This window comes from Neisseria sp. HMSC070A01, assembly GCF_001810165.1.
Taxonomy (GTDB): Bacteria; Pseudomonadota; Gammaproteobacteria; order Burkholderiales; family Neisseriaceae; genus Neisseria.
Genome location: NZ_KV800126.1, coordinates 270447 through 325704, shown reverse-complemented (window position 1 = coordinate 325704; position 55258 = coordinate 270447). Strand labels below are relative to the sequence as shown.

Annotated in this window: 67 protein-coding genes, 2 tRNA genes and 2 pseudogenes (1 of these 71 running past the window's edge); 28 read left to right on the top strand and 43 right to left on the bottom strand. The window is 48.9% G+C overall.

Annotated features, from left to right (window positions below):
* Positions 1-715: the 5' portion of a symmetrical bis(5'-nucleosyl)-tetraphosphatase gene (locus tag HMPREF2711_RS10170; protein ID WP_070616152.1), read on the bottom strand. The gene continues 116 nt to the left of window position 1, outside the view; 715 of the gene's 831 nt are visible here — the first part of the coding sequence; it begins with the start codon at positions 713-715; the stop codon falls past the left edge of the window.
* Between the two features lie 69 nt (positions 716-784).
* Positions 785-1174 (bottom strand): RidA family protein, encoded by a 390-nt coding sequence (locus HMPREF2711_RS10165; RefSeq protein ID WP_003746001.1) that lies wholly within the window; start codon positions 1172-1174, stop codon positions 785-787.
* Between the two features lie 170 nt (positions 1175-1344).
* On the opposite strand from HMPREF2711_RS10165, the gene yaaA reads away from it, so the two are divergent.
* On the top strand, positions 1345-2124 hold the full coding sequence (yaaA, locus tag HMPREF2711_RS10160) for a peroxide stress protein YaaA (RefSeq protein WP_070616189.1): 780 nt from the start codon (positions 1345-1347) through the stop codon (positions 2122-2124).
* Between the two features lie 79 nt (positions 2125-2203).
* Positions 2204-2294: transfer RNA gene (locus HMPREF2711_RS10155), tRNA-Ser, on the top strand.
* Between the two features lie 247 nt (positions 2295-2541).
* Here the strand turns inward: HMPREF2711_RS10155 and HMPREF2711_RS11355 are convergent.
* A pseudogene (locus HMPREF2711_RS11355) lies at positions 2542-2753 on the bottom strand (IS30 family transposase); the annotation flags it as partial.
* A 195-nt stretch (positions 2754-2948) separates the two neighbouring features.
* Here HMPREF2711_RS11355 and HMPREF2711_RS10150 point away from each other — a divergent pair.
* Positions 2949-4226 carry an O-acetylhomoserine aminocarboxypropyltransferase/cysteine synthase family protein gene (locus tag HMPREF2711_RS10150; RefSeq protein ID WP_003745993.1) on the top strand — a complete coding sequence of 426 codons (1278 nt, stop codon included), beginning with the start codon at positions 2949-2951 and terminating at the stop codon, positions 4224-4226.
* 84 nt (positions 4227-4310) lie between these two features.
* Here HMPREF2711_RS10150 and HMPREF2711_RS10145 read toward each other — a convergent pair whose 3' ends face one another.
* The 5 genes from HMPREF2711_RS10145 to HMPREF2711_RS10125 form a co-directional block, all read right to left on the bottom strand.
* Positions 4311-5915: an ABC transporter ATP-binding protein gene (locus tag HMPREF2711_RS10145; RefSeq protein WP_003745991.1), complete on the bottom strand. Its 1605-nt coding sequence runs from the start codon at positions 5913-5915 to the stop codon at positions 4311-4313.
* 24 nt (positions 5916-5939) lie between these two features.
* The gene (gene oppC / locus HMPREF2711_RS10140; protein ID WP_003683112.1) at positions 5940-6848 is read right to left on the bottom strand and encodes an oligopeptide ABC transporter permease OppC; all 909 of its coding nucleotides are present in this window, start codon (positions 6846-6848) and stop codon (positions 5940-5942) included.
* Between the two features lie 72 nt (positions 6849-6920).
* On the bottom strand, positions 6921-7841 hold the full coding sequence (gene oppB, locus HMPREF2711_RS10135; protein ID WP_036490316.1) for an oligopeptide ABC transporter permease OppB: 921 nt from the start codon (positions 7839-7841) through the stop codon (positions 6921-6923).
* A 232-nt stretch (positions 7842-8073) separates the two neighbouring features.
* Positions 8074-9870 carry an aminopeptidase P family protein gene (locus tag HMPREF2711_RS10130; protein WP_003745988.1) on the bottom strand — a complete coding sequence of 599 codons (1797 nt, stop codon included), beginning with the start codon at positions 9868-9870 and terminating at the stop codon, positions 8074-8076.
* Positions 9871-9945: 75 nt separating this feature from the next.
* Positions 9946-11565 carry an ABC transporter substrate-binding protein gene (locus HMPREF2711_RS10125; RefSeq protein ID WP_003745986.1) on the bottom strand — a complete coding sequence of 540 codons (1620 nt, stop codon included), beginning with the start codon at positions 11563-11565 and terminating at the stop codon, positions 9946-9948.
* Between the two features lie 325 nt (positions 11566-11890).
* On the opposite strand from HMPREF2711_RS10125, the gene HMPREF2711_RS10120 reads away from it, so the two are divergent.
* From HMPREF2711_RS10120 to HMPREF2711_RS10095, 6 genes are all read left to right on the top strand, one after another.
* Positions 11891-12961: a porin gene (locus HMPREF2711_RS10120; RefSeq protein WP_003745985.1), complete on the top strand. Its 1071-nt coding sequence runs from the start codon at positions 11891-11893 to the stop codon at positions 12959-12961.
* A 124-nt stretch (positions 12962-13085) separates the two neighbouring features.
* Entirely contained in the window at positions 13086-14603 is a 1518-nt protein-coding gene (locus tag HMPREF2711_RS10115) for a polyamine aminopropyltransferase (RefSeq protein ID WP_349267260.1), read from the top strand.
* Between the two features lie 167 nt (positions 14604-14770).
* The gene (locus tag HMPREF2711_RS10110; RefSeq protein WP_036490296.1) at positions 14771-15238 is read left to right on the top strand and encodes an FxsA family protein; all 468 of its coding nucleotides are present in this window, start codon (positions 14771-14773) and stop codon (positions 15236-15238) included.
* A gap of 178 nt (positions 15239-15416) precedes the next feature.
* The gene (locus HMPREF2711_RS10105; RefSeq protein WP_070616148.1) at positions 15417-17264 is read left to right on the top strand and encodes a lytic transglycosylase domain-containing protein; all 1848 of its coding nucleotides are present in this window, start codon (positions 15417-15419) and stop codon (positions 17262-17264) included.
* Positions 17265-17541: 277 nt separating this feature from the next.
* Positions 17542-17754 carry a 30S ribosomal protein S21 gene (gene rpsU, locus HMPREF2711_RS10100; protein WP_003680926.1) on the top strand — a complete coding sequence of 71 codons (213 nt, stop codon included), beginning with the start codon at positions 17542-17544 and terminating at the stop codon, positions 17752-17754.
* A 102-nt stretch (positions 17755-17856) separates the two neighbouring features.
* Positions 17857-18303, top strand: a complete 447-nt coding sequence (locus tag HMPREF2711_RS10095; RefSeq protein ID WP_070616145.1) for a GatB/YqeY domain-containing protein — start codon at positions 17857-17859, stop codon at positions 18301-18303.
* A 59-nt stretch (positions 18304-18362) separates the two neighbouring features.
* On the opposite strand, the gene accD is transcribed toward HMPREF2711_RS10095, so the two are convergent.
* The 15 genes and pseudogenes from accD to HMPREF2711_RS10020 form a co-directional block, all read right to left on the bottom strand.
* Positions 18363-19229, bottom strand: coding sequence for an acetyl-CoA carboxylase, carboxyltransferase subunit beta (gene accD, locus HMPREF2711_RS10090; protein WP_070616143.1), 867 nt, complete (start codon positions 19227-19229; stop codon positions 18363-18365).
* Positions 19230-19304: 75 nt separating this feature from the next.
* Positions 19305-20090, bottom strand: coding sequence for a tryptophan synthase subunit alpha (trpA, locus tag HMPREF2711_RS10085; protein WP_003745973.1), 786 nt, complete (start codon positions 20088-20090; stop codon positions 19305-19307).
* Between the two features lie 307 nt (positions 20091-20397).
* A complete protein-coding gene (locus HMPREF2711_RS10080) occupies positions 20398-20745 on the bottom strand; it encodes a hypothetical protein (protein WP_003745971.1) in 348 nt (115 codons plus the stop codon).
* Positions 20729-21031, bottom strand: coding sequence for an integration host factor subunit alpha (locus HMPREF2711_RS10075; RefSeq protein WP_003680933.1), 303 nt, complete (start codon positions 21029-21031; stop codon positions 20729-20731). The genes HMPREF2711_RS10080 and HMPREF2711_RS10075 overlap by 17 nt, the downstream gene beginning before the upstream one ends.
* A 115-nt stretch (positions 21032-21146) precedes the next feature.
* Entirely contained in the window at positions 21147-23510 is a 2364-nt protein-coding gene (gene pheT, locus HMPREF2711_RS10070) for a phenylalanine--tRNA ligase subunit beta (RefSeq protein ID WP_070616141.1), read from the bottom strand.
* 90 nt (positions 23511-23600) lie between these two features.
* Entirely contained in the window at positions 23601-24350 is a 750-nt protein-coding gene (locus HMPREF2711_RS10065; protein WP_070616139.1) for an HNH endonuclease, read from the bottom strand.
* A 5-nt stretch (positions 24351-24355) separates the two neighbouring features.
* The gene (locus HMPREF2711_RS10060; RefSeq protein WP_283118285.1) at positions 24356-24619 is read right to left on the bottom strand and encodes a hypothetical protein; all 264 of its coding nucleotides are present in this window, start codon (positions 24617-24619) and stop codon (positions 24356-24358) included.
* 8 nt (positions 24620-24627) lie between these two features.
* Positions 24628-24849: pseudogene (locus HMPREF2711_RS10055) on the bottom strand (DNA cytosine methyltransferase); the annotation flags it as partial.
* A gap of 82 nt (positions 24850-24931) precedes the next feature.
* Complete coding sequence (locus HMPREF2711_RS10050; RefSeq protein ID WP_070616135.1) at positions 24932-25369, bottom strand: very short patch repair endonuclease; 438 nt, start codon at positions 25367-25369, stop codon at positions 24932-24934.
* Positions 25370-25385: 16 nt separating this feature from the next.
* Positions 25386-26375: a phenylalanine--tRNA ligase subunit alpha gene (gene pheS / locus HMPREF2711_RS10045; protein WP_049322746.1), complete on the bottom strand. Its 990-nt coding sequence runs from the start codon at positions 26373-26375 to the stop codon at positions 25386-25388.
* Positions 26376-26623: 248 nt separating this feature from the next.
* Positions 26624-26983 carry a 50S ribosomal protein L20 gene (gene rplT, locus HMPREF2711_RS10040; protein ID WP_003675502.1) on the bottom strand — a complete coding sequence of 120 codons (360 nt, stop codon included), beginning with the start codon at positions 26981-26983 and terminating at the stop codon, positions 26624-26626.
* Positions 26984-26995: 12 nt separating this feature from the next.
* The gene (rpmI, locus tag HMPREF2711_RS10035) at positions 26996-27193 is read right to left on the bottom strand and encodes a 50S ribosomal protein L35 (RefSeq protein ID WP_003675505.1); all 198 of its coding nucleotides are present in this window, start codon (positions 27191-27193) and stop codon (positions 26996-26998) included.
* 143 nt (positions 27194-27336) lie between these two features.
* Positions 27337-27858, bottom strand: coding sequence for a translation initiation factor IF-3 (gene infC, locus HMPREF2711_RS10030; protein ID WP_079453755.1), 522 nt, complete (start codon positions 27856-27858; stop codon positions 27337-27339).
* 17 nt (positions 27859-27875) lie between these two features.
* Positions 27876-29789: a threonine--tRNA ligase gene (gene thrS / locus HMPREF2711_RS10025; protein WP_070616187.1), complete on the bottom strand. Its 1914-nt coding sequence runs from the start codon at positions 29787-29789 to the stop codon at positions 27876-27878.
* A 52-nt stretch (positions 29790-29841) separates the two neighbouring features.
* A tRNA-Val gene (locus HMPREF2711_RS10020) sits at positions 29842-29918 on the bottom strand.
* 237 nt (positions 29919-30155) lie between these two features.
* Between HMPREF2711_RS10020 and tgt the strand changes: the two genes are divergently transcribed.
* Complete coding sequence (tgt, locus tag HMPREF2711_RS10015) at positions 30156-31271, top strand: tRNA guanosine(34) transglycosylase Tgt (protein ID WP_070616133.1); 1116 nt, start codon at positions 30156-30158, stop codon at positions 31269-31271.
* Between the two features lie 72 nt (positions 31272-31343).
* On the opposite strand, the gene HMPREF2711_RS10010 is transcribed toward tgt, so the two are convergent.
* A complete protein-coding gene (locus HMPREF2711_RS10010; protein ID WP_083301564.1) occupies positions 31344-31847 on the bottom strand; it encodes a lecithin retinol acyltransferase family protein in 504 nt (167 codons plus the stop codon).
* A 416-nt stretch (positions 31848-32263) separates the two neighbouring features.
* Here HMPREF2711_RS10010 and hemH point away from each other — a divergent pair, with 416 nt between their 5' ends.
* The 3 genes from hemH to HMPREF2711_RS09995 all read left to right on the top strand — a co-directional run bounded on the left by hemH (position 32264) and on the right by HMPREF2711_RS09995 (position 34486).
* Positions 32264-33274, top strand: a complete 1011-nt coding sequence (hemH, locus tag HMPREF2711_RS10005; RefSeq protein ID WP_070616130.1) for a ferrochelatase — start codon at positions 32264-32266, stop codon at positions 33272-33274.
* A 120-nt stretch (positions 33275-33394) separates the two neighbouring features.
* Positions 33395-33793, top strand: a complete 399-nt coding sequence (locus tag HMPREF2711_RS10000; RefSeq protein ID WP_070616128.1) for a c-type cytochrome — start codon at positions 33395-33397, stop codon at positions 33791-33793.
* 201 nt (positions 33794-33994) lie between these two features.
* On the top strand, positions 33995-34486 hold the full coding sequence (locus HMPREF2711_RS09995; RefSeq protein ID WP_070616125.1) for a disulfide bond formation protein B: 492 nt from the start codon (positions 33995-33997) through the stop codon (positions 34484-34486).
* 59 nt (positions 34487-34545) lie between these two features.
* Here HMPREF2711_RS09995 and HMPREF2711_RS09990 read toward each other — a convergent pair whose 3' ends face one another.
* A complete protein-coding gene (locus HMPREF2711_RS09990) occupies positions 34546-35274 on the bottom strand; it encodes a YebC/PmpR family DNA-binding transcriptional regulator (RefSeq protein WP_003745951.1) in 729 nt (242 codons plus the stop codon).
* Between the two features lie 361 nt (positions 35275-35635).
* Between HMPREF2711_RS09990 and HMPREF2711_RS09985 the strand changes: the two genes are divergently transcribed.
* The gene (locus HMPREF2711_RS09985; RefSeq protein WP_070616123.1) at positions 35636-37066 is read left to right on the top strand and encodes an alanine/glycine:cation symporter family protein; all 1431 of its coding nucleotides are present in this window, start codon (positions 35636-35638) and stop codon (positions 37064-37066) included.
* A 180-nt stretch (positions 37067-37246) separates the two neighbouring features.
* On the opposite strand, the gene HMPREF2711_RS09980 is transcribed toward HMPREF2711_RS09985, so the two are convergent.
* From HMPREF2711_RS09980 to HMPREF2711_RS09900, 18 genes are all read right to left on the bottom strand, one after another.
* Positions 37247-37687, bottom strand: a complete 441-nt coding sequence (locus HMPREF2711_RS09980; protein ID WP_049322359.1) for a phage virion morphogenesis protein — start codon at positions 37685-37687, stop codon at positions 37247-37249.
* Between the two features lie 2 nt (positions 37688-37689).
* Positions 37690-38595: a phage head morphogenesis protein gene (locus tag HMPREF2711_RS09975; RefSeq protein WP_070616121.1), complete on the bottom strand. Its 906-nt coding sequence runs from the start codon at positions 38593-38595 to the stop codon at positions 37690-37692.
* Positions 38595-40067, bottom strand: coding sequence for a DUF935 domain-containing protein (locus HMPREF2711_RS09970; protein WP_070616119.1), 1473 nt, complete (start codon positions 40065-40067; stop codon positions 38595-38597). Before HMPREF2711_RS09970 ends, HMPREF2711_RS09975 begins: the two co-directional genes overlap by 1 nt.
* Before the next feature lie 21 nt (positions 40068-40088).
* Positions 40089-41603: a terminase large subunit domain-containing protein gene (locus HMPREF2711_RS09965; protein WP_070616113.1), complete on the bottom strand. Its 1515-nt coding sequence runs from the start codon at positions 41601-41603 to the stop codon at positions 40089-40091.
* Positions 41600-42145 (bottom strand): DUF3486 family protein, encoded by a 546-nt coding sequence (locus HMPREF2711_RS09960; protein ID WP_049322363.1) that lies wholly within the window; start codon positions 42143-42145, stop codon positions 41600-41602. Before HMPREF2711_RS09960 ends, HMPREF2711_RS09965 begins: the two co-directional genes overlap by 4 nt.
* Positions 42146-42147: 2 nt before the next feature.
* Positions 42148-42465: a hypothetical protein gene (locus HMPREF2711_RS09955; protein WP_049322364.1), complete on the bottom strand. Its 318-nt coding sequence runs from the start codon at positions 42463-42465 to the stop codon at positions 42148-42150.
* Positions 42462-42782, bottom strand: coding sequence for a hypothetical protein (locus HMPREF2711_RS09950; protein ID WP_049332753.1), 321 nt, complete (start codon positions 42780-42782; stop codon positions 42462-42464). Before HMPREF2711_RS09950 ends, HMPREF2711_RS09955 begins: the two co-directional genes overlap by 4 nt.
* A 2-nt stretch (positions 42783-42784) precedes the next feature.
* Complete coding sequence (locus HMPREF2711_RS09945; RefSeq protein ID WP_070616111.1) at positions 42785-42994, bottom strand: TraR/DksA family transcriptional regulator; 210 nt, start codon at positions 42992-42994, stop codon at positions 42785-42787.
* Positions 42987-43256 carry a hypothetical protein gene (locus tag HMPREF2711_RS10940; RefSeq protein ID WP_083301563.1) on the bottom strand — a complete coding sequence of 90 codons (270 nt, stop codon included), beginning with the start codon at positions 43254-43256 and terminating at the stop codon, positions 42987-42989. Before HMPREF2711_RS10940 ends, HMPREF2711_RS09945 begins: the two co-directional genes overlap by 8 nt.
* Positions 43186-43581: a hypothetical protein gene (locus tag HMPREF2711_RS09940; RefSeq protein WP_070616109.1), complete on the bottom strand. Its 396-nt coding sequence runs from the start codon at positions 43579-43581 to the stop codon at positions 43186-43188. Before HMPREF2711_RS09940 ends, HMPREF2711_RS10940 begins: the two co-directional genes overlap by 71 nt.
* Positions 43565-43894, bottom strand: a complete 330-nt coding sequence (locus tag HMPREF2711_RS09935) for a hypothetical protein (RefSeq protein ID WP_070616107.1) — start codon at positions 43892-43894, stop codon at positions 43565-43567. The genes HMPREF2711_RS09940 and HMPREF2711_RS09935 overlap by 17 nt, the downstream gene beginning before the upstream one ends.
* Positions 43895-44002: 108 nt before the next feature.
* Entirely contained in the window at positions 44003-44506 is a 504-nt protein-coding gene (locus HMPREF2711_RS09930; protein WP_070616105.1) for a glycoside hydrolase family 108 protein, read from the bottom strand.
* Positions 44507-44585: 79 nt separating this feature from the next.
* Complete coding sequence (locus tag HMPREF2711_RS09925; RefSeq protein WP_070616103.1) at positions 44586-44957, bottom strand: hypothetical protein; 372 nt, start codon at positions 44955-44957, stop codon at positions 44586-44588.
* Between the two features lie 4 nt (positions 44958-44961).
* Positions 44962-45195, bottom strand: a complete 234-nt coding sequence (locus HMPREF2711_RS09920; RefSeq protein WP_070616101.1) for a hypothetical protein — start codon at positions 45193-45195, stop codon at positions 44962-44964.
* 20 nt (positions 45196-45215) lie between these two features.
* On the bottom strand, positions 45216-46091 hold the full coding sequence (locus HMPREF2711_RS09915; RefSeq protein WP_141745671.1) for an LAPAL motif-containing putative phage structural protein: 876 nt from the start codon (positions 46089-46091) through the stop codon (positions 45216-45218).
* A gap of 67 nt (positions 46092-46158) precedes the next feature.
* Positions 46159-46719, bottom strand: coding sequence for a membrane lipoprotein lipid attachment site-containing protein (locus HMPREF2711_RS09910; RefSeq protein WP_070616097.1), 561 nt, complete (start codon positions 46717-46719; stop codon positions 46159-46161).
* Between the two features lie 23 nt (positions 46720-46742).
* On the bottom strand, positions 46743-46973 hold the full coding sequence (locus HMPREF2711_RS09905; RefSeq protein ID WP_083301562.1) for an excalibur calcium-binding domain-containing protein: 231 nt from the start codon (positions 46971-46973) through the stop codon (positions 46743-46745).
* Between the two features lie 16 nt (positions 46974-46989).
* Positions 46990-47637, bottom strand: coding sequence for a LexA family transcriptional regulator (locus HMPREF2711_RS09900; protein WP_070616095.1), 648 nt, complete (start codon positions 47635-47637; stop codon positions 46990-46992).
* A gap of 142 nt (positions 47638-47779) precedes the next feature.
* On the opposite strand from HMPREF2711_RS09900, the gene HMPREF2711_RS09895 reads away from it, so the two are divergent.
* The 14 genes from HMPREF2711_RS09895 to HMPREF2711_RS09835 all read left to right on the top strand — a co-directional run bounded on the left by HMPREF2711_RS09895 (position 47780) and on the right by HMPREF2711_RS09835 (position 55217).
* Positions 47780-47980 (top strand): DNA-binding protein, encoded by a 201-nt coding sequence (locus HMPREF2711_RS09895; protein WP_049322373.1) that lies wholly within the window; start codon positions 47780-47782, stop codon positions 47978-47980.
* Positions 47980-48258: a helix-turn-helix domain-containing protein gene (locus HMPREF2711_RS09890; protein WP_049322374.1), complete on the top strand. Its 279-nt coding sequence runs from the start codon at positions 47980-47982 to the stop codon at positions 48256-48258. Before HMPREF2711_RS09895 ends, HMPREF2711_RS09890 begins: the two co-directional genes overlap by 1 nt.
* A gap of 35 nt (positions 48259-48293) precedes the next feature.
* Positions 48294-49130 carry a hypothetical protein gene (locus HMPREF2711_RS09885; protein ID WP_063068490.1) on the top strand — a complete coding sequence of 279 codons (837 nt, stop codon included), beginning with the start codon at positions 48294-48296 and terminating at the stop codon, positions 49128-49130.
* A 3-nt stretch (positions 49131-49133) separates the two neighbouring features.
* Positions 49134-50912, top strand: coding sequence for a DDE-type integrase/transposase/recombinase (locus HMPREF2711_RS09880; RefSeq protein ID WP_141745670.1), 1779 nt, complete (start codon positions 49134-49136; stop codon positions 50910-50912).
* A gap of 41 nt (positions 50913-50953) precedes the next feature.
* The gene (locus tag HMPREF2711_RS09875) at positions 50954-52099 is read left to right on the top strand and encodes an ExeA family protein (protein ID WP_070616094.1); all 1146 of its coding nucleotides are present in this window, start codon (positions 50954-50956) and stop codon (positions 52097-52099) included.
* A gap of 1 nt (position 52100) precedes the next feature.
* Complete coding sequence (locus HMPREF2711_RS09870; protein WP_049351482.1) at positions 52101-52334, top strand: hypothetical protein; 234 nt, start codon at positions 52101-52103, stop codon at positions 52332-52334.
* 10 nt (positions 52335-52344) lie between these two features.
* The gene (locus HMPREF2711_RS11160) at positions 52345-52485 is read left to right on the top strand and encodes a hypothetical protein (RefSeq protein WP_157686098.1); all 141 of its coding nucleotides are present in this window, start codon (positions 52345-52347) and stop codon (positions 52483-52485) included.
* Positions 52482-52658, top strand: coding sequence for a hypothetical protein (locus HMPREF2711_RS11155; RefSeq protein WP_157686100.1), 177 nt, complete (start codon positions 52482-52484; stop codon positions 52656-52658). The genes HMPREF2711_RS11160 and HMPREF2711_RS11155 overlap by 4 nt, the downstream gene beginning before the upstream one ends.
* Positions 52655-52849, top strand: coding sequence for a hypothetical protein (locus HMPREF2711_RS09865; RefSeq protein ID WP_049351483.1), 195 nt, complete (start codon positions 52655-52657; stop codon positions 52847-52849). Before HMPREF2711_RS11155 ends, HMPREF2711_RS09865 begins: the two co-directional genes overlap by 4 nt.
* Entirely contained in the window at positions 52846-53346 is a 501-nt protein-coding gene (locus HMPREF2711_RS09860) for a hypothetical protein (protein ID WP_070616092.1), read from the top strand. The genes HMPREF2711_RS09865 and HMPREF2711_RS09860 overlap by 4 nt, the downstream gene beginning before the upstream one ends.
* The gene (locus HMPREF2711_RS09855; RefSeq protein WP_063068493.1) at positions 53330-53785 is read left to right on the top strand and encodes a hypothetical protein; all 456 of its coding nucleotides are present in this window, start codon (positions 53330-53332) and stop codon (positions 53783-53785) included. The genes HMPREF2711_RS09860 and HMPREF2711_RS09855 overlap by 17 nt, the downstream gene beginning before the upstream one ends.
* A 158-nt stretch (positions 53786-53943) precedes the next feature.
* Positions 53944-54555, top strand: coding sequence for a DUF3164 family protein (locus HMPREF2711_RS09845; protein WP_070616087.1), 612 nt, complete (start codon positions 53944-53946; stop codon positions 54553-54555).
* A gap of 2 nt (positions 54556-54557) precedes the next feature.
* Entirely contained in the window at positions 54558-54857 is a 300-nt protein-coding gene (locus HMPREF2711_RS09840; RefSeq protein WP_070539350.1) for a GIY-YIG nuclease family protein, read from the top strand.
* A gap of 51 nt (positions 54858-54908) precedes the next feature.
* Positions 54909-55217: an HU family DNA-binding protein gene (locus HMPREF2711_RS09835; protein ID WP_159069866.1), complete on the top strand. Its 309-nt coding sequence runs from the start codon at positions 54909-54911 to the stop codon at positions 55215-55217.
* Positions 55218-55258: the final 41 nt, after the last annotated feature.

The window sequence follows — 55258 nt, the reverse complement described above, 5'->3', positions numbered from 1 at the left end:
CAATTACTTGGTCTGTGTTAACGTAGCCCAATGACGACCAATGCCCGAACACGGTAATATAATCCAAATTCTGTCTATCAGGCGCTTTAAACCAAGGGCGCAGGTAAAGCGGCATTTTCTTCAAAGTGGATTTATATTCGTAATCCAATTCGCCTTTGTACGTCAGCGCACGCATACGGGTAAAGACATTGACAATCATGCGTAGGCGCTCGTAGCCTGTCAAATCATCCGTCCACGCAGTCGGCTTGTTGCCGTACATTTTGCCAAAAAATTTCCTGTATTTTTTACCTTGCAATTCAGCCTCGGCTTCACGGGCAAGGCTTTCGGCCTTATCAACCGACCATTGCGGCAAAATACCGGCATGCACCATCACATGCCTGTTGCCGCGCACCAAAAGCGGTTGATGACGCAGCCAGTCCAATAGGGATTGACTCTCGGGATGGGTCAAAATCGGCTCAACCGTATCGCTGCGCTTGAGCGTTCCTTCACCGCAACCGACGGCCAAAAGATGCAAATCATGATTACCCAAAACCATTTGCACACTGCTGTCGTACTCTTTGGCAAATTTCAGGGTTTCCAATGACTTCGGACCGCGATTGACAATATCGCCGACCAGCCAAAGGGTGTCCGTACCATGATTAAAGCCGATTTTGGCAAGCAGCAAAGTCAGCTCGTCAAAGCAGCCTTGAATGTCTCCGATTGCGTAATGTGCCATTATTATTGTTTTCCGTTGTTATTATTTTCAGACGGCCTCAAGCCCAGCCCAGGCCGTCTGAAACATCAATTATGCGTTTAAAACCAATACTGCTTCCGCTTCAACCTGAACGCCTTTAGGCAGGCTGGCCACGCCAACTGCCGCGCGCGCAGGGAAAGGTTGCTCGATAAATTCAGCCATCACTTCATTAAACACGGCAAAGTTGGCCAAATCGGTCAAATAAGCATTGAGTTTGACGATATCGTTCAAAGAACCGCCGGCCGCTTCAGCTACGGCTTGCAGGTTTTTAAATACTTGCACGGCTTCGGCGCGGAAGTCGCCATTACCGACCACAGTCATCGTAGCCGGATCCAAAGGAATCTGACCGCTCATATAAACCGTATCGCCTGCGCGGACTGCTTGGCTGTATGCGCCAATTGCGGCAGGGGCTTTGTCGGTATGGATAATGGTTTTAGACATGATATTCTCCTCAAGTAGAAATGTCAGAAACAGGTGGAAGCTTCGAATTTTACTTTCAACAGAAATACGTTTCAATAAAAGCATTCAATTAATGCGTTTAGCCCGTCTTGTTCTTCCTCGATTTTAAACCTACAATCCCACACATTATTCATTTCAAAGCCGAAATTATTATGTTTTTTGTCTTATCCCCAGCCAAAAACCTCAACGAAAAAGACCCCTCCCCCGTCAGCAGCTTTACCCAGCCCGACCTTCTGCCCGAAGCAGAAATCCTGATGCAGGAATTGCGCAAACTTGCCCCTCAACAAATCGCCGAGCTGATGCACGTTTCCGACAAAATCGCCCTGCTCAACGCTGAACGCAATGCCGTATGGCACACGCCGTTTACACATGAAAACGCCAAGCAGGCCGTATTTATGTTCAACGGCGACGTCTATGAAGGCATTGCCGCCGATACGCTCAAGCCGGAGCAAATCAACTACCTGCAACAACACGTCCGTTTGCTCTCCGGCCTATACGGCGTACTGCGCCCGCTCGACTTGATGCAGCCCTACCGCTTGGAAATGGGCACGGCCTTTGCCAACTCGCGCGGTAAAAACCTCTACGAATTTTGGGGCGATAAAATTACCGACCTGCTCAACCAAACGCTGAAGCAGGCCGGCAGCGACGTTTTAATCAACCTCGCCTCACAAGAATATTTCAAATCCATCAACACCAAAAAACTCAACGCACGCCTGATTACGCCGATTTTTAAAGACGAGAAAAACGGCAAATACAAAATCATCAGCTTCTACGCCAAACGTGCGCGCGGTTTGATGGTACGCTACGCGGCAGAACACGGCATTACCGAGCCTGAAATGCTCAAAAATTTCGACTACGAGGGCTATTCATTCAATGAAGCAGCTTCAAACGAAGCCGAATGGGTATTCATGCGTGAAGAACAATCCAAATAAAAACAAAATACTAGATATTTTCCCTAAAATACCACTTGGCAAAGGCCGTAAGTTCCATTAATATTACGGCTTCAAGAACGGAAGCGTGGCAGAGCGGTTTAATGCAACGGTCTTGAAAACCGTCGAGGGTTGATAGCCCTCCGTGAGTTCGAATCTCACCGCTTCCGCCATTCTTGATATTTTTTTATCTAATGAAAAATGAAATGAGAGACTTGATGATTCAAGTCTTTTTTTATTTTCAAATCCAAAGAATCCCGTAAAGGCCGTCTGAAACTTTCTATGACGCAGTTTCAGACGGCCTAATCCCTTTAAAAAATCCCCCAAATCCCTAAAGTCCTACCCAGACATTTAGAAATTTGGGGGATTTTTGCAAAGGTCTTCGCTTTTCTGATCTTTGTCATCAAGGGTATTAGCCTACCCATCACCAATACGGAATTTTTGCTCGACCATGGAGGGACGTTTTCCATGCCGACGCGATCGTGCATTTTGCCTTAGGTCTGTATGCCGCCGTATCGTTTGCAGTAGGGTTTGCTGCATATTCCGAGCTGTTGCCACAAAGTACCGCCGTTGCTTTTATCTTGGAGAAGGTCGCGGTAAACGGTATTGTGATGGGGTGTCATTCGATGATGGTGTGGTGGCAGGACAGGTCTTGAATGTGGTATCGTTCTTCTTGGGTCAGTTGCGTGTCGCTCAGGGTAATCTTTCTTGTAGGAAAGGCTGTATGCTGCTGCATACCGAACTTTTCCGTTATGGAAAGTTTGCCCTTCAAATCCGAATCTGCTGGCCTCTATTTATCATTATTTAATCGCTACAAGGATATTTAAATGAAACGGGAAACCATTGCCCTGCATGCAGGCTATCAATCCGAACCGACTACCAAATCCGCTGCCGTCCCCATTTACCAAACCACTTCATACACTTTCGACAACACGCAACACGGCGCAGACTTGTTCAACCTTGATGTAGCGGGCAATATCTACACCCGTATCATGAATCCGACCACTGCCGTTTTGGAAGAACGCGTTGCCCGTTTGGAAGGCGGTATCGCCGCATTGGCTGTCGCCAGCGGTATGGCTGCAATTACCTATGCCGTTCAAACCTTGGTTGAAGCAGGCGACAACATCATCGCAACCAAAACGCTCTACGGCGGCACTTACAATTTCTTTGCCCACAGCCTGCCGCGCCAAGGCATTGAAGTACGCTTTATCGATCCGGCCAAACCCGAAGAAATCGCCGCCAATACCGACAGCCGTACCAAACTGGTGTATTGCGAATCTATCGGCAATCCCGCCATCAATGTCGTTGATATTCCAGTATTCGCCCAAGCCGCGCACGCTCAAGGGCTGCCACTGATGGTGGACAACACAGTCGCTACGCCCACATTGTTCCGCCCCATCGAGCATGGCGCCGACATCGTTATCCAATCCCTGACCAAATACATCGGCGGTCACGGTACAACGATTGGCGGTGCCATTATCGACGGCGGCAAATTCCAATGGGCAGGCAATCCGCGTTTTGAAAAAACCTTCAATCAGCCTGATCCGTCTTACCACGGCGTAAACTACTGCGAACATTTTGGTGCGGCCGCCTATATCGCCCGTGCCCGTGTCGTCCCATTGCGTAACACCGGTGCCGCCCTGTCTCCGCACAGCGCATTTTTACTGCTTCAAGGTTTGGAAACCCTCGCCCTGCGTATGGAACGTCATTGCGAAAACGCCCTAAAAGTAGCCGAATTCTTAAAGAAACATCCGCAGGTCGAATGGGTGAACTATCCTGCCCTGCCCGACAGTCCGTATAAAGCCTTGATTGACCGAGACTACGGCGGAAAAGCCTCAGGTTTGCTGAGTTTCGGTATTAAAGGCGGTCGTGAAGCTGGCGCGAAGTTCATCGACGCACTGCAACTCTTCCTGCGCTTGGTGAATATCGGCGATGCCAAATCGCTGGCTACCCATCCCGCTACAACGACTCACCGTCAGCTTGACGATGCAGAACTCGCCGCAGCAGGCGTCAGCCCCGACATGGTACGCCTGAGCGTGGGTATCGAGCATATCGACGATTTGCTTGCCGACTTGGCACAGGCATTGGATGCCGCACAGGCATAGGCAATAGTAGCGCTAATTAAATGAAAAAAGCCCCCGCTTAAAAAGGCCGTCTGAAAATCTCTTTTCAGACGGCCTTTGGTTTTTCTACAAATCAAACGCGGCGTTAATCAAACGTTTGGTGTAGTCGTTTTGCGGATGGTGGAAAATCTGATCCGCGCTGCCGTACTCGACCATTTCGCCCTGCTTCATCACAATCACATTGTCGCTGACGGCGCGCACGACAGACAGGTCATGACTGATGAACATATAAGTCAGGCCGTATTTCTTCTGCAAATCGCGCAAAAGTTCGACCACTTTGGATTGTACGGAACGGTCAAGTGCAGAGGTCGGCTCATCCAAAAGGATGAATTTCGGGCGCAGGATAACGGCGCGTGCAATGGCAATACGCTGACGCTGGCCGCCGGAAAATTCGTGCGGATAACGGTTGAGCGCGTCAAGCGGCAGGGACACTTCCTTCATGACTTCTAAAACGCGCTGGATACGTTCTTTTTTGTTCATTTCAGGATGATGAACCGTCAAACCTTCGCCGATAATTTCGCCAACGGTCAGACGTGGGGAAAGCGAACCGAACGGATCTTGGAACACAATTTGCCGTTGCGATTTCAGACGGCGTGCTTCTTCGGCGGTATAGTTTTTCAGGTCTTTGCCTTCAAAGGAAATATTGCCGGTATAAGGCAGCATCTGCATGACGGCTTTGCCCAGCGTGGATTTGCCGGAACCGGACTCGCCGACGACGCCCAATGTTTCGCCTTCTTTAATTTTGAGGCTGATGCCTTTGACGGCGTCAAAAGTTTTGAGCGGTTTGCCGAAAAAGTTTTGCTTCAATACGAAAGAAACATGGACATTATCGGCATCGATTAACACACCGGCGTTGTTTTCTTCCGGCTCTTTCATGCCTTTGGGAATGGCATTGATGAGTTCGGCGGTATATTCGTGTTTCGGATGGGCAAATACTTCTTTGATTTTGCCGCGTTCGACAATTTCGCCGTTGCGCATGACGCAGACGGTTTTGGAATAGTGTTCCGCCAAACCCAAATCGTGGGTAATGAAGATAATCGCCATGCCCATTTGCTGTTGCAAATCATGGAGCAAATCGAGAATCTCGGCTTGAATGGTCACATCCAAAGCGGTGGTCGGCTCGTCGGCAATCAGCAGGTCGGGTTCATTGATGAGCGCCATGGCAATCATGATGCGTTGCAGCTGACCGCCGGAAAACTCGTGCGGATATTGCTTCATGCGGCGTTCGGCTTCTTTGATGCCAACTCGTTGCAACAATGCCAATGCTTTTTGTCCTGCCTCTTTTTTGCCGAGCTTTTTATTGTGCACACGCGCCGCTTCAATCAGTTGCGTACCGATGCGCATAAACGGATTGAGGGAAGTCATCGGCTCTTGGAAAATCACGCTGATGCGGTTGCCGCGCAAATCGCGCAGGGTTTTCTCATCGGCGTCCAAAATGGAAATGCCGTCAAACGTAATGCGCGAATCTTTGCCATAACGGGCAAATTTTTCAGGCAGCAGACGCATGATGGACATGGACGTTACCGACTTGCCCGAACCGGATTCGCCGACCAAAGCCAATGTTTCGCCCTCTGCCACTTTAAAGCTGACATTACGCACGGCGTGCACGGTTTTCTCATGCAGTTCGAAATTGATGTCCAAATTTTCTACAACCAGTAACTGTTTTGTCATTTTGATTATCCTTTTGGTTGCGGTTTAGCGGTCTTTCGGGTCGAGCGCATCGCGCAGGCCGTCGCCGATAAAGTTGAAACAGAACAAAGTGGTTACCAGGAAGAAACTCGGCACGAGCAGCTGCCATGGTGCGGCTTCCATCGAAATCGCGCCTTCTTGCAGCATCGAACCCCAACTGGTCATCGGCTCTTGCACGCCCAAACCCAAGAAGCTCAAGAAGGATTCAAACATAATCATGCCCGGTACCAACAATGAGGCATACACCATCACCACACCCAAAACATTCGGAATAATGTGGCGCGTTACGATTTTACGTTTTGCCACGCCGCTCACACGCGCTGCTTCGACAAACTCTTTATGCTTCAAGCTCAAGGTTTGGCCGCGCACGATACGCGCCACGTCCAGCCAAGACACCAAACCCACGGCGGCAAAAATCAAAAGCAGGTTGCGGCCGAAGAATGTGGTCAGCAGAATCACGAAAAACATAAACGGAAACGCGTTCAAAATTTCCAAAAAACGCATCATCAGCGAATCGAGCTTACCGCCGATAAAGCCGGCAATCGCGCCGTAAAGCGTACCGATGACAACGGCCACCAATGCGCCGGCCACACCGACCAGCAAGGAAATACGTCCACCGGTTGCCGCGCGCGACAGCAAATCGCGGCCGAGCAAGTCCGTACCCAGATAGTGATGGGTAGAAAAGGACGGCGGAATCTGCATATTGTCCCAGTCGGTGAAGTCGTAGGTGTAGCGGACAATCCATGGCGCCACAATCACAAAAATGCTGATCAGCAACAGGATGATAATGCTGTACACCGCCGCTTTGTTCTGTTTAAAACGCCGCCATGCATCGCTCCACAGGCTTTTGCCGTGTACTTGGGCGTATTCTGCTGCCTCTGCAAGGGCCTGAGTCTGCTTCTTTTTGAATAACATAATGTTCTCTCTCGCTTTTTCTTCTTTCTTCAGGCCGTCTGAACGTTTCAGACGGCCTTTGCGCAAATGGGATTAATAACGGATTTTCGGGTCAATAATGGCATACAGGATATCAAGGATGGCGTTAAACAAAATGGTCATGATGCCCACCAAAATCGTCAAACCCAAAATCATGCCGTAGTCGCGGTTGAGCGCGCCGTTGACAAACAATTGTCCGACGCCGGGAATACCGAACACGTTTTCAATCACAATGGAGCCGGTGATGATGCCGACGAATGCCGGGCCTAAGAAAGAAACAATCGGCAGCATGGCGGGACGCAGCGCATGGCGCAGGATGATGCGGCTCATGGGCAGGCCTTTGGCGCGTGCCGTGCGGATAAAGGGACTGTTCAATACTTCAATCATCGCGCCGCGCGTAATCCGCGCGATACTGGATACATAACCGATGGACAAGGTAACGACGGGCAGAATCAAGTTCATCAGTGCGCCATCGTTCCAGCCGCCGGCAGGCAGCCATTGCAGTCTGACAGCAAACACCAGCACCAATACCGGCGCCATCACAAAGCTGGGAACGACGATACCGGTCATCGCACCGCTCATCAGCGCATAATCCAGCCAACTGTTTTGTTTCAAGGCGGCGATGATGCCGATAAACATGCCGAAGATAGCGGCAATCAAAAAGGCGTAGAAGCCGAGTTCCGCCGATACCGGCAGGGATTGGGCAAGCAACTCATTAACGCTGAAATCTTTATATTTGAACGACGGCCCCAAATCCCCCTGCGCCAATTGTTTGAGGTAGTGGAAATATTGGAGGTACATCGGATCATTGAGGTGGTATTTGGCTTCGATGTTGGCCATGACCGCAGGCGGCAGGTTGCGCTCGCCTGTGAACGGGCTGCCCGGTGCGAGCCGCATCAGGAAAAACGATACGGTAATCAACACCAGCATGGTCGGGATGGAAGCACATATCCGTTTGATGATGAATTTCAACATAATCAGGCTGTCCTGTCTGAACATACCGGACTCGTGAAAACAAAGCTGACCTGAAGCGGAAATCGGATGAATGGCAGCAGGCATCTGTAACGTCGCCGCGCCGGTTTCTCTCTCTATTCCGACCGGGTTATTGTTTTTATTCGGAGTCGGGTAAGGTTTTGTAGTTTGTAGATAATTGTTGTTATCAGGCCGTCTGAAACTTGGTATCCGCCGTTTCAGACGGCCTTTCACGTTAACGCGCCAAAGGTTCGGTGCGTTCGATCAGCCATGCTTTGGCCGCGCCTTCTGTCAAAGGCTCGAGACGGCGGCGCACTTTGGCGTGATATTGGTTCAGCCATTCGATTTCGCTACCGGTCATCAGTTTGGTATCGATGAGGCGCGTATCGATCGGGCAGAGGGTAACGGTCTCGAAATACAGGAATTTGCCGAACTCGGTTTCCTCTGGGTTTTCAACCGGACGGTTGATGACCAGGCTTTCAATACGGATACCCCATTTGCCCGGACGGTAAAGACCCGGCTCGTTGGACGTCAGCATGCCTGATTTCATTGCGTGATGCGGTTGCGGTACGGCGGCAACGGCAATGCTTTGTGGGCCTTCGTGCACATTGAGGAAATAGCCCACGCCATGACCTGTACCGTGACCGTAATCGCATTGCGCCTGCCAGAGCGATTTGCGGCAGATGGCATCAATCATCGGGCCTTTGATGTTTTCAGGGAAAATGGTTTCCGCCAAAGAAATATGCGCTTTCAACACCAAAGTGTAGTCGCGTTTCATGGCCGCACTCGGATTGCCGACAGGCACCACGCGCGTGATGTCGGTCGTACCGCCCCAGTATTGGCCGCCGGAGTCAATCAGCAGCATACCGTCACCTTTGATTTTGCTGTTGTTTTCCGGTGTCGCGCTGTAATGAGGCAAGGCGGCATTGGCATTGTAGCCGGCGATGGTGTCGAAACTTGGTGAAATAAAGCCGGGACGTTGGCTGCGGTGTTTGTAGAGCATGCCGTCGATGTCCAACTCGCTCAATTCGCCGCCGTCTGCCAAGATTTGTTCAAACTCGGCAAAGAAGCCGCACAATGCCGCGCCGTCTTCCGCCATGGTATTGCGGATATGGGCGATGTCGGCATCGGATTTGACTGATTTGAAGAATGTGCTTGGGTGGATGGCTTCAATCAAACGAACATCTTCAGGCAGGCGGCGCAAAGTGCCGACGGCGGTTTTGTTCGGATCAATCAGCAATGCGCCCTTAACGTCTGCCAAATAGTCTGCCGCTTGCGCATAAGGTAACACTTCAAAACCTGCCGCTTTCAAAGCTTCGGCAGATTCGGCTTTCAGACGGCCTGCATCGGTAAACAATACGGCTTTGTCTTGGCTGATAAACAGATGAGATAAGAACACAGGGTTGAACGGCACATCGTCGCCGCGCAGATTGGTAATCCAAGCGATGTCGTCCAAAGAAGAAACCAAATGCGCATCTGCGCCCTGCTCCTTCATGGCCGCACGGATACGGGCCAGTTTTTCGGCCGCAATTTCGGAAACGTAATCGGGATGGTGAACGTAGATTTCCTGAGTCGGCAATGCAGGACGGTCGTCCCACACTTCGTCCAACAAGGTTTCAGGATATTCGAGGCGGATGTTTTTGGCGGCAAGTGCCTGCTTCAAACCGCGCTCGCCGCTGAGTGCGAACATATCGGCAGGCGCGCCGACCACTGCGCCCTCGGGCAGATTTTGTGCCAGCCACTCGGTATAAGGCGCATCAACGCCCATTTTTTGCAGCTCGATGCCGTTTGGCGCAAGCTGTTGGCCGGCCTGTTCCCAATAGCGGCTGTCCGTCCACACGCCAGCTTTATCGGCGGTTACCACCAAAGTACCGGCCGAACCGGTAAAGCCGGAAAAATCGCGGCGCGCCTGCCAATGCTCGGGCAGGTATTCGGAAAGGTGCGGATCGGCGGAAGGAATGACAAACGCGTCCACGCCATGTTTTTTCATGGCTTCGCGTAAAGCGGACAAACGTTGTTGTACAGATTTCATGTGTTATGTCTCCTATTGTTTCAGACGGCCCCTGTCATTAAGGCCGTCTGAAAATTTGTGCTGTCTATCATCAATCTATTTTTTCGGTGCGAACGACCAGCTCTTGACCGTGTAGTTCCGCAAAGGGTCTTTGTCGGAATAGCCGATAATATCGGGTTTGACCATACGCACTTCAACCTGATGATACAGCGGAATCAGCGCAGCGTCTTCTTGAAGCTGCTTCTCCGCATCGGCATAAAGACGGCTGCGCGCTTCCTTGCTGACGCCATCTTTCAACGTATTGTTCATAAATGCGTCAAACGCCGCGCTTTTGTAGCGGAATGCATTGTTTGAATTGTTGGATTTCAAGATATTGAGCATGCCTGCCGGATCGTTGAAATCGGAACACCAGCCGCTGAACGAAACCTTGAAATTGCCTTGCGCGCGCGTATCCAAATAAGTTTTCCATTCCTCGTTGGACAAAGTCGGACGGATAAACGGAATGGCGGCCTTCCACACCGACTGCACGGCAGTGATTTGTTTTTTAGACGCTTCGCTGGTGCTGTACAAAATATCGAACTCAAGCGGATGGTCATCGTTGTAGCCTGCTTCGTTCAACAGTTTGCGTGCGGTTTCGATGCGTTTTTCAGGCGTCCACTCTTTCCACTCCGGATAAACAGGAATCACGCCCTGCATTTGCGGCGGCGTCAATTGGAAGGCAGGCGTATCGCCGCGGCCGCCCACTTTGACGACGATGTCGCGGCGCGTCAGCATATTGAGCGCCTTGCGGACGCGCGGATCATTAAACGGCGCTGCTTCGTGGTTCGGCTCCAAATACCAGCTGCACAAAGAAGTCGTACGTTTCACTTGGCCCGGAAACTCAATATCCGCCACTTTGACCTGATCGCTGGGAATGCCGTAAGTCACGTCAATTTCATTGGCGCGATAACGGTTGTACTCGCCGCTGCCTGACAAGAAAACCGCCTTCGGAATGGCCACTTTGTCTTTATCGTAATAATTGGGGTTGCGTTCCATATTAATGTGGCTGTTGACTTTCCAATCCTTTAACAGATAAGCGCCACTGGAAACATAATGACCGGGTTGCGTCCACTTGTTGCCGTATTTTTCGACAGTGGCGCGGTGCACCGGAAACGTGAATTGCTGAATCAGCATATCGGGGAAATAAGGTACGGGCGCAATCAGCGTAAATTGCAGGGTTTTTGCGTCCAACGCCTTAACGCCCAATGTCTCAGGCTTGGCTTTGCCGTTTAATATATCTTCCGCATTTTCCACTTGGGCATCGACCAAATAGCTGCCGAAAGGTGCGCCCGTGGCCGGATCGGCAAGACGGCGGAAGCTGTACACAAAATCCTCGGCGGTAATCGGATCGCCATTGCTCCATTTGGCATCACGCAGATGGAAAGTCCAGACACGCTCGCCCTTGCTTTCCCATCTTTCCGCCAAAGCAGGAATGGTTTTGCCTTCGGCATCCGTACCGACCAAACCATCCATCAGCTGGCGGATAATCGCACCCGCCGCCATATCGCCGCTCATCTGAGGATCCAGCGTGCCCGGCTCGACGCCGTTGCTGACCACCACGCGCTCATAATCCGTACGCTTAAACTCAGGGGCGGGTTTGACATCGCGGCTGCACGCCGACAACGCAAATACGGCGGCCAATGATGCAGCCAACAGCGGATAGGTTTTTCCGGCCATATTTCATTCCTTCTTTTGGGTATTCTTCTTTTTCAGACGGCCTGATTATTCAAACTACACTTAACTACAAATATTTAAGGTTTTTAAACCCAGTTAAATCCTCTATTTCTAAATATAAAAATAGTGTTTAAAACTACCTATACCATCGAAATAAAAGCAGCCGTCTAAGATTGTCGGCAAATTAACACAAAAATACGTAACTGAAAACTATTTTTCAATTTATCCTACGATAAGTTACAAATGTATTGATTTTTTATAATTTGTCAAATAAGATTATCCGAATTTCCCGTCCCCAATTAAGAAAAAGACATAAAAGGAGAACAAAATGAACAAGTTATCTTGTTTTGTTGCCACTACCCTCATCGGCTCTTCCATAAGCTTCGCCCACGCCGAACCTAAAATGAGCGGTACCATATACATCATGACCGAGGTCGAACACAACAATAAAACCGGCGTCACCAATACAACCATTTCCGATAAAAGTTCCAGTCTTTATCTCTCCGATGAAGTACGACTCAACAACGACTTATGGCTGAAATGGCAACTTGGCTCCTTTATTTACTTCGATTCCGACCGCTGGGGCGGCTGGGGTACTGCCGACTCATACGTCGCGCTCAACAGCTACAAAAACCTTGGCACCGTCAAAATGGGTTACATCAGTACGCCCATGAACAGCATTTATCTGAACCCGTTCGACACCAACAGCTCGATTTTGGAATTCGGCAAAATTTCCCGCTTCGGCCAACGTCGCGTTTCCATGGCTTATGAGTCTCCTTGGAAAAACGGTTTCCAATTCAAATTCAACGTTTCCCCCGGTTCCAATGCCGCGCGCAACAATAACGACTGGAATCCGGACAAAAAACGTGACGGCGACTGGGTCTTCGGCTGGGGCGTGGACTACTACCACCCAAGCAACGGCTTTAAAGCCCACTACGCTGCCGAATACGCACCCAACGACTCTCCGACCGAAACCAAAGACTTCCAAGCCCATGCATTCATGGCCGGATACAGCAAAGACAAAATCTCCGTTGATGCCGCGTTCCAATACGCCAAAAACACTTGCGACGGCTTCAGCTGCTGGGGCGTATGGAAAGATGCGGCAGGCAACGTAGCCGGTTCTTACGACAAAGAAATCAACAACACCAAAGAATTTATGGTGTCCGGCTCATACAAAGTAGGTAATTTCAAACCTCAAATCGGCTTTGCCTACGGTAAAAGCTCTATCGGCGAGGACTACAAACACGTCGCCGTCAGCACCGATTACAGCTTCTCTAAACGGACGACCGCCACACTCGGCGCCGGCTGGTTGAAAGAAAACGTCAATCCGAAATACGACGAAGATTTGCCGAAAAAATCTTCTTACGCAGTGGGCATGGTATTCAAACACCGCTATTAATGCCTGACAGATTAAAGGCCGTCTGAAACAATTTGTTCAGACGGCCTTTTCTACATCCTATAAATAAACTTGCAGCCCACCTTAAAAATCATTACATTGCCCACACTCAAGCAACAAAAACGTCATCATGAATGCCCACCGCACCCTCATCATCTCTGTTTTTATCGTCGCCAGCTGCGGCCTCGCTTACGAGCTCATCATTGCCGCGCTCGCAAGCTATCTTTTGGGCGACAGTATTTTGCAGTTTTCCTCCGTCATCGGGCTTTATCTTTTCTCGATGGGCATAGGCGCGCACCTGACCCAATACATCAAAGATAAAGACGTGTTGCACCGATTTATCGAAATCGAACTTCTGGTCGGCATCATCGGCGGTATTTCCGCGCTGGCATTATTTGTGGCCTTCGGTTTATCCGCCGCACCGTTCCGCACCCTGCTCTACGCTTTTGTGCTGATTGTCGGCGCGGTTGTCGGTATGGAAATCCCGTTGGTCATGCGCGTGTTAAACCAAAAAGGGGCGGAGTTTAAAGAACTCGTTTCCAAAGTATTGACTTTCGACTACTTAGGCGCACTTGCCGTCTCGTTATTATTTCCGCTCCTGCTCGCCCCCAAACTCGGCATGGCGCGTTCCGCCTTATTATTCGGCATCCTCAACGCCGCCGTCGCCTATCTGACCGCGCGAGTGTTTAAAGCCGAACTGCCACGCTACCGCGCCATCCGCCTACGTGCGCTGATTGTCTTGTCCATCCTCGCCGTCATCTTCGCCTACGCTGACCGCATTTCCTTCAAAGCCGAACAAAGCTATTTCGGCGATCCCGTCGTCTATCAAAGCCACTCACCCTACCAGCGGCTGGTCGTTACCCGCTGGAAAGACGACACCCGCCTCTACATCAACGGCAACCTGCAATTCTCCTCGCGCGACGAAGCCCGTTACCACGAAGCACTCGTTCTGCCCGCCATGCAGATGGTGCCGAACGCCGAACGCGTCCTGATTCTCGGCGGCGGTGACGGCTTGGCGGCACGCGAAGTCTTGAAATATCCGCAGGTCAAAAATGTTACTTTGGTCGATCTCGACCCCGACATGACTGCTACTTTTAAAACCTCCGCCACCTTAAGCGCACTCAACCAAGGCTCGCTATCCCATCCCAAAATGCACGTCGTCAACGACGATGCCGCCAAATGGCTGGAGGGGTCGTCTGAAAAATTCGACGTTATCATCATCGACCTGCCCGACCCCTCCAATTTCTCGCTGGGCAAACTCTACTCCGTCCCCATGTACCGCCTCGTTGCCCGCCATCTTGAGCCGCAGGGCAAAATTGTTGTGCAATCGACTTCGCCCTACTTTGCCCCTAACGCCTACTGGTCGGTCGTCGCCACCCTCGAAGCGGCCAAGCTGAATACCGCGCCCTATCATGTTTATGTCCCTTCCTTTGGCGAATGGGGATTTGTGTTGGCAGGGTTTGACCAAAACTTCCCCATTCCGCAAAAATTCGACGTACCCACGCGTTATCTGAACGCCCAAACCACCGCCGAAATGTTCCGCTTTCCGCCCGATATGGCAAGGCGCAAGGTTGAAGCAAATTATTTGAACAACCAAATCCTCGTCAGCTATTTTGAAAGCGATTGGAACAATGTGATGCGATAGAATATCTAAAGGCCGTCTGAAACATCTGTCTTCTTTTTATCTCCGTTCAGACGGCCTCATCGCCCGTTTACCCTTTTTCACACAGCATTTGCTTGAAAAAATAAGGTTTATCTTTATCTAGATAAAACACAATCGACACTATCCGTTGAATGAAGGAACAAACACTTATGCAGTATTTTGGAATCGGTTTTTTGGTTTTAATCTTTTTGGAAATCATGTCCATCGTCTGGGTTGCCGACTGGATAGGCGGCGGCTGGACGCTGTTTGTGATGGCCGTCAGCTTTATCAGCGGTATCTTTATGCTGCGCCATACCGGCATTTCCGGCCTTTTGCTCGCAGGTGCAGCCGTCCGCAGCGGCCAAAACATTTCCCTCTATCAAATGCTGTGGCCGATTCGCTATACCGCCGCCGCGGTTTTCCTGCTCAGCCCCGGTTTTATTTCAACCGCCGTCGCCCTGCTCTTGCTGATTCCGTTTAAAGGCAATACGCCCGTTTCTTCTGCACAGTCTTTCCAAAGCCGCCAAACTTACGGCCCTGCCAAAGATGATGAAGACATTATCGAAGGCGAATACACGGTTACGCGCACCGGCAAAGCCGACAAACCGCAAGACTATATCGAGCACAAACCCGATTGACGACTTCCTTCATAACAGGCCGTCTGAATTAGGAATACCTCAAAAGTGTTTCATATTTCAGACGGCCTGAGTCATTTCCGGGCTTTGAAAATGTAAATGTCGGTTTGTAATTCGGTTATTCCGCATAAATCATTTAAAATAAGCAGCTATTTTGATTCTAAAAACGACACGGTACCCAATGAACGTTCAACGTCTTTTCCCTCTCTCCCTCAGCTTGATTACCGCCGCTGTTTTATCGGCGTGCGCCACCCAAAACACACCGACTGCTTCGAAAACCGAAAGCGTTGTTCAGCCTAAATCTACTTCTATTCCTTCACGCCGCGCCGACAGCGAATCCAAAGTCCTGTCCGATTACAGCCAATACCAAAGTGCCATCGATGCCGCCAAACGCGGCGACGATGCTTGGGTACAACAATTTTTATCCCAAGCCAGCGACAGCGCAATGGCTGAAAACGTCCGCAACGAATGGCTGAAAACCTTGGGCGCGCGCGGCCAGTGGGATTTGTTCCGTCAAGAATTCGACAAATTGAACGCCGCCGGCGTCACACAAGAAGTGCAATGTTATGCCGATTTGAGCAGCGGCAATTACAGCAAAGCCGCCGAGCTGGTTCGCGTGACCGGCAAACTGCCTGCCGGTTGTACCCGCTTGGTTGAAAGCGCGGCAGCTTCAGGCCGTCTGAACATCAACGACGCATGGCGTCGCGTGCGCGGCTTGTTGAGCAACAGCCAAACCACGGATGCACGCAACCTAGCCGCCGCATTGGGCAGCCCGTTTGAAGGTGGCGCGCAAGGTGCGACCGAATACAGCCTGTTGAGCGTAATCGGCAAAGATGCACGCAAATCCGCTTCTGCCGCCGCCACCCTGTCCGACTTGGAACCCAGCCTCAGCCGCGAACAACGCAGCTTCGCATGGGGCGTATTGGGCCACTACCATGCACAAAGCCAAAACATGCCGACTGCTTTGAGCTACTACGGCCGCGTTTCCGACCGCAAGCAACTGACCGACGAGCAATTGGAATGGTACGCACGCGCCGCCTTGCGCCTGCAACGTTGGGACGAATTGGCAAGCGTGATTCAGCATATGCCTGAAAAACTGCAAAAAGACCCGACATGGCAATATTGGCTGGGTCGCAGCTTTGCGGCACAAGGCAAAAGCAGCCAAGCCAAAGAAATGTATGAAAAAGCCGCTGCTTCCGGCCGCAATTTCTACGCTGTATTGGCAGGTGAAGAGCTGGGCCGCCGCATCAATACGCGCAACAACGTTGCCGATGCCGATGCCAAAGATGTCCGCCGCATGAGCGAAGACGGCGCCATCAAACGCGCATTGGTTCTGTTTAAAAACAGCCAAAGCAACGGCGACTCTAAAATGCGCCGTCAGGCACAGGCAGAATGGCGTTTTGCCACCCGCGACTTCAACGAAGACAACCTGCTGACTGCCGCACAAGTCGCTTTTGACAACCAGTTCTACGACATGGCGATCAACAGCGCAGACCGTACCGACCACAAACTCAACTATAAACTGCGCTATATCTCTCCGTTTAAAGACCTGACCGTCCGCTATGCCGCACAGGCAGGCATTGACCCGGCATGGGTTTACGGTTTGATTCGCCAGGAGAGCCGCTTTGTCATGGGCGCGCAATCCAGCGTCGGCGCGCAAGGCCTGATGCAGGTCATGCCTGCGACCGCCCGCGAAATCGCCGGCAAAATCGGCATGAGCAGCAGCGAACTTTACACCATGGACGGCAACATCCGCATGGGTACTTGGTACATGGCAGATGCCAAACGCCGCCTGCAAAATAACGAAGTGATGGCCACCGCAGGCTACAATGCCGGCCCAGGCCGCGCCCGCAACTGGCAGGCTTCTTCACCGTTGGAAGGCGCGATTTACGCCGAGACCATCCCATTCACCGAAACCCGCGACTACGTGAAAAAAGTCATGACCAATGCGACTTATTACGCGTCATTGTTCAACGAACCGCAAACTTCGTTGAAACAACGTATGGGTACGGTTCCCGGCCGTTATTAATACCCGATAGGCCGTCTGAAAAGTGAGACAGAATCAAACGTTCAGACGGCCTGAAACCTTGACAGACTATCGGGTTTATAAGATAATCGCCCGATTGTTTCTGACCGAAAAGGTCACTTGCACGGCAAAAGCCGACTTGTTAGGAGGTGATGTTTACATCACGGCGCGTATCCCGCCCTGCCCTTGGCAAACCAGCGATACAACAACTACCCCATTATGACAAGCCGTCCCCTATTTCTTAAAACGGTTTGATTGAACAAAATTTAAAGGAAATAAAATGCCAGCTATTCGTGTTAAAGAGAATGAACCATTTGAAGTTGCCATGCGTCGTTTCAAACGTGCCGTAGAAAAAACCGGTCTGTTGACCGAGCTGCGCGCCCGTGAAGCGTACGAAAAACCAACTACCGAACGCAAACGCAAAAAAGCTGCTGCAGCAAAACGTCTGCAAAAACGCCTGCGCAGCCAACAACTGCCTCCTAAAATGTACTAATTACAGGCCTGCCCTGTGATAAACGACACACCGCAAGGGCAGCTTTGCGGTGTGTTTTGTTTTTCAGACGGCATCTTTTTATTGATATAAAGTGAGAACATTATGAGCCTAAAAACACAATTAACCGAAGACATGAAAACCGCTATGCGAGCCAAAGACCAAGTATCTTTAAGCACCATCCGCCTGATTAATGCCGCCATCAAACAATTTGAAGTAGACGAGCGTACTGAGGCCGATGACGCCAAAGTCATCTCCATTCTGACCAAAATGGTGAAACAGCGCAAAGACAGCGCCAAAATTTATACCGAAGCCGGCCGTCAAGATTTGGCTGACAAAGAAAACGCGGAAATCGAAATCCTCAACCGCTACCTGCCACAAATGATGTCCGCAGAAGAAATCAAAACTGTCGTTGAAGCAGCCGTTGCAGAAACAGGTGCATCAGGCATGGCCGATATGGGAAAAGTCATGGGCGTATTGAAAACCCGCCTGGCCGGCAAAGCCGACATGGGTGAAGTTAACAAGGTTTTGAAAGCCGCATTGACTGCCTAATCATCAAACAAAAGGCCGTCTGAAAAATGATTTTCAGACGGCCTTTTTTATTATACCCATCAAGCAGCGGTTACTTTGTTCTCATGACGCAACAAGGTAATCAAATCGCTGATACGTTTTTTCATGGAACGGCGATCGACGATTTGGTCAATTGCGCCCTTCTCTAACAAGAATTCTGCACGTTGGAAACCTTCCGGCAAGGTTTCACGTACAGTCTGCTCGATAACGCGCGGACCGGCAAAACCGATCAGCGCATTCGGTTCTGCCAAAACCACATCGCCCAAGAAGGCAAAGCTGGCAGATACGCCGCCCATGGTCGGGTCGGTCAATATGGAAATAAACGGCAGACGTTTTTCAGTCAGCAAATGCAAAGCCGCGCTGGTCTTCGTCATCTGCATCAAAGAGTTGACCCCTTCCTGCATACGTGCACCACCGGAAGCCGCCACGCAAATAAATGAACAATTATCTGCAACGGCACGACGTACACCCTGAACGAAACGCTCGCCCACGACCGAGCCCATAGAGCCGCCGATAAAACGGAATTCAAACGCAGCCACAACGACAGGCAGGCCATTCATGGTGCCTTTCATAACGACCAATGCATCGTCTTCACCGGTTGCTTTACGCGCAGCCGCGAGGCGGTCGGGATATTTTTTACTGTCTTTGAATTTCAGCGGGTCGGTCGGTTTAATATTGGCTGCAATCTCTTCACGGCCTTCTTCATCCAAAAGCAGATTCAAACGTTCGCGCGCAGAAAGCGGATTGTGATGATTACATTTCGGGCAGACTTCGCTGTTTTGCTTCAACTCGGTTGAATAAACCGTTGCCGAACAAGACGGACATTTGTGCCACAGGCCTTCAGGGACGCTGGACGAACTGCTTCGGTTTTTAATTTTCGGAGGAAGAATTTTATCTAGCCAGCTCATGAATGACTCCTTGGAATTCAGAATTCAGACGGCCTGTTGAATGTAAGGTCGTCTGAAATAATGGAATAAAAAATATTAGCGAATCGCGTCTTTCAACTCTTTAACCAACACGCCTACCGCTTCGGCCTCGCTACCTGCGTGGCTTTCAATCTCTTTGACGATACGGCTGCCGACAATAACGGCATCCGCTACCGCGCCAATCTTACGCGCACTCTCCGCATTATTAATGCCGAAGCCGACACCGATCGGAATATCAATATATTTGCGCAAAAGCTCTATTTTACGCGAAACTTCTTCAGTATCCAAACTTGCCGCACCGGTTACACCTTTGAGCGATACATAATACACAAAGCCACCAGCTACTTTGGCAATCGTTTGAATACGCTCTTCAGTTGTTGTCGGCGCAATAAGGAAAATACAATCAATACCTTGCGCTTTCAACGAGTCATGCAGCGGGGTAATGGTTTCTACCGGAGAATCCACAGTCAACACGCCATCTACACCCGCGTCGGCAGCCGCTTGTGCAAACGCTTGATAACCCATTTTATGTACTGGGTTCAAATAGCCCATTAACACAATCGGCGTTTTATCATTGGTTTGGCGGAACAAACGTACTGTTTCCAATACGTCGTGCAAAGAAACATGATTTGCCAACGCCCTTTCGGCCGCACGCTGAATGGTCGGACCATCCGCCATCGGGTCAGAAAACGGCACACCCAGTTCCAAAATATCGGCACCGTTAGCCACCAGGCTGTGCATCAATGCCAAGGTCGTCTCAAGGTTGGGATCACCCACCGTAATATAAGGAATCAGTGCTTTTGCGCCATTGAGCGCTGAGAAAGTTTGTTGGATTCTGCTCATTTTCTGCTATCCATTTCATCGATTTGAATGTTGTCCGACAGCCTAATCTATTCTGCCGTTACATTTATTGTAAAAAAAATTTAGTCTGCCGCAAAAACAAATGGCCACTTTTCCCAATCGGCAAACAAGAGGCTAAGTATAACATTTACGGCTATTTCATAGAATCATTTGCAATCAAGATTCTGATATTTTGAAAGCAATATAAAACAATAAAGGCCGTCTGAAAACAATTCAAACAGCCTTTACAAGAATCAATCATGCAAATCTTTGTATGCCTTCGCACTTTTGATCACAATTTCCTTATCGATTACGGCTCGACATGGTGGTTTTGTTGTTCAGAACCCAGATGACGCTCCAAATCAGACAAAATCTGCGTCAGACCATGACGGACTTCTTCCGCATTGGCAGCAGGGTTGCCGTTTGCATCCAAAGCACCACGGCTGAACGTATCGATATACGGTTCAAACGTATCTTTCAGTTTCAACAACTTAACTACATCTAAACGCGTATATCGATCGCCACCGTATCCAATCACAACATTATTTTCATGTTGCCATTGGGCAAACTGGGCCGGACTGATCTGCACCAGTTGGCACATCTCATCCAACGTAAAATAACGCTTGGCAGGAATAACCGGGTTATTGTTGTTTGTCATAGTAATGCTCCACCATGCCTTTGAGTTTTTGGCTGGCATGGAAAGTTACCACACGGCGTGCGGTAATCGGCACTTCTTCGCCGGTTTTAGGGTTACGGCCCGGGCGTTGAGGTTTATCGCGCAATTGGAAATTGCCAAAACCGGAAATTTTAATTTCTTCACCACGCGCCAAAGTGCTGCGGATTTCTTCAAAAAAGAGCTCGACGATTTCTTTGGCATCATTTTTGGTGACGTTGCTGACTTTGTCGACCAAAATATCGGCCAATTCTGCTTTAGTTAGTGTCATGTGTTTACCTTCATTCAAACTGGTGCAATTATTACCAAAATTCTTTTAAAAATCAAGTCCTCACCAAAAAATCAAATATGATTGGCAATTTTTGGCGACAACTTTTATCTTCATTTTAAGCGCGAAGTTGCGCGTCTTTTTCGGCTGCGGCTTTAATCATTTTCGCAACCAAAGGCTCGATGACTTCATCTGTCAGCGTGTTTTCCATATCCTGCAAAATGATTTTGACGGCAACGCTCTTCATGCCTTCAGGCACGCCTGTACCGCGGTAAACGTCAAATACGCTGATTTCTTGAACCAGCTTGTTCGCCGCCGCTTTCAGGGCATTTAACAAATCATCATGCGTTACAGCTTCAGGCATTACAAATGCCAAATCTCGGCGTGCAGGCTGGAATTTGGATACGGTTTGATAACGGGTTTTCTCACGACCCAATACCGCATCCATATCGATTTCAAACACCAGCGGCGCTTGTGGCAAATCATATTTTTGCAGCCATTTCGGATGCAACTCGCCAACAAAACCAACTACTTTGCCGTCTGAAACAATATTGGCGGCACGTCCAGGATGCAATGCCGGATGTTTGGTCTTCACAAAGGATACCTCTTTGTTTTTCAAAAGGCTCTCAACATCGGCTTTCATATCGTAGAAATCTACGTTGCGTGTTTTCTCACCCCATTGCTCGGGCAACACGGAGCCATACCACAAACCGCCGATCCGTTCATTTTGAACAAATTGATCAGCCGAATCTTTGCGGAACACGCGGGCAATTTCAAATACGCGTACACGGTTTTGCTTACGGTTCAAATTGTTTTGCAAAACTTCCACCAAACCGCCGATAAGCGTAGAACGCATGACGGCATACTGCGCCGCCAACGGATTTTGCAGGCGGATAGGATGGGTATTGGCAGCAAAGTCTTGCTCCCATTGCTCATCCACAAACGCATAGCTGACCACTTCGCGGTAACCGCGAGCCGCCATTTCGTTATAAACCGCAAAACGCGGGCGTTTGGTTTCAGGCAATGCCAACATTTTCAGACGGCCTGAAGTATAGTCGTCAGGAATATTTTCATAACCGTAAACGCGGCCGATTTCTTCAATCAAATCGGCTTCGATTTCGATATCGAAACGGAAGCTAGGAGAAGTGACACGGAAGCCTTCTGCGGTTTTCTCAGGCTGCAAACCCAAGTGTTGCAAGATAATTTCAACTTGATCGGCAGGGATTTCAACGCCCAATACCGTTTTCAGACGGCCCAAACGCAATTCGACCTGTTTTGCCTCAGGCAATTTGCCTTGTGCCTCAACCATTTCACCGGCCGCGCCACCGCAAATCTGCAACACCAATTCGGTAGCACGCTCAATGGCATCAGCTTGCAAGCGGTAGTCCACACCACGCTCAAAACGGAAAGAAGAATCCGAACCAAAACCATATTGACGGGATTTACCGGCAATAATCTCAGGAGCAAACCAAGCTGCTTCCAATACAATATTTTGCGTCTCATCAGAAACTGCACTTGCCTCGCCACCCATCAGACCGGCCAAGCTCAACACACCTTTTTCATCAGCGACCACCAGTGTATTGTCAGCCAAAGTAACGGTCTTCTCGTTCAGACACGCCAACGTCTCGCCATTTTGAGCGCGGCAGACAATCAAACTGCCCGACAGCTTGTCAGCATCGAAAACATGCATCGGCTGACCGATTTCCAGCATGACATAGTTGCCGATGTCCACCAATGCGGAAATGCTGCGGATACCGCTGCGTTCCAAACGTTGTTTCATCCAATCAGGAGTAGGCGCTTTCGCGTTGACATTTTCAATAACGCGGCTGATAAAACGGCCGCAGTCAGCCGGTGCATCAATACGGACAGCCTGTTTTTTCTCACTGCCGATAGAGGCCGTCTGAATTTCAACAGGCGTAAACGCACATTGAGTCAACGCAGAAACCTCACGCGCAATACCCTTAACGCTCAAGCAATCAGCGCGGTTAGGCGTAATTTTCAGCGTAAACAGCGTATCGTCCAAATCCAAGTATTCGCGGATATTGGCACCGACAGGCGCATCTTCAGGCAGAATGTGCAGACCGTCTACACCATCATCAGGCAAACCCAGTTCATTGGTCGAGCACAGCATACCGTTTGATGGTACACCGCGCATTTTAGTCGGCTTAATTTTGAAATTGCCCGGCAAAACGGCACCCGGTAGCGAACACGGCACTTTAATGCCCGGCTTGACATTCGGCGCACCACAAACAATCTGAACCAACTCGCCCGTACCGGCATCAACTTGGGTAACGTTCAAACGGTCTGCATCAGGATGTTTCTCAACGGATTTTACTTCGGCAACAACCACGCCACTGAAAGCAGGGGCGGCAGTATCGATTTCTTCCACTTCCAAACCGGCCATGGTCAAAAGATGTTCCAGTTTATCGGCAGAAAGATCAGGATTGGCTTGAGTTTTCAGCCATGAATAAGGAAATTGCATGTTATGTTCTCAATCAATTAATTAACTTTTGTTTTATCAATTTTCATTCGGACGGTCTGTTTTAGAATTCTGGTTAATGTTGATATTTACTCAACCCTGAAAAATATTTTCTCTATGAAATTTTAAAAATTCCAGACTTGGGTTTAGCCTTTCAGGCAGTCTTATCATTTGATTTTCATATGGTTTAAATAAATCATCGAAGCCTTCTGCCTTTGACAGCAGTGGAGAAAACATAATTTTGAAATTTTCATCTATTCCTAACAATCCCCTGTCAAAAGCTTTGTCATGTAATGCATTCAAACATAACCCATTCCTTGGGTTTAAACGGTTATCCTCATCTTCCCTCCAGGGTTTGATATGACTCGCAACTAACAATTCGGGTTGTTTTAATCCAGTAATACAACATTGATTGTTGTATGCTGCCAAAACACTGGAACGGAAAAAGCCCTGGTTGACGCGTACTGATATTCTTGCAAACCTTTCCTTTCCCTTTGGAATCTCAGGTGATTCTATTTCAATATTGCTATTCTCATCATTTGATCGATATTGAGAAATAACTCCCTCAAATTCCTTATTAAGTTGCCCCCAATGTCCTGAAAACTCGTTCCATACGACAACATCCATTTTGCTGCCATTACTTAATCCCGAAATATTTTTGACTTTCAGCGTAGGATCTAAACGGCCTAAATTTCCTATCTTCATACCGAGTGCGGACGGTGTCCTGCCCAGTATTGACGCATATTCTTGAATAATAGGATTGCCCTTACTAACCTTTTGAAAAGGAATGATGTAATAAAGATAAAGGGCAACTAGGGTTTCCTCTCTAGTCCATTTTTTCATTTTTATTAACTATCTTTCTGGTTTGCCAAAAGGAAATCATACAATACGGATTTTCTTATTCCCTGAATATATTGTTGTCCATCTAATACTAATTTGTATAGATAAACATCATAATCCTTTAATTCCTTCCCGCTTGCCAATAACCAATCATCTATTTCTGAAGAAAAATGGTTAGTGATTTCCTGTACCTGGTTATCAGATAAATTATTTATATTTATTTTATTGTTTAAAATATAATCAGAAAGCCTCATATTTTTAACATCTTTCATTTTAATAAGGGAAACCCACACAGCACATCAAATTGCTTCGGAATATATTGTTTGGTTTCTTCCAAAGTAATGTCACCGAACGGTACTTCCCCGAAATTGGCTTCATACGTCTGTTTGGCTTTCTCGTCCCACTCGCTCGAGAACACGCATTTCCCACCCAAGTTCTGCATCGCTATGCGGAAGCCGCCAATACCTGCAAACAAGTCGATAAAGGTAAATTTGGGTTTCAAGGCCGTCTGAAAAGTACCACTGTTCTCAAAAAGGCAGTATTGCGCTGCTTTTTCTTCCAAGTGCTCGCCTTGCTCATCATCCTTAATTTCGTTTTTGTAAATCAATTCCTCTCGCTTGAACGATTTCTTTGACTTTTTCGGCACAGCAGATTGTATTTTTAATGACATCGTTACTCCAAAAACGTAAAACCGTCCAGCCCTCGGCTTTCAGACGGCCTGTTACCTCTATATCCCTTTGGATATTGCGCTCAATTTTGGCAATCCAAAACTCACGATTTCCCTTTATTTCCGCTTTTTTCTGTTCCCAATCCTTACCGTGCCAGAATTCCCCATCGACAAATACGGCAACTTTATATTTTTTAAATGAAAAATCAGGTTTTCCAAAAATGCTTCCACTATTTTTCCGATACCTGAGCCCCAAAGCCCACATTGCTTTCGCCAACACAAGCTCGGGTTTCGTCCCTGTACTTTTGTTGGACTGCATGCATTTTTTACGCTGTTCCGGGGTTAATTTATCCATTGGGTTTATTTGAAATTTATTTAAACTGCTTCAAGAAGTTCAAATCGTTATCGAAGAACAAGCGCAGGTCATTGACGTTGTAGCGCAACATGGCAAAGCGGTCGAGACCGATACCGAAAGCAAAACCGGTATATTTTTCAGGATCGATATTGACGTTTTTCAATACGTTAGGATGTACCATACCGCAGCCGCCTACTTCCAACCATTTGCCGTTTTCGCCCATGATGTCGATTTCAGCAGAAGGCTCGGTAAACGGGAAGAAAGACGGACGGAAACGCACTTGCAGGTCATCGCGTTCAAAGAAACGACGGATAAAGTCAGTGAATACTGCTTTCAAGTCGGCAAAAGTTACGCCCTCTTCTACCCACAAACCTTCGGCCTGATGGAACATAGGCGAGTGAGTGGCATCACTGTCCACACGGTAAACGCGGCCGGGAGCAATAATGCGGATAGGCGGCTCTTTTTTGTCGAGCATATAGCGGATTTGAATAGGCGAAGTATGTGTGCGTAAAACGTCGCCGTTTTCAACATAGAAGGTATCTTGCATCGCACGTGCGGGGTGATTTGCAGGAATATTCAAGGCTTGGAAATTGTGGAAATCGTCTTCGATTTCAGGGCCGTCCGCCACTTCGAAACCCATACCGTGAAACAGCTCGACCACACGTTGCAAAGTCAAAGTCACTGGATGCAAACCGCCATACTCTTGTGCACGACCCGGCAAAGTAATATCCAAGGCTTCAGCAGCCAATTGAGCTTGCAGCTTGGCTTCATTCAGGGCATCGCGTTTGGCATTAAAGGCCGTCTGAAACTGATTTTTGCATTCGTTGATGTGCGCGCCTATGGTTTTACGCTCTTCAGGAGACATTTGACCCAAAGTTTTCAAAAGTCCGGTCAATTCGCCGGTTTTACCAAGATAGCGTGCTTTAATTTGTTCTAAGGCATTGAAGTCTTGCGCGGCTTCAATAGCGGCAATACCTTCTGCAACGATACGGTTTACATTTTCCATAGTGGTTTATCGTCTGTTTGTTGATGGCAGGCCGTCTGAAACAACAAAGCCGTCTGTTGGGTTTGATTGCAAACCTGTTCAGACGGCCTTTTGTATTAGTGCGGCCAATCCGTTTGATAAGAGGGGCCTATTTTATCGCAAATCAGTATAAAAAAATAGAGTTTAAAGAAAGAAAATCAACTACATAGAGTTTCTTTTGAAAAAGAAAAAAGGAAGCATAAGCTTCCTTTTTAAATAATCTTATCGAATTAAGCAGCCAAAGCAGCTTTAGCTTTTTCAACCAATTGTGCAAATGCAGCTTTGTCGAATACAGCCAAATCAGCCAATACTTTGCGGTCGATTTCGATAGCAGCGCGTTTCAGGCCGTTCATGAATTTGCTGTAAGACAGACCATTTTCACGAGCACCTGCGTTGATACGAACGATCCACAGTTGACGGAATTGACGTTTGCGTTGGCGACGGTCACGGTATGCGTATTGACCGGCTTTCATTACCGCTTGTTTGGCAACACGGTAAACGTTTTTACGACGACCGCGGTAGCCTTTGGCTAACGCGAAGACTTTTTGGTGACGAGCACGAGCGGTAACACCGCGTTTTACGCGTGGCATATTCTAAACTCCTTAAGCGTAGGGCAACATTTTAGCAACAGAAGCCAAATCGCGTGAATCCACCATAGCGGTGCCGCGCAATTGACGTTTAGTTTTAGTGGTTTTTTTGGTCAGGATGTGACTTTTGAACGCATGACCGCGTTTTACACCACCGTTACCCAGTACTTTAAAGCGTTTTTTCGCGCTAGACTTGGTTTTCATTTTAGGCATTGGAAAACTCCATTCGTTATTAGATAAGGTATAAGGGGGTTTTGAAATAAATTTCAAACACTTGAAACCCAAAATACCACGGTTTTTGCCGCTAATTAAACCTTATTTCGAGCGGCAATCGAAATAAGCCTCTGATTATAGCTTTATTTTTTCTTAGGCGCAATCATCATCACCATTTGGCGGCCTTCCATTTTAGGGAAGGACTCGATTTGCGCTACTTCTGCCAAATCTTCTTTTACGCGCTCAAGCAGTTGGGCACCCAGTTGTTGGTGGGCCATTTCACGACCGCGGAAACGCAATGTTACTTTGACTTTGTCACCATCGGCAAGGAAGCGGTTGATGTTGCGCATCTTGATTTGATAGTCGCCTTCATCTGTACCCGGACGGAATTTAATTTCCTTAATTTGTACCTGCTTTTGGTTTTTCTTGGCTTCGTCGCGCTTCTTGGCTTGTTGGTATTTGTATTTACCGTAATCCATCAGTTTGCATACAGGCGGTTTGGCAGTCGGGGAAATTTCTACCAAATCGACATCTTGCTCTTCGGCCATAGCCAGAGCTTCACGAACTGAAACGACACCAAGCTGATCGCCTGACTCACTGATTAATCGCACTTCTTTGGCGGTAATTTCACCATTGATTCGTGCTTCGCGTTCTTGAGCGATGATGAATACTCCTATAAAAATTAATGATTGACGAGGGCATCAGTGATTTCTTGCTGCAATTGTGCAATGAAATCATCGACATTCAAAGAACCCAAGTCTTCTGCTTTGCGGCGTACCGCAACTTTGTTTTCTTGTTTCTCTTTATCGCCGACAACGATTTGATAAGGGAAACGGTATTGGCTGTTGTCACGGATTTTGTAACCGATTTTTTCGTTACGCAAATCCAATTCGACACGGAAGCCTGCTGCCTGCAATTTGGCAGCCACTTCGCGACAATAATCTGCTTGGTTCTCGGTGATATTCATAATCACCATTTGAACCGGCGCAAGCCACAATGGGAATGAGCCTGCATGGTTTTCAATCAGAATACCAATGAAGCGCTCCAATGAACCCAAAATAGCACGGTGCAACATTACAGGACGCGCACGGTCGTTGTTTTCGGTTACATATTCTGCATTCAAACGCTCCGGCAATACGAAGTCCAATTGTAGGGTGCCACACTGCCAAGAACGACCCAAGGCATCTTTGACATGGTACTCAATCTTGGGACCGTAGAATGCGCCTTCGCCAGGCAATTCTTCCCACTCTACACCGCAAGCGGTCAATGCATCACGCAGACCTTGTTCGGCCTTATCCCAAACTTCGTCAGAACCTGCACGTTGCTCAGGGCGGAGAGACAACTTCACGGCAACATCATGGAAGCCGAATTGTTTGTAAATGCGAACCAGCAATTCATTAAATGCGCGTGCTTCATCAACGATTTGATCCTCGGTACAGAAGATATGCGCATCATCCTGCACAAAACCGCGAACACGCATCAGACCGTGCAACGCACCGCTTGGTTCATTGCGGTGGCAAGAACCGAACTCAGCCAAACGCATTGGCAAATCGCGATATGAACGCAAGCCGTTATTAAAAATCTGAACATGACCCGGACAGTTCATCGGTTTAACCGCGTATTCGCGTTTTTCTGAACTGGTCACGAACATATTGTCTTTATAGTTTTCCCAGTGGCCAGATTTTTCCCAGAAGGTTTTATCCATAATCTGAGGCGTTTTCACCTCTTTATAACCGGCAGCATTCAACTCTTTGCGCATATGCTGCTCAATCACTTGCCACAAAGCCCAGCCTTTAGGATGCCAAAACACCATACCCGGCGCTTCATCTTGCAGGTGGAACAAATCCAATTGTTTACCCAGCTTACGGTGATCGCGTTTTTCCGCTTCCTCGATGCGTTGGATATAGGCTTTCAATTCGTCTTTACTTGCCCAAGCCGTACCGTAAATACGTTGCAACATTTCATTGTTGCTGTCGCCGCGCCAGTATGCGCCTGCCAGTTTGGTCAGCTTAAAGTTTTTCAAGAAACGGGTATTGGGAACGTGAGGACCGCGGCACATATCGACGTATTCTTGATGATGATACATACCCATTGCTTCCACTTCAGGCATGTCTTCAATCAGACGCAATTTGTACTCTTCGCCGCGATCTTGGAAAATTTTGATGGTTTCTGCACGGGGCGTCATCACTTTAACGACGTCGTAGTCTTGTGCAATCAACTCTTTCATGCGCGCTTCGATGGCGGCTACATCATCAGGCGTAAATGGTTTTTCAGTTGCAATATCGTAATAGAACCCGTCTTCAATCACCGGGCCGATAACCATTTTGGCATCAGGGTAGAGCTGCTTGACCGCATGACCGACCAAATGCGCGCAGGAGTGGCGGATAATTTCCACGCCTTCTTTGTCTTTAGGCGTAATGATTTGAACGTGGGCATCTTCAGTAATCGGATCGCAAGCATCCACCAATTTACCGTTAACCTTACCTGCTACCGTTGCCTTTGCCAAACCTGCACCGATAGACGCTGCAATTTGCGCCACGGTAATGGGTGATTCATATTGGCGGACTGAACCGTCCGGCAAGGTAATGTTCAACATCAGAAAGCTCCAAAACATTAAAAAATAACGGCATAAAGCCGTTATGGAAATTTGGTAGGCACAATTGGACTCGAACCAACGACCCCCACCATGTCAAGGTGGTGCTCTAACCAACTGAGCTATGTGCCTTCATCTAAGTCGCTTATTGTAACGAAGCGTGCTCCCTTTTGCAAGCATCTGTAAATACTTTTCAGACGGCCTGGATATTTTTGTTTGATTTATGCCTCATTTTTTATTTCTTCTATTATTCAGGCCGTCTGAAGCATTGTTTTGACAAAGATAAAATCCAGCCGTCAACCAACGAAAAATCCTTTATAATCTGCCCTTTCATTTCGCACACACGCGAACGTCCAATCTCTTATTATTATGCTCAAATTTACCTTACACAAAAAAGACGGTCATGCCCGACGCGGTACTTTGGAACTGAACCACGGCAAAATCGAAACGCCTGTATTTATGCCGGTCGGCACTTACGGTTCGGTCAAAGCGATGAACCCGCAAAACCTGCATGACATCAAAGCACAAATCATCTTAGGCAACACTTACCATCTGTGGCTGCGCCCAGGCTTGGAAGTCATCGAACAATTCGGCGGCCTGCACGAATTTATCGGTTGGGACAAGCCGATTTTGACCGACTCGGGCGGTTTCCAAGTATTCTCGTTGTCCGATATGCGCAAGCTGACCGAAGAAGGCTGTACATTCCAAAGCCCGATCAACGGCGACAAACTGTTTCTCTCGCCCGAAGTGTCGATGAAAATCCAAACTGTGTTAAATTCCGACATCGTGATGCAGCTGGACGAATGCACCCCTGGCGAAGCAACGCACAGCCAAGCGCAAAAATCGCTGCAAATGAGCCTGCGCTGGGCGGAACGAAGCAAAAAGGCTTTTGAAGACCTGAAAAACTCGAATGCGCTGTTTGGCATTGTACAAGGCGCGATGTATGAAGATTTGCGCGAAGAATCGCTGAAAGGTTTGGAAGAACTCGACTTCCCCGGCTTGGCCATCGGCGGCTTGTCCGTTGGCGAACCCAAGCCCGAAATGTACCGTATGTTGCGCGCTGTCGGCCCTATCCTGCCGGAACACAAGCCACATTATTTGATGGGCGTCGGCACGCCTGAAGACTTGGTGTACGGCGTGGCACACGGCGTGGATATGTTCGACTGCGTCATGCCCACCCGCAATGCGCGTAACGGCTGGCTGTTTACCCGTTTTGGCGATTTAAAAATCAAAAATGCCAAACACAAACTCGACAAGCGTCCGATTGATGAAAGCTGCACCTGCTACGCATGCCAAAACTTCAGCCGCTCCTACCTGCACCACCTGCACCGAGTCGGCGAAATCTTGGGCGCACAGCTCAACACCATCCACAATCTGCACTTCTACCAAGTCATCATGGCCGAAATGCGCGAAGCCATCGAACAAGGCAAATTTGCTGATTGGCAGGCGCAATTCCATGAAAACCGCGCCCGCGGTGTAGACTAACCATTTACTAAATTAGAATAAAAAGGCCATCTAAAAATTCTTAGATGGCCTTTTTAGTTAGAGTCTGATTACTTACGAATTAGTATCCCAAACACCCCATTCATCAACTCCCATTTCATCACCACATATCGTTGCCAACTGATTAAAATATAAAAATTTTTCCCCCTCATCAAAATCATCAAGTACGCAACCTGCAGAAAACCGATGGCAATTATCAACTAGCAAACTATAACTTCGCTCCTTACCTACCCATTTTTTTGCTATTTTAGCAACTTTTTTTGAACCAACGGGCTTTCCATTTTTACAGCTTACAAAAATATTGATTGCATTATTCCAACCACCTAATCTATCCATAAATTCGCTATAGGAAACAGTTTCAACCATGCCAGAACCATCAAGATGGACAATTTTTCCATTACCAACATAAATACCACTATGTTCAACTGCACCTAAATCACACCAAACAACAGAACCTTCAACAGGTTTCACATATTTACGAAAAATCCCCCATGTGCTGGTATCGTATAACTTATCTCTATCCAATTTATACAAACTATCATATAAAGAACGATGCATAGTATTTCCTTTATAAGTGCAATTTTCCGGCTATCCCTTAAAGGATAGCGCTATTTTTAATTTTAAAACCCACCACGTTTCCAAATATTACTTTCAGAAACTCCAAACTTTTTCGAAGCTAATGAGGCTGCCTCTTCTTTTGATAATCCCTCCTCAAATATTATCTTTAAAATAAACAAATAATTGTTAACCAGTCCGTGTTAGTTACGCCCTCTAAGAGGATTAAATTTTTTCATATTTTATTCCATTTGTCTATATTTTTAGTTACTTCTATGATAAATAAAAGATTCCTAATTCTTGTTTATAGTATTTTTTTTATTAGCCACCTTTACAAAAAATAATGTCTAAAACTAAAATCTCCAAACAATATTTTCATTGTTATAATCTTATTTTTAAAATAAAACGATTTAATCACTATGTCCCGTTTCCATACCGAACCGGCCCTAGCCTATACCGCACAAAACCGCACCGCCGTCCTACTGCTCAATCTCGGCACGCCTGACGCGCCCACTGCTGCCGCAGTCAAGCCTTACTTGAAAGAATTTCTGTCTGATCAACGCGTTGTCGAATTACCCAAGCTCTTATGGCAACCGATATTGCGTGGTTTAGTGTTGACTTTTCGCCCGAAAAAAAGCGCGCATGCCTATGAAAAAGTTTGGTTTAAAGAAGGTTCGCCGCTTGAGGTTTACACACACCGCCAAGCAGAAGCCCTGGCCAAACATTTGCCCGATGTCATCGTCCGTCATGCCATGACTTACGGTAACCCAAGCGTTGCCGACGTTTTGGCGGAACTTAAAGCCCAAGGCGTGGGCAAATTGCTGGTCATTCCGCTCTATCCGCAATATGCCGGCTCTTCTACCGGCGCGGCCTTGGATAAAGTGTTTCAAGAATTATTGCTGCAACGCAACCAAATGAGCGTCCGCACTGTTTCCCGTTATTACGACGATGTTGCTTATATCCAAGCCATGAAGCAGCACATTGAAGCCTATTGGGCCCAAAACGGACGCGGCGAAAAACTGATGTTGAGCTTCCACGGCATTCCGCAAAATCATCACGACGACGGCGACCCCTATCCTGACGAGTGCCACCATACTGCCAAACTGTTGGCGCAGGCATTGGGCTTGTCCGAACAAGAATACATCGTTTCTTTCCAAAGCCAGTTTGGCAAATCCCAATGGGTCAAGCCCAGCACACAAGCCCTGTTTGATGAACTTCCGAAACAAGGCACGACCAAACTCGACGTCTTCTGCCCCGGTTTCATGGCCGACTGCCTCGAAACCATGGAAGAAATCGCCATTATGGGACGCGAACAATTCCACGCCGCCGGCGGCAAAGAATACCGTTACATCCCCTGCCTCAACGATTCCGCCGACTGGATTGCCGCACTTGCCCAATTAAGCCGGGCCAATCTGCAAGGCTGGATTTGACCTAAACCAAAGGCCGTCTGAAAAATCCACTTTCAGACGGCCTTTAGCGTTATCATCAAGTTATTCAAACGCAAACCAAGCGTGTAGCCATCAAAAACACTATTCAAAAAGGAACACATCATGACTGCACTCCGCCCTATCCTGCTCCTTCTGACCGCACTCAGCATCCCAACCGCTTTTGCCGCTGATGCCACGTTGATGAGCAAAGGACAAAAGATTTACGAAACCAACTGCGCTGCCTGCCACGGCAAAAAAGGCGAAGGCCGTGGCGCCATGTTCCCGCCACTGTTCCAGTCCGACTATATCAACAAAAAACCGCAAGTCCTGTTGCAAAGCATGACCAAGGGCATCAACGGCCCGATTAAAGTGAACGGCAAACCCTACAACGGCTTCATGCCTTCTACCGCCATCAATGATGCCGATGTTGCCGCCGTTGCCACTTACATCATGAACGCCTTTAATAATGGCGGCGGTACGATTACTGAAGCAGATGTCAAAAAATCTCACGGGAAAAAATAAAACGTCTCTCCCCTAAAGGCCGTCTGAACATTTCAGACGGCCTTTTCTGTACGATACATTTTGTTTCTATGTATATGGTTACGCAACATCAACAAACATACGCAAAAACCGTCAAACCAAAAAAAGCATATGCGTTTTGTGTTAAAGTAAACATTATTTATCGGCTGTTTTGCGTCCAGGCCGTCTGAAAGGTTTTATCTTATGAACTTTTTCCGCAAGACTGTTTTATTTTTAGTCGTCCTCTCCATATTTGCCGCCTGCGGCTCCTTTATTTCCCAATACGTTTTGGGCATGAACCCGTGCGTATTGTGCATCCTGCAACGCTTGTGCGTATTGGGTGTCGGGCTGTTGGCCATTGTTACGGCGTTCAGTTCTCAATCTTCCAAATTTACCCGTTCGCTCTCGGCATTGTTGATTGCTGCTCCGGCCGTCTACGGCGCCGGTGTCGCCGCCTATCAAATTTGGTTGCAAAGCCTGCCGCCCGGCACCGCCCCTTCTTGCGGCGCACCTTGGACCTTCCGCCTGCGCGACTGGCCTTTGTTCGATTGGTTTGAACCCATCGTCCGCGGCTTTGGCAACTGCGCCGAGCCGGACTATCTATTCGGCGTCGCCCTGCCGGTGTGGAGTATTTTGTATTTCAGCTTCGTCGTATTGCTGCTGCTTTGGGCTTGGTTGAAAACCAGAAAAATCTGATTGGTTTCAATATTAAAAGGCCGTCTGAAATTTCAGACGGCCTTTTGTTCTTTAAACCATTAGTCCAGATTCAACACGGCAGAAGTGTAAACGTCTTGTACGTCGTCCAAATCTTCCAATGCATCAATCAGTTTTTGCATTTTAACCGCATCTTCGCCGCTCAACTCGGTTTCGTTTTGGGCGCGCATGGTAACGTCGCCGTCAACAGATTTGTAGCCTGCGGCTTCCAAAGCCGCTTTCACGCCTGCCCAGTCGTTCGGCGCGGTAATCACTTCGATGGAACCGTCGTCGTTGGTGATGACGTCTTCCGCACCGGCTTCCAAAGCCGCTTCCATCAGCGCATCTTCGTCAACGCCCGGTTCAAACACCAAATAGCCTTGATGCACGAAATTGAACGCTACGCAACCGTCTGTACCCAAGTTACCGCCGTTTTTAGTGAACGCATGGCGCACGTCGGCAACGGTACGGGTTTTGTTGTCGGTCAGACAGTCCACCATCAAAGCCGCGCCGCCGATGCCGTAGCCTTCGTAACGCAACTCGATGTATTCCACGCCTTCCAGATTGCCCGTACCTTTATCGATGGCACGTTGCACGTTATCTTTAGGCATATTGTTTTCGGCAGCTTTTTCCAAAGCCAGGCGCAGGCGCGGGTTTGCGCCGGGGTCGCCGCCGCCCATGCGGGCAGCAACGGTAATTTCTTTAATCAGACGGGTGAAGATTTTGCCGCGTTTGGCATCTTGTCGGGCTTTTTTGTGTTGGATATTTGCCCACTTACTATGGCCTGCCATATTGATTCCTTTCGTTTTTTCACGCGCTGAGGCGGGATGTGCTTTATTTGTAAGGCGTGCATTTTATCATAAGTTGTCTTTAGCCAAAATATTCAGACGGCCCGAATATTTGCAAAAACAGGCCGTCTGAAAAACAAAGAATCTTTTTTAAAGATGCATATTTGCGGCAAACCTTTGTCAGTTTTTCGTTTTAATTCACGAAGGTTTACGGTATGATGACAAAATCGGTCAGGATTGTTGACAACTTAACCGGTATTAAACGGCAAAACGGCCTGCTCGCCCTTGTTGCCAACCACGAAAATGAACGGGAGTAGTTGCCCGTATCATTTTCTTTTTATTTGTTTTTCTTAAAGGTTATATTATGGAAGAAATATTGTCTGCTCTGGTGGGTGCAGTCAATCTGGTTCTTTGGGACTACCTGCTGATTTATGCCTTAATCGGCATCGGCCTGTTTTTTACCCTGTACTTGGGCGCACCGCAAATTACCAAATTAGGAACAGGTTTCAAATCCGTTTTCGGCGGCTTGTTCAGTAAAAAAGACAAAGACCACGAAGGCAAATCCCTGTCTCAATTCCAAGCGCTTGCCGTGGCGATTTCCGCGCAAATCGGTACCGGTAACGTTGCCGGTGTGGCCACTGCGATTACTGCCGGCGGCCCGGGTGCCATTTTTTGGATGTGGTTGTCTGCCATTTTGGGCATGTCTACCATTTTTGCAGAAGCCGTTTTGGCGCAAAAATACCGTGTGGTCAGCCACGGCAAATACATCGGCGGCCCTGCGTTTTACATCACGCACGGCCTGACCCCGAAAATCGGCCGTGGCGCGGCGCGTTTCCTGTCCGGCTTTTTCTCCATCGCCTTGATTATCGCGCTGGGCTTCATCGGTAACGCAACCCAATCCAACTCTATCGCCTCGGCCATGAATTTGGCTTTCGATATTCCTCCGATGGCTGTCGGCATTGCTTTGGCGGTACTCGCCGGCCTGATTATCATCGGCGGCATCAACCGCATTGCCGGTATCGCGCAATTTGTCGTGCCGTTTATGGCGGTGATTTACATCTTATGTGCCGTAATTATTTTGTTCAAATTCTCCGACCACATCATTCCGATGTTCAGCCATATTTTTGTTGCCGCTTTTAATCCTGAAGCGGTATTGGGCGGTGCGGCCGGTATCGGTATGCGCGAGGCCGTCCGTTTCGGCGTGGCACGCGGCCTGTTTTCTAACGAAGCCGGTATGGGTTCGACCCCGCACGCTCATGCGACCGCCAACGTCAAACACCCTGTGCAACAAGGTATGGCCGCGTTTATCGGTATCTTTATCGATACGCTGATGGTCTGCACGGCAACCGCGCTGATTATCCTGCTGACCGACGCCAATCTGTCCGGCGAAACCGGCGCGGCGGTTACCCAACTGGCTTTTAACAAAGCCTTCCCGGGTTTCGGTTCGCAACTGCTCGCCATCTGTCTGACCTTCTTCGCCTTTACCACCATCATCGGCTGGTACTACTTCGGCGAATCCAATATCCGCTTCCTGTTCCGCGGCAAACACTTGGGCATCTACCGCACACTGGTTTTGGTGGCCATCGTATTGGGTACATTGGGCAAAGTGGATTTGGTTTGGAGCATGTCCGATATGTTCAACGGCTTTATGGTCTTGCCGAACTTAATCGCCCTCTTCCTGCTGCGTAAGGAAATCCGTGCGGTTTACGACGATTATCTGGCGCAAACCAAAGCCGGCAAAGAGCTGACCTACAACTACGAATTCCACGAATTCCACGACAAAAACCCTGATTAACGACAAACAAAAACCTCTCAGTCAAACTGAGAGTGAAACCCAATGAGATAAATATATAGAGTCTCTGAGATAATTGGGATTATTTTGGATGGAGCGGGATTTGGTGGGATTGGTTTTGTGAAAAGTAGTTTCATAGAGTGCAATAAAAAGACGAGTATAATTTGCTCGTCTTTTTTTTGTTTACAGGCCTGAGCTGAGTGACTCGATTGCAATATCAAGGATGCGTTTATCTGCTCCGTTTTGAAGTTGACCACTGCCGTTGATTGGTAGATAGGGTCGGGCTGGAAGTTGGACGCTATGGTTTCTGCCTGCGGAGCCACCCAAGTGGTGGATTGCTGCATATGGTTTGTTGCTTCCGATACGTGCAAAGTCGTTGCCTACTTGTGTGGAGATGCTGGCTGCAAGTTGGCCGGTCAGTTGCAGAGTCTGCCCGCCTTGAGCTGCGCGTTGGCTTTGTTTCCATCTGTTGCCACCGAAACTTTCGCTTTCGAAGTTTTCTTCGGTTAATGAAGTCATTTCGGTCGCGATGGCTTTCATCATTTTGCGCGGATGGCTTACGTTTTGTAGAAGCTGGCTCAAGCCACGATCTAGTGATGAAGTATCAAGATTAATTTCAAGCATATCTAACCTTTGATTAATTTTAGTACCCATGCCAAATCGACAGCAGATAATGAGGATTTGAATTTGCTGTTGGTCATCATGGTTTTTAAGGCTACGCGTGCAATATCGGGATGAACGGATTGTGCTTTCTGGACGGCTACGGAAGCCATTCGCGAGAGCATGGCTTTTCCTTGGTTGGCATTGAAGCCTGCGCTAGGGGCGACAAACTTTCCGTCAATCCGCAAGCCGGTGCGTTGGGCGTAGCGGGCTTCTCCGGTGTATTCGTTGCTACCGATGTCGACGGTTTGAGTCTCAAGTGTCGGACTGGGTAAGGCACGGCTTTCGCCTGCGGCGCGTGATAATGGACGCACGCGGCAGCGGCAGCGGAAATCTAACGGCGGATACATGGTGTCCCAAACCGGGTCGGCTGCTGCATAGACACGGCCGTGCATTCTACGGTGGCTGTCACGGGTGTGGCTGTCGTTTATAGCGATGTATTGCCAATACGGGTGGGTGTCGACAGAATCCATCATTTCAGCGTAGCGTCCGGCCATGTAGGCTGACTGCATATTGGTCAGATAGATGGTTTTCAGGCGGTGCGGGCTACCGAGCTGAACAGTTTGGGCTTCGCCGGTGTCCGGATTGTTTGCTTGGGTGCGTCCCCACCAGCCCTTGCTTTGTAATACCGGCGTGAGTGTTTTCTGGAACTGCTCCAGCGTTTGGCCGGTCTCGGCAGCGTTGACAACGGCGCGATAAATATCATTGGCAACGTCCATGCTTGCGGTTTTGGCCACGGTGAACGCGGTAGCGTGTGCGTCGTCGAGCATATCTTGCCAATCCCACGAAACGGCCACACCTTTCTGCTTCAAATATTCGACCGCTGCTTCCGGCTCTAGGCCGAAAATTGCCTTGATGTCTTCCGGATTCATCAGCTCATCTCCTGTGCCGCTTCAATGCGGCCGACCAAACCTGACAGGAAAATCACTCGTGCCAGCTCGTTTTGTAAGGCGGTGTCATCCATATTCGGGAACTGCTCGGCCAAGCGGTCGAGAATATTGTCTTCGGTTTCGCCGCGCTGCAAATCCTGCACCAATAAGGCAGTCAGGTCGTGGCCTTGTTGGTTCAGACGGCCTGCATTGGGCGCAAGCGTATCTAAAATCAATCCTGCATCGGTTTCTGTGCCATCCCAACCTTCGGCAAAGTCAGCAGCGGTCGGGATAATGGCATCTTCTTCAACGATATCGCCGTCTTCCAAACCATAAGTGCGTTTCCAATATTGTGGAGTGAATTTCACACCCGCGCCGGACAGCATACTGTCGCGCTCGGCACGCTCTTTCGTGCCTGCCTCCTCGTTTTCAAACAGCTCGAATTTCGGACAAGCCACATCGCCGAAATTCAGTTCCACCACCCATTCAATCAATTCGTTAAACGCTGCTTCAACAATACGGCGGTCGCCGTCACGGATATCGTCGGCAATTTCCAAGCCCGCGCTGGCACTGGCATGGTTGGTTTCTTTGTCGGTGGTTTGGTCTTGGCCAAGTAAGGCAATGTTGATGCCGGACTTACACTCTTTCAGCAGCTTGTCGAATGCATCTACTGATGATGACTTGCCGCTGGCTTCGTGGATTTCGACGCTGGAATCATTCGGAATCGTGCCGACCGAATTGCTTATTAAGGCTTCTAATGCGTCGAGCAGCTTTTCAGTGTCGCTATGGGTATTGGAGCGTGGCTCTTTGCCAATGAGCCAAGGTGCGCCGTATTTTTCGGTGAAACTTACCCAAAATTTCATGCCGCCGCGTTTGAAAGTTACCAGCCAAAACACCAAACCCAAATCACCTAGGCCATAAGGGTTAAGATAGTCGTCCTCATGGCGCGGACACAGAAATTTATAAGGCGGTAGCGGCTCTTGGCTCAAGCCGTTTTCGGTAAAAACCAACTCACGCTCATCATTGAATCCGAACCATTCCTGCGGCTTGGCCACAATTTCAGACGGCAGCCATTGACTGCCTTTTTGCCAGATAATTTCGATAGGCTGATAGCCGAAAAATGAGGCATTCATGATGTCTTTGCAGATCTTATAAACATCGACATCAGCGGCCAGCCAATTTTCGACAAAATCCAATACACGATCTTCGACCTCATCGCCGCTGAGTTTCCAATCCAGCCGTGCCACAGCGGCTTTGCGGCGGCGCACGAAGCTGCCGACCAGCTCGTCGCGCAACAATTCGCGGTAAACATGGATTTGCTTGCCCATCTTGCGCAGAATCGGGTCAGGATTAGGCAACCAACCGCCGAAACCGCCTAAAAATTGGCGTGAGACGGCGATATGGCCGGTCAGGTCATCGGGTTTGAAGGTGATGTTGCCATGATTGGTTTTGAGTTTGAAATGCGGTTTTTTCATGGGATTCTCTTTTCAGACGGCCTAAAAGCCATGCGTTGTTCTGCTAATTCGACGCACGCGGCGGCTGGCCACGCGTACCGGTCCGGCATTGAGTTCGCGGCTGGCGTAATGGGCAAGGACAAAGGCAATCGCTGCGTCGCCGTGGCGTTTTTTGCCGTCTTGACCTTTGGTTCGGGTGTCCGGAATACGAGGCACGCCTTTGACTAATTCGAACGCACGTAAATCGGTGAGGATGTCTTCATCTCGCGGTAGGCCGTCGAGTGTGCCGTCTTCGAGGGCGGCTTTGAACGGAGCGGTATGGGTGCGGTACCAGTTTCCCGACAGCATCACAGCTTCCACCACTTCTGCGCCGAACGCATCGCGCATGGCTTCTGCCAAAGATTGACCGTTGCCTCGTGCATCTAAGGCCGCGCCGCGCAGATTGGGTAGCTTGGCCAACAGGTGCTGCATAATTTGCTCCTGCTGGGCAAACGGCATATTGCCCAGTTCCAAAACAAACGGCGGTTTTAAAATCAGGTCTTTGCTTTGTAAGAGCGGCACAATCACGGTGCGGTCGCCCGAGCGGGCAAAGTCTTCGCCTACAAAAGAAACTCGGGTTTTGTCCAAGCCGTCGAGCAGCGGCTGCAGGGTATCGGCTATCCAGTCCGCCACTTCGGCAGCGCGGCGCGGTTCGGGCAGCAGGCCGAAATCGTCGGTCTGGTCGTAGCGGATAACCGGCGTGTATGGGGTCATACGGCTTTCAATTAAGGCACGGTTCAACCATTTACCGCCGCCGTTTTTCGGGATACAGTCCAACTCTTCGCTGGCATCTTCGCCGTAGAAATCGCGGATTTCCTTACACCACGAGGCTTCGCCTTCGGGTGTCCACTCTTTACCCAAACGCAGGCAGATTCGGCGGTACAGACCTTGCTCTACCGCTTCGTCAAAGGTAATGCGGTGGACGGAATAAGGTTTTTTCCCTGCACGCACATCGTTAATCAACTCGTTGAACGGGTTGTCTACGCCGTCATGCGTAGAGATGATATGCACCTGGCCGCCCCACATCAGCAAGGCCATTGCCGCTTTAAGCAATTCGCCGAGCTGCTCGTGGAACGCCGCCTCATCAATAATCACGCGGCCTTGTTTACCGCGTAGGTTGGACGGCCGGCTGGATAAGGCGGTAATGCGAAAGCCGGAAGCAAAGCGGATAACGAAGGCTAACACGGCCTGGCGGTCGTCGCCTTCGACAAACACTTCCTCGGTTTCTTCGATTTCGCCTGCCGCCAGCTGGTAATGCTTCGCCCAGCCTGCACAGTCGCGGATAAACTCCAAGGCCATGTCTTTGTTATAGCCGATGTACCATGCGTCCATGCCTTTAGCGGATGCGGCCAGCAAGGCGGTATCGGCAGCTTCTCCCCAGCTCAAACCGATACGGCGCGATTTTTCGCACAGCTTCACAGGCGACTGGTCGGCGCACCAAGCCTGCTGATACGGCAATAAGACCGTAGGGGTACGGTCTTCTGATGGGCGGGTATTTCGGATTTCAGACGGCGTCATGATGCAATCCCTAAAATATGCTTGCGGATGGCCTCGACCGATTCTTCAGACAAGCCACCTTTCTTGGCCTGCTTGGCTACATCTTCGGCGGCCGCCTGTACTTTGGCTTTGACCTTGGCCTGATACTCTTTCAGGCGTGTGCTGGCGGAAATCAGACCGCTAATTTTCTTCGCACCCTCGGCCATCACGCCGAAACGGTCGAGCGCGTTTAATTCTTCGCTGTCCATCTCGCCTATGGCTACCAATGCGTCGAACAGTTCGGTTTGCAGCATGGCCATCAGGGCTTCGCTACGGGTATCGCCTTCATCGGCTGCGCCTTCGGCAATCAGTCGCGCGGCTTCGGTGCTGGATTTGATGGCAGCAAAACGACGTTGCACTTTTTGGCCGTAGCGGTGGGCGGCTGAGCGGCTGATTTCATAGCCTTGGTCTTGCAGCCATTCAGCAATGGCTTGGTAGTCTGAAAAACCGTTTTCTACCAGCTTCCGTTCAAATTCGTGCCGGACGGCTTCGGGGAGTTTTTCAATGCTGCTGCGTTGCGCCATGCCTAGCTCCATACTTTCTCAGGCCGTGCGATACCGGCACGGCACTCCACCGTATATTCGGCAATATCGACACCCAAACTAGTCAGGTCGGCAAACCACAAGCCGTGTGGGGCTTTATTGAGGTCTACCATTTTGCGATCAGCCAGATAATCAAGTTGTTGGCGCAGCTCCAGTGCAGTGGTTTGCGGGTAAATCGCGTTCATGATGTCCAACAAGAAGGTTTCGCTTGTCGTGTGCGGTCGGGCTTTATTAAGGGTGTTGATAATGTTCCAACGCATACCCTCGCGCCGTTGTTTGGCGATCAGTTCCTGGCTAATCATTTTTTTACGCTTTCCATTTTGTAGATTTCAGTGAGTTTCTCAGCGACGTTGTCGAGTTTGGCTTCCAAAACGACCTGATTGCGGATGTAGTCTTCACGCAGGACGTATGTGAGCGGCAGGCCGGCGTTGAATTCCGCCAGTTTGTTTTCCATGATTTCTACTTTTCCTTGCAGGCGTTCCTGCTGTTTTTGGCGTTCGTCCTGCTGCTCGCGGAATTGCGCCAGCAGCATTTTGCCGAAGGTGAAACAGATGCCGAGGAATGAGAGTAAAAAGCCGACAAGTTGCCAAAACTCAATGTTGATAAAGGTTTTTTCCATTTTTATGGCCATCCGTGTTCAAAATATTCTTGGCAGACAATGCAGCGCGTACAGCCTTTGACTGCCTGTTGTCTTGCTTTGGGTATCGGCGCACCGCAATCTTCACAATGACTGAGGCTGGCGGTGGTTTCAGACGGAGGTCGATGCTTTGCCAGGGATTCTGCGAGAAAGATGGCTTCGCGTTCGGATGAGCGGTCGGCTAAATCAGTCATTTTTCAGACGGCCTTTCTTGTACCACGTCTGCCAGCCGGAAATTTGTTTTTCCAGTTTTTGGCAGTATTCGCCATAGCGGACGGCGTGGTTTAAAAGTTGTTCGGGAGAGCCGCCACTCAGACGCTCGGGGCGTTCGTGAACGAGCAGCAGCTCGGAAGAGACGGGGGGGATTTCCGCTACGGTAACGGTTTTAATCGTGGCCGAGGGCGCGGTTGTAGAGTTGCACGCTGTTAGTGCCAAGGCCGTTAAAACGGTTGCCATCTTTTTGTACAGTTTCATCAATCTGCTTCTCCAATTGAGCCGCTTGGCGGCCGATTTGCTGATAGGCGGTTGCCAAATCGCGGCTTTGTGTTTGTGCGAAATCAAACCAACGCTGTTTTTCTTCATTAGCCGCTTTGAGCTTTTCGGTATAAAGCTGCTCTGCGACCAAGGCTGAAGCCTGATAAGTAGCAATGACTTCGGCTTTTTCAGCTTCCGCCTTCTTTGCTGAAGACTTATAGCCGCAGAAATAAATTATTGGTACTGCACCTGCTATCAGCAAAATCAGAATCAGAGTCTGCCAAACAGGGTTAAGCGTTTTCCACATCGTCTTTTCCTTTATGAATTTCAGCGACCTGCGGAATCGCCGCGATACCGCGTTTGATTAATGCATACCCACCGACCAATGCGCCATAAGCCCACCAGAGCCATTCCGGCGCATCAGTGATTTGCGAGAACTTATAAGTCATAGAGGCGGCCGCCACGTTTGCCCATAGTTTGGTATGGCTGATTTTCCCTGTGGCCGGATTGGATACCAAGCCGCTCAACCATTTGAAAAAGGCGGTTATTTGCGACGCTTTTTTCTGGCTGCGCGTTTCGCGGCGGCTACCCCGCTCTTGCGGTGGGCTTGCGTCCAACACCCCTGAGTCGGCATGGCGAAGCGGATGCCCAGGTCGCTGTGGCTGAAATCCGGTCGCATGGCGGTGACCGCTAGGGCGATTAATAACTTTTTTGACATGGTTCACTCCTTAATCGACGTTGTCTGCAGAGGCATGAATCAGGTTTTGTGCCACGCGACGAATCCAGCCTTTGCCAAATGATGTGAACGTGCCGAGCTTGGTATAAAACACCAAACGTTCGGCATTGAAACGGAGCAGAAGGTCATTCTCCGGAAGTGAATTGATGGCTTTGAGGCTGACTGATCCGATAACGCCGTCATCCGGCACGCCTGCGGCGCGTTGCAGCATACGGGCAGCATTACCATGGCCGTGGTTGATGCAGGCATCGAAGAATTGGAACGCAACCGCTTCCGGCATTTGATCGGCGTGATAGCGTTCCCAAAATGCTTGACGGTAAATGCCGATCGCTTGTTCGCGTGTCATGGCACGCATGGAGCCGTTGTAGCCGTTTGCCTGTGCTGTGCGCTTGGTGATGCCCCAGTTGGTTTCGCCGCCGGGGTCTTTGGGATGATTGACGTAGCCGCCCTCGTGGGAGAGGACGCGCTCAATGAATTGGTTGAATTTGGTGGACATAAAAAATCCCTATAACGTTGTTTCGTTATAGGGATTATCGTTTTAGGCTGCCTGAAAGGCTTTTAGTACGGATTAAAATTTATTGGGTTTCAATGGTAGAATTTTCCTTACCAATTTGGCTTTTAGCAATAACTATTTCATCAAGTTCATTTTGCAATTTTTTCTTGGTTTTTGAAGGTAAATCAGTTTTCTTTAATTCTTTTTGGATAATTTTTTCGCGTTTATTTAATCTCGTTAAAGCTTTTGTTTCCGTGATAGAAAATGCGAAAAATTTAGCTAGTATCCATATGCAAGTATAGCTGAGCAAGATGCTGAGCGGCGGAGAAATGGTACTAATCAATTTCATTGTATCCGCATCTAAATTTAGATAATTAGCAAGCGCGCTCACAATAGTTGCAATACCCGCCGCAGCCAAAGCTGGATTTTGCCAAATATTCTTTTTATCACTCATCACACTATTCCGTATTTTTTTTAACCAATAGTGGCTGGCTGCTATCCGCTTTAATAATGGTTTCGCTGACTAATTTACCATTATGAAAATGTTTAATAACAATGTCTTTTTGACTATCGCCAAATTGAGCATAAAGCCATAATGTCATTGCATAGGCAAACCGATATAGGATTGGGCTTAATAAGATAAGCCCAATCCAAATCATGTTTTGGCTAAAAAATTCCATTACGGCTAACATTGTTTAACTCTTGGCGGCTATTATAAAACCTGCAAAATTTTATATTTTTTGGATTCTTTCCCTAAATCATTCGTATAGGTGGTAACTTCCAAAACCATTTTATACATATCTTCTTTTTTAAAGCTTTGCTGATTAGCGGCAACTTGATTTAAAAACTCATCGTCTAATAATGGTGCAGTGACGATGGTATTTTTATCAAGTTGAATTTTCCAACCTGTATTACCTTCAAAATTGACTTGGCTAAACGAAGCCATAACTGTTATTTTATCAATTCTTGGTGGTAAAGATTTAATTTTTACTTCTTTTATAGCTTTAATATCCGTGTCATTAAATTTTAATTCAAGCTCATCAGCACCGTTTAGAATTTTAAAAACAGGCTCATCACGATGATACAACGGTGCTGCCACAATCTGTTTAATATGTGAGCGAATAGCAGGTGATGCAGTTAATAATGCTTCATCTTTTGGCAGCTCCATAGTTGTACCGTCAGACAACTCCAATTTAGCAAATTCTGGATGCTCATCAGAAGTATGCACCGCAATAATCTCTTTACCGCTAATTTCACGTAAAGCCTTAAAAACACCACCTACAAATGCGCCAGGTACTGTCATAATCCCCAAAGCTTGTAAGATATTTGTCGCCAATTCAGGATTGATTAGTTGAGCAATAAATTCTACTGCCAAAGAGCCTTCTTTGGCGGGGGCAGTAACATAAGTACGGATATTACGATTCTCGCCATTTAAAATTTCATCGGCGCGGTTAATCGCTTGGGCAACATTTTTAATCGCATCTGCTAACAAAACAGCATCCATACGATGCTCTGAAAGTTGATTGTCATCTGCATCGTAAGAAATGCTGAATTCCCATTCGTTTACAGAAAAAAGCTCTTCATTCACTTTTCGATTGCTCCAGTTTATTTTAGTTTTGCATATTAGGCCATCTGAATCTCAGACGGCCTGTTCATTATTCAGGTTTTGCTGTCAAAACCACGCTCGGCAAATTAGTAACAGTGACTTTATAAGCAATTCCACCACGCGCCCATTCTCGGGTTGGCTCTTTTTGCGCATTATGGCTGTCAATCGCCATTTTGATTTGATCGCCGGTATCACGCAGCAATGTGCGGTCTTCCGGGGCGGTTGCCGCAATCAGGGCAGCGGCGGCTTTGGACAGTTGTTCCGCTTTTTGAGGCGTTGCATCTGTATTCCAGACTACTCGGACAGCAGTAATTTTGTCGGCTTTATCAGTATCAACGGTTAATGTGAGGCCGTCTGAAAAGTCATGCAGCAGATTCTTCCCTTCCGCATTGTCGGTAGGGACAACATGTTCGGGAAGGGTCAGACCGGTTTTTTGGTCAGCAAGCCCTTTATTGGCTGCTGATTGATAGTCGGTATAGCTTACCGGCATGGTTTTTAATTCGGATTGTGCCTGCTCTTGAGGTTGGGCAGATGCCGGTTGTTCTTCAGCTTGGCCGCTACACGCAGACAAGGCAACTAAAACCGATAGTGTAAGTAAGATTTTCTTCATGAGTTTCCCTTGGTTTGATTGGTTTATTTCTTATGCTTTTTCGGACATTTCTTACCGTCGCCGCCTGGGTTGCAGTCGCATGCTTTACCGTCACCATCACGATCTAAACTTTTCCAGCCCGGCTTCTTAGCCAAATAATACTTTTGCGCGGCTTGATGTGTCGGGAAATCTTTGCATTTAACTGCAGCAACAGCCTGGTGCGGCATTAATAGACACAAAACAGGCAGTAATGCCGCAAAAATTGTTTTCTTCATAAGTTGTTTTCCTTTGTTATGTCAGGTCTTTTGAGATTTGGATCACTTGTCCGATGACCTGAATATCGGGGTGGTCTGCCAACATCAATGTCATTGGCGGATAGGTTTCGTTGTCCGAAATCAGCAGCAGGCTGCCGTCAATCTGTTTTTGGATGCGTTTGACCCATAGTGTGTCACCGGAGCGGATTACGTAAATCTGTCCGTCGCGCGGGTTGTTTTTAGAGGTGTCTACCAAGAGTGTGTCTTTACTATGAATGGTGGGCTCCATGCTGTCTCCTCGTGCGGTAACGCAATTGAGGTCTTTGGCGAACAGGCCGCGTAACTTAAGCCAGTCTTTGCGATAAGCCAAGTGGTTGGCCGGTTCTGCCACTCCATAGGCGGCCGCGCCATTCCCTGCGGACACTTCTACGTCATACATGGGAATGTATGCGTATTCATCTTTGTCAATTTCCTCTATTGGGTGGAAATTCCCTCCTTTTCCAATCAGCCAGTTTGCATCTATTTGAAAATTTTCCACTATGGATTGGATCATTTCTAGCGGCGGACGCTGCTTTCCTCGCAGTACATCCTTCAATCTGGTTGGTTTTTCTCCAATTTTTTCGGCAAATTCATCAAGTGTAATCTTATTAAATTCAATAACCTGCCTAATTTTCTCCAAAACCATGCCTAAAATTCCTCAAATAAGTGGAAATAAACCTTGCAATAGTGGGATATTTCCACTATTATTTACACAACATTTAACCAAGATTGTTTAAATCTTTAAACAATCAGGAATTTTAACACGAGAACGAAACAGGAGATATTCCGTGAAAGCAGAAAAAATAAAAGCAGGTTTCCGAGAGCGCGGTGAAACGATTAAGGATTGGTGCGATGCGCGTGGCTATGACCCGACTTATGTGTCTCGGATTTTGAATGGAAACGTTAAGGCAAGCCGTGGTAAGGCGCATGAAATCGCGGTTGAGTTGGGGATGAAGTCCAAATTGGATGAAGTGAAACGGAGTGCGTGATGAGTGCCAAAGGCGTACGACTTTTAAAAGTCTTTAAGGCATTGGAAGCCCATCCGATTATCGGCATCAGTAACAAGGAAATTTCAGACGGCCTCGGTATTTCGCCGGTACATGTCAGCCGGGACTTGGAAGACCTGATTGCCGAGGGCTTAGTGGTCAAGCTGGATAACGGAAATTTTGCTTACAGCATTAAAACCTTGCAAATCGCGGAACGTTTCAGACAGCAACAAGAACGTTTGACTGCACGTTTGCAGGAAATTGAACAACGAGTTTATTAAATGCGACGACGTCGTCGCATTTGCAGGAGATAAAAATGGAAGTATTAGGACACGCGGTTGGCGCAACGGCAAACGAACTGGCAATACACAGCATGGCGGTTATGGATCGTTTTTCAAATGGCGAGGCTTACAACGAGGCTGTTTGGATTGAACGTGGACGTTTTGCGGTACGCCAAACAATGGAAGGTATGTTTGAGCTGGGTCGCGCACTCATCATCATCAAAGAGCATACGCCGCATGGCCGTTTTGCTGAGATTGCCGAGAAAGAGTTTGGCTTAGGCCGACGTGAATCGCAACGCTTAATGAATGCCACGTTGCGCTTTATTGACCCAAAAATGAAACAGGCGCAGCCACAGCTGATGAAACTTGGAAAGTCCAAACTGCTGGAGCTGCTGGTGGAAGATGACGACACCTTGTTGGAGTTTGCCGAAGGCGGCGAAATCAACGGCAATACGCTTGATGATGTTGACCGTATGACTGTTAAGGAGCTGCGTGTGGCCTTGCGTGAGAGCCGCGAGACGGCGGAAGCGAAAGACAAAGTCATTGCCGACAAGAACAAGAAGGTCGACGAGCTGGCCGAAAAGCTGGCTAAGAAGCAAACCGGTGTAAGAGAGCCGAAGGCGGAAGATGTGGGCAGTGAGTTGACGATGCAGTTATCAAGCCTTGAGGTTGGTATCCGCAGCCAAGTGAGCCGTCTGAAAGATTTGTTCGACCAACTTAATGCGCACAGTGAGGCACATGGGATCAGCCATCAGGCAAAAATGGTCGGGACGTTGAATCAGATTATTTTGGATTGCAACGGCATCCGCGAGAGCTACGCTCTACCGATGGAAGCCCCTCAAGATGAGACGCCGGAGTGGTTGGGAGAATAAATCATGAACGCCGGATTGGTAGAAAGACTGACTGAAATCGAGGCTCAAGCTGCTTTGCTTGGGCGAGGCGAACGGTCGGAGTATCTGAAACGGTCGGCACAGGATTTAGGTGTATCGCTCGCTACGCTCTATCGGAAATTGGAGTCTGTGAGTGTTAAGCCGAGCCGAAAAAGGCGGAGCGATGCCGGTAAAACGGAACTGAAGCTGGAAGAAGCCAAACTGATTTCGGCTGTACTGGTGGAGGCCATGAGGCGCAACGGAAAGCGGTTGATGTCGGTCAAGCAAGCAGTGGAGATGCTGCGAGCCAACGGCAAAATCGAGGCGGCGCGGATTGATGAGGAAACGGGGGAAGTAAGTCCTCTTTCTGAAAACACCATTACCCGGGCTTTACGAGAGTACAAGCTACATCCCGACCAATTACTTCAGCCTGATCCTGTCAGCCGTATGAAATCTGAACATCCGAATCATTGCTGGCAAATCGACCCTAGTTTGTGTGTTTTGTATTACCTGCCGCGACACGGCAAGGATACGGGGCTTAGGGTGATGAAAGAGGAGGAATTCTACAAAAACAAACCTAAAAATGTTGTGAAGATTGAGCAAGACCGCGTGTGGCGTTACACCGGCACCGACCATGCCAGTGGAACGATTGTCGCCCGGTACTACTTCGGTGGCGAGACGAGTGCGAACTTGTGCGATTTCTTCATCTTCATGATGCAAGCCAAGGAGGATGTACATAAGGATCCGATACGCGGTGTGCCGCGCATGGTCATGCTTGACCCGGGAAGTGCGAATACGTCGTCTGCTTTTAAAACGCTGTGCAAGTCGCTTGATGTGCATGTGCAGATCAATAAACCCGGCAACCCCCGTGCCAAAGGTCAGGTAGAGAAAGCCAATGACATTGTGGAAACGTCATTTGAAAGCGGTTTGCGCTTTACCGAGGTGCACGATATCGACCAACTGAATGCCCTGGCAGAGCGTTGGATGCGTTACTACAACGGTACACAGATTCACAGCCGTCACGGTATGACCCGCTATCAGGCGTGGAACAAAATCAAACCGGAGCAGCTGATCCTGCCACCTCCTGCGGAATATTGCCGAGAGCTGGCAATCAGTGCGCCAAAAGAAGCCAAGGTATCGGCTGATTTGGAAATACGCTTCGGCGGTCGTTTCTACAGTGTGAAAGCCATTCAAGGCATATTGGTTGGACAGAAGGTTTTGGTAGCCAAAAACCCTTGGGAAGAGAACGGAGCACGAGTGGCAACGTTTGATGCAGACGGCCGTGAAACATGGGTGGCTGTGCCGGAAGTGGTGTTCGACGACATGGGCTTCAGAGCCGATTCGGCAGTCATCGGCGAGGAGTACAAGGCACCGGGCAATACTGCTGCCCAGCAACATGCGAAGGAGCTCGACAAGATGGCTATGGGAGCGGAAACGCTGGAGCAGGCGGCAGCCAATCGAAAAGGCAAGGCTGTACCGTTCGGCGGGTCTATAGATCCATTCAAGCACCAGGAAGATACGCTCGCTACACGCAATACGCTCTATTTGGAGCGTGGCGGCCAGCAGATGGAATACAACCGGATGGAGGTCGCCGAGCAGGTGTTGAGCAAGGTGGAAATAGCGAAGCTGTTGAAGCCGCGTATCGAAGCCGAAGGTGGAGACTGGAAACAGGCTGTTGCGCTCATTACCAAACATTATCCGGACGGTGTGGCCGCCAGTCAGTTGGAAGCGGTTTTTGACAAGCTGAAAACGGCAGGCCGTCTGAAATTACATAAAACCGGTTAGGCAAATGCGACGACGTCGTCGCATTTGTAGAGAGGAAAACGATGAAACAAAGTTTTCAAAAAATCGGCAAATCCTATGCCGCCGCCGCAGCCGAAATTGGATGCAGCAAGCCGATGCTGGTGGCGGTAGTCAATCACGGGCAATGGCCGAAAAAAAACGCAGCCGAGCTGCGAAGGAAATTGAAACAATTTTTTGAAAAGAATGGTGCGGAAATCCCAGCGAGCCTGAGAAACGAGCCGGAAACCGCACCTGCCCAAGCAACTTACGAAGACAAGGACAATGAGATGTTACTACGAAAAGCAACCCTGAACCAAGCCGCAAAACAGCATTTTGGATTATTCCGCGACCCGTTCAACGATGAAATCCAGTCGGCAGACGATGTGTATATGACCCCTGACGTGCGTTATGTACGTGAGGCAATGTTTCAGACGGCCTGTCATGGCGGTTTTGTGGCGGTGGTCGGTGAAAGCGGCGCGGGTAAATCCACACTGCGCGAAGACCTGCAAGACCGTATCAACCGCGAAGGCCGTCAGATTGTGTTGATTGAGCCTTATGTGCTGGCAATGGAAGACAACGACCAAAAGGGTAAGACACTCAAAGCGGTGCATATCGCTGAGGCAATTTTGGAGGCGGTGGCGCCTGGAACAAGCCCGAAACGCAGTCCGGAGGCTCGTTTCCGCCAAATTCATCGCGCTCTGACTGAAAGCGCAAAAGCCAGTAACAAGCACCTGCTGCTGATTGAAGAGGCTCATGGCCTGCCTCTGCCGACCCTGAAACACTTGAAACGCTTTTTTGAGCTGAAGAACGGTTTTGAACGACTGCTCGGGATTGTCTTAATCGGTCAGACGGAGTTGGCGCAAAAGCTCAGCGAAAACAATCCTGCTGTGCGCGAGGTGGTGCAACGTTGCGAGGTAGTTACCCTCCTGCCTCTGACTGACGGCAAGCTGGAAGGCTATTTGAAACACAAGTTTGCCCGGGTCGGTGCGGATGTTTCAAAAGTTTTGAATCAAAGTGCGGTGGATGCGGTTGCGGAACGTTTGACTGTGAAGAGCAGAACAAGCAAAGGGGTTGAACAGAACAGCCTGCTCTATCCTCTGGCTGTCAACAATCTTGTGGCAGCGGCGATGAATCAGGCGGCGGAATTGGGATTTGAACTTGTTGACGGCGATGTGGTACGGGGGGTGTGAGATGGATAACAAATTCGGAAAATTTATTGACCCCAATCACTTGCTGCTCCCACTTAGAAAACAGGTAGCTACCGGGAAAGTCGGCAGCATGGAATACACGATGGAAATCTCTGTGGGATGTGAGCCGATGGTCGTCAGTAAAGCTACTGGGAAGCGGTTTGTATTGACTTGGCAGGACATAGTGGAGTTAGCCGTTCTGGCCGGTATCAACGAATCGGAAGAATCTGAAAAATAAAGGGGAAATCATGAAAAAAGATGGAATCGAATTTGCCATTGTAATTGTGCTGCTGTCCATCGTCGTAGCCATACAGGCAATGCTGACCGAGCCTTGCCGCCAAAAACAGCCTATGCAGATCAACGTCTATGACAGGGGGCAGTACAAATGAGGGGGTTATGGATACTGACCGCCATGCTTGCCGCCTGCCAGCCGGTCGCGGTAACGGCAGATCAAAGAGATGCTCTGGAAGCCGATAAAAACTGGGAGGCAGTTTACGGCGGGATGAGCGAGACAGACAAAATAACAGGCGTGGTTTTGGAGCCCGCGGGAGAAGAAAAATGAACAGGGATTACAGCAAAATCAAAGTGTCGGTATGGCGCGAAAAAGGCGGTCATCTTGTCACTGAGCTGACAACGGTGTCGGGTAAGTTTGTGATGATGTATGTGTCATCTCGGCTATCGGATGAAATTGAGGATGTGGTTCAGACGGCATTGCGGTGTTTGAGCCGTAAGGATTTGGAGGCAGCGAGATGAAAGTACGCTGCCCTACCTGCGGTGCGGTGATGAGTTTGGATGTATTAATCGCCCATGACGATGCCCGCGAAGCCCTGATTGCCCTGACAGGCATTTCAGACGACCTTTTTAAGGCGGTATTGCGGTATCTGACGCTGTTTCGCCCCGCCGAAAAGGATTTAAGTTTTAACCGTGTTTCAAAGCTCGTCGGCGAGATTGCGCCGATGATACGGGACGGAAAGATTGTCCGCAACCGCAAAACTTACCCGGCCCCGCGCGAGGCTTGGATTTGGGCGGTAACGCGATGCCTTGAGGCACGGGACGCGGGAAAGTTGACGCCGCCGCTGACCAGCCACGGTTATTTGTTGGAAAACATCACGTTTTGGTCACCTGAAAAGACGGCGGGAATTGCGGTTTTGCACTCTCCCCAACCCTCTCCCGCGGAAAAGGGGGTAAGTACTAAATTGAGGAGCGGGTTGGGCGGTTTGATGGAGTGGTCAAATGGAGGCGAACAATAACTGGCTTAAAAAAGCAATCGCGCAGGGTTTTATGATGCTCGCCGCCTTAAACCTCAAAGGCCGCCCTGCCTCAGCGGATTTGACTGCAGTCGCCGAACTTTGGTTGGGCATACTGAGCGGCCGGTCGTGGCAACCGGAGCAGGACGGAATCAGGATACAGACATCCTTTAGGGCTATTGCGGCGTCCTCGTCAGAGTGGCCAAACCCTGCCGACCTTATCAAACACCTGCCGCCGCCCGAAGTCAGAATGGTGCCGAGGCTGGAAAAGAAGCACCGCCCGACGGAATACGGCAAAGCGCAGGCCGCCGAACTGAAAAAGATTGTCGGCAGATTGAAAAACGCGCCCTGTATGGACAGGGACTGGATACACGGGCCGAGGCATCGGTCGGTGGACGAATGTAAAAGGATTTATGCCGAAAGGCAGAAGGGAAACAAATAATCAAATGAGTACGTTTTTTGACAATCAGGAATCCGACTTAATACAGGAATTTCTGACGGAATACTGGGAAGAGTTTGAAAAATTCGCTGGCAATAACGGATTTGATGACGATTTATTGAAGCAAATATCAATGGAATTGGAAGGACGTAGGAAACATTATGAGTAACTTAGACATGAAACAATACAAACAGGATGCCAAAGGCAATCTCGTGCCGCTGGCCAATATTAAAGAAATCGACCTGCTGCGCGACGAGCTGGTGCAGGAAATCGCCGCCAAAGCCCGCGCGGTGCAGGATAACCTGATGGCGTTCAAACGCGAGGCGATGGACGATATTGCGGCGTTTGTACAGTTGAGTGCCGACCGCTATGACGTATCTGTTGGCGGCAAGAAAGGCAATATCAGCCTGCACAGCTTTGACGGCGCATACCGCGTCAACCTTGCCATGCAGGATACGTTGGTATTTGACGAAGGTTTGATTGCCGCCAAAGCCTTGATTGATGAGTGTATCAACGAATGGACGGAAGGCAGCCGCACGGAATTGAAAACACTGATTAACGCGGCCTTCCAAGTGGATAAAGAAGGCAATATCAGCACCGCCCGCGTACTTGGTCTGCGCCGCCTGCAAATTACGGATGAAAAATGGCAACGGGCGATGGATGCGCTCTCCGACAGTTTGCAGGTGCATATCAGCAAGCCGTTTGTGCGGGTGTATCAGCGCGGCGAAGATGGGGAGTATCAGCTGATGAATTTGGATGTAGCGAAGGTGTGAACATGGGGAAAATGAAAATTTTCTTGTCACTCATATGCCTTTTTGTGTTAGCAGCTTGTGAACCAAATGCCAGTTATCAGCAATATAGAGAGGGAAAGCCAGTAGATATCCAAACCGAAGACCGCATCGTTGTGAAACGCATTGCTGTTATTCCTGATGATCTTGCTTACTCAAATTATCGCGGGGTATACGTAATTACCGACAAGAAAACCGGCAAGGAGTACATCGGTTTATCAGGTGTTGGCATATCCGAATCTGGCAGTCATCAAAGCGGCAAGACATCAATCTCTGATGAGCGGTAATAAAAACTGAAGCCATCTGAAACTATAAATCCATAAACCGCGCGGCACGGTCTGCCGCATTTAAATCTAAATAGGAGTCAAAAAGTGAATAAATCTGAATTAATCCAAGCCATCGCCGATGAGGCAGAATTGAGCAAACGCGATGCGGCGGAATTTGTCGATGCGTTTGTCAGCGTGGTAACGCAGACGCTGAAGGACGGCAAAGACATTACGTTGGTCGGCTTCGGTTCGTTCCACGCCGCCCAATCTGCCGAGCGCAAAGGCCGCAATCCTAAGACCGGCGAGCCGTTGACCATTGCCGCCCGTAAAACGCCAAAATTCCGCCCGGGCAAGGCGTTGAAAGAAGCAGTCAATCCATAGCTAGGCTATAAAAAAGGCCGTCTGAAACTTTCAGACGGCCT

Coding starts and splice junctions, on each gene's coding strand:
- HMPREF2711_RS09960 (WP_049322363.1), bottom strand. CDS start 42,145: ATGGCGCAACGCAGCAGCATTGAAAAACTCCCCGAAGCCGTCCGGCAC.
- oppB (WP_036490316.1), bottom strand. CDS start 7,841: ATGTTGAAATTCATCATCAAACGGATATGTGCTTCCATCCCGACCATG.
- tgt (WP_070616133.1), top strand. CDS start 30,156: ATGCTCAAATTTACCTTACACAAAAAAGACGGTCATGCCCGACGCGGT.
- HMPREF2711_RS09930 (WP_070616105.1), bottom strand. CDS start 44,506: ATGTCCACCAAATTCAACCAATTCATTGAGCGCGTCCTCTCCCACGAG.
- HMPREF2711_RS09925 (WP_070616103.1), bottom strand. CDS start 44,957: ATGAGTGATAAAAAGAATATTTGGCAAAATCCAGCTTTGGCTGCGGCG.
- HMPREF2711_RS10080 (WP_003745971.1), bottom strand. CDS start 20,745: ATGACAAACAACAATAACCCGGTTATTCCTGCCAAGCGTTATTTTACG.
- rpsU (WP_003680926.1), top strand. CDS start 17,542: ATGCCAGCTATTCGTGTTAAAGAGAATGAACCATTTGAAGTTGCCATG.
- HMPREF2711_RS10095 (WP_070616145.1), top strand. CDS start 17,857: ATGAGCCTAAAAACACAATTAACCGAAGACATGAAAACCGCTATGCGA.
- pheT (WP_070616141.1), bottom strand. CDS start 23,510: ATGCAATTTCCTTATTCATGGCTGAAAACTCAAGCCAATCCTGATCTT.
- HMPREF2711_RS09870 (WP_049351482.1), top strand. CDS start 52,101: ATGGATAACAAATTCGGAAAATTTATTGACCCCAATCACTTGCTGCTC.
- hemH (WP_070616130.1), top strand. CDS start 32,264: ATGTCCCGTTTCCATACCGAACCGGCCCTAGCCTATACCGCACAAAAC.
- HMPREF2711_RS10940 (WP_083301563.1), bottom strand. CDS start 43,256: ATGGCAACCGTTTTAACGGCCTTGGCACTAACAGCGTGCAACTCTACA.
- HMPREF2711_RS09955 (WP_049322364.1), bottom strand. CDS start 42,465: ATGATTAGCCAGGAACTGATCGCCAAACAACGGCGCGAGGGTATGCGT.
- HMPREF2711_RS10010 (WP_083301564.1), bottom strand. CDS start 31,847: ATGCATCGTTCTTTATATGATAGTTTGTATAAATTGGATAGAGATAAG.
- rplT (WP_003675502.1), bottom strand. CDS start 26,983: ATGCCACGCGTAAAACGCGGTGTTACCGCTCGTGCTCGTCACCAAAAA.
- HMPREF2711_RS09990 (WP_003745951.1), bottom strand. CDS start 35,274: ATGGCAGGCCATAGTAAGTGGGCAAATATCCAACACAAAAAAGCCCGA.
- HMPREF2711_RS09985 (WP_070616123.1), top strand. CDS start 35,636: ATGGAAGAAATATTGTCTGCTCTGGTGGGTGCAGTCAATCTGGTTCTT.
- accD (WP_070616143.1), bottom strand. CDS start 19,229: ATGAGCTGGCTAGATAAAATTCTTCCTCCGAAAATTAAAAACCGAAGC.
- rpmI (WP_003675505.1), bottom strand. CDS start 27,193: ATGCCTAAAATGAAAACCAAGTCTAGCGCGAAAAAACGCTTTAAAGTA.
- HMPREF2711_RS10000 (WP_070616128.1), top strand. CDS start 33,395: ATGACTGCACTCCGCCCTATCCTGCTCCTTCTGACCGCACTCAGCATC.
- pheS (WP_049322746.1), bottom strand. CDS start 26,375: ATGGAAAATGTAAACCGTATCGTTGCAGAAGGTATTGCCGCTATTGAA.
- HMPREF2711_RS09945 (WP_070616111.1), bottom strand. CDS start 42,994: ATGACTGATTTAGCCGACCGCTCATCCGAACGCGAAGCCATCTTTCTC.
- HMPREF2711_RS09890 (WP_049322374.1), top strand. CDS start 47,980: ATGAGTGCCAAAGGCGTACGACTTTTAAAAGTCTTTAAGGCATTGGAA.
- HMPREF2711_RS09885 (WP_063068490.1), top strand. CDS start 48,294: ATGGAAGTATTAGGACACGCGGTTGGCGCAACGGCAAACGAACTGGCA.
- HMPREF2711_RS10060 (WP_283118285.1), bottom strand. CDS start 24,619: ATGAAAGATGTTAAAAATATGAGGCTTTCTGATTATATTTTAAACAAT.
- HMPREF2711_RS10165 (WP_003746001.1), bottom strand. CDS start 1,174: ATGTCTAAAACCATTATCCATACCGACAAAGCCCCTGCCGCAATTGGC.
- HMPREF2711_RS09970 (WP_070616119.1), bottom strand. CDS start 40,067: ATGAAAAAACCGCATTTCAAACTCAAAACCAATCATGGCAACATCACC.
- HMPREF2711_RS10065 (WP_070616139.1), bottom strand. CDS start 24,350: ATGAAAAAATGGACTAGAGAGGAAACCCTAGTTGCCCTTTATCTTTAT.
- HMPREF2711_RS09950 (WP_049332753.1), bottom strand. CDS start 42,782: ATGGAAAAAACCTTTATCAACATTGAGTTTTGGCAACTTGTCGGCTTT.
- HMPREF2711_RS09965 (WP_070616113.1), bottom strand. CDS start 41,603: ATGACGCCGTCTGAAATCCGAAATACCCGCCCATCAGAAGACCGTACC.
- HMPREF2711_RS10105 (WP_070616148.1), top strand. CDS start 15,417: ATGAACGTTCAACGTCTTTTCCCTCTCTCCCTCAGCTTGATTACCGCC.
- HMPREF2711_RS09860 (WP_070616092.1), top strand. CDS start 52,846: ATGAAAGTACGCTGCCCTACCTGCGGTGCGGTGATGAGTTTGGATGTA.
- HMPREF2711_RS10120 (WP_003745985.1), top strand. CDS start 11,891: ATGAACAAGTTATCTTGTTTTGTTGCCACTACCCTCATCGGCTCTTCC.
- HMPREF2711_RS10145 (WP_003745991.1), bottom strand. CDS start 5,915: ATGACAAAACAGTTACTGGTTGTAGAAAATTTGGACATCAATTTCGAA.
- yaaA (WP_070616189.1), top strand. CDS start 1,345: ATGTTTTTTGTCTTATCCCCAGCCAAAAACCTCAACGAAAAAGACCCC.
- thrS (WP_070616187.1), bottom strand. CDS start 29,789: ATGTTGAACATTACCTTGCCGGACGGTTCAGTCCGCCAATATGAATCA.
- HMPREF2711_RS10125 (WP_003745986.1), bottom strand. CDS start 11,565: ATGGCCGGAAAAACCTATCCGCTGTTGGCTGCATCATTGGCCGCCGTA.
- HMPREF2711_RS09855 (WP_063068493.1), top strand. CDS start 53,330: ATGGAGGCGAACAATAACTGGCTTAAAAAAGCAATCGCGCAGGGTTTT.
- HMPREF2711_RS09845 (WP_070616087.1), top strand. CDS start 53,944: ATGAGTAACTTAGACATGAAACAATACAAACAGGATGCCAAAGGCAAT.
- HMPREF2711_RS09920 (WP_070616101.1), bottom strand. CDS start 45,195: ATGTTAGCCGTAATGGAATTTTTTAGCCAAAACATGATTTGGATTGGG.
- trpA (WP_003745973.1), bottom strand. CDS start 20,090: ATGAGCAGAATCCAACAAACTTTCTCAGCGCTCAATGGCGCAAAAGCA.
- HMPREF2711_RS09980 (WP_049322359.1), bottom strand. CDS start 37,687: ATGCTTGAAATTAATCTTGATACTTCATCACTAGATCGTGGCTTGAGC.
- HMPREF2711_RS09880 (WP_141745670.1), top strand. CDS start 49,134: ATGAACGCCGGATTGGTAGAAAGACTGACTGAAATCGAGGCTCAAGCT.
- HMPREF2711_RS09875 (WP_070616094.1), top strand. CDS start 50,954: ATGAAACAAAGTTTTCAAAAAATCGGCAAATCCTATGCCGCCGCCGCA.
- HMPREF2711_RS09995 (WP_070616125.1), top strand. CDS start 33,995: ATGAACTTTTTCCGCAAGACTGTTTTATTTTTAGTCGTCCTCTCCATA.
- HMPREF2711_RS09975 (WP_070616121.1), bottom strand. CDS start 38,595: ATGAATCCGGAAGACATCAAGGCAATTTTCGGCCTAGAGCCGGAAGCA.
- HMPREF2711_RS10050 (WP_070616135.1), bottom strand. CDS start 25,369: ATGGATAAATTAACCCCGGAACAGCGTAAAAAATGCATGCAGTCCAAC.
- HMPREF2711_RS10075 (WP_003680933.1), bottom strand. CDS start 21,031: ATGACACTAACTAAAGCAGAATTGGCCGATATTTTGGTCGACAAAGTC.
- HMPREF2711_RS09900 (WP_070616095.1), bottom strand. CDS start 47,637: ATGGTTTTGGAGAAAATTAGGCAGGTTATTGAATTTAATAAGATTACA.
- HMPREF2711_RS09905 (WP_083301562.1), bottom strand. CDS start 46,973: ATGAAGAAAACAATTTTTGCGGCATTACTGCCTGTTTTGTGTCTATTA.
- oppC (WP_003683112.1), bottom strand. CDS start 6,848: ATGTTATTCAAAAAGAAGCAGACTCAGGCCCTTGCAGAGGCAGCAGAA.
- HMPREF2711_RS09840 (WP_070539350.1), top strand. CDS start 54,558: ATGGGGAAAATGAAAATTTTCTTGTCACTCATATGCCTTTTTGTGTTA.
- HMPREF2711_RS11155 (WP_157686100.1), top strand. CDS start 52,482: ATGAGGGGGTTATGGATACTGACCGCCATGCTTGCCGCCTGCCAGCCG.
- HMPREF2711_RS10110 (WP_036490296.1), top strand. CDS start 14,771: ATGCAGTATTTTGGAATCGGTTTTTTGGTTTTAATCTTTTTGGAAATC.
- HMPREF2711_RS11160 (WP_157686098.1), top strand. CDS start 52,345: ATGAAAAAAGATGGAATCGAATTTGCCATTGTAATTGTGCTGCTGTCC.
- HMPREF2711_RS10130 (WP_003745988.1), bottom strand. CDS start 9,870: ATGAAATCTGTACAACAACGTTTGTCCGCTTTACGCGAAGCCATGAAA.
- HMPREF2711_RS09910 (WP_070616097.1), bottom strand. CDS start 46,719: ATGAAGAAAATCTTACTTACACTATCGGTTTTAGTTGCCTTGTCTGCG.
- HMPREF2711_RS09940 (WP_070616109.1), bottom strand. CDS start 43,581: ATGTGGAAAACGCTTAACCCTGTTTGGCAGACTCTGATTCTGATTTTG.
- HMPREF2711_RS10150 (WP_003745993.1), top strand. CDS start 2,949: ATGAAACGGGAAACCATTGCCCTGCATGCAGGCTATCAATCCGAACCG.
- HMPREF2711_RS09865 (WP_049351483.1), top strand. CDS start 52,655: ATGAACAGGGATTACAGCAAAATCAAAGTGTCGGTATGGCGCGAAAAA.